This window comes from Shewanella nanhaiensis (assembly GCF_019457885.1).
In the GTDB taxonomy this organism is placed as follows: domain Bacteria; phylum Pseudomonadota; class Gammaproteobacteria; order Enterobacterales; family Shewanellaceae; genus Shewanella; species Shewanella nanhaiensis.
Genome location: NZ_JAHZST010000023.1, coordinates 1 through 52505 on the forward strand (window position 1 = coordinate 1; position 52505 = coordinate 52505).

49 protein-coding genes and 1 pseudogene are annotated in these 52505 nt (G+C 43.4%); 22 read left to right on the forward strand and 28 right to left on the reverse strand.

Translation table 11 applies throughout. The features are described from left to right. Positions 1 to 322 precede the first annotated feature (322 nt). Together K0625_RS21700 and K0625_RS21705 are read left to right on the forward strand one after the other, a co-directional pair. Positions 323 to 667 (forward strand): DUF3718 domain-containing protein, encoded by a 345-nt coding sequence (locus K0625_RS21700; protein WP_220111550.1) that lies wholly within the window; start codon positions 323 to 325, stop codon positions 665 to 667. A gap of 238 nt (positions 668 to 905) precedes the next feature. Further along, positions 906 to 1238 carry a DUF3718 domain-containing protein gene (locus K0625_RS21705; RefSeq protein ID WP_220111551.1) on the forward strand — a complete coding sequence of 111 codons (333 nt, stop codon included), beginning with the start codon at positions 906 to 908 and terminating at the stop codon, positions 1236 to 1238. Between the two features lie 57 nt (positions 1239 to 1295). Here K0625_RS21705 and purU read toward each other — a convergent pair whose 3' ends face one another. The 5 genes from purU to K0625_RS21730 all read right to left on the reverse strand — a co-directional run bounded on the left by purU (position 1296) and on the right by K0625_RS21730 (position 5613). Beyond that, positions 1296 to 2129 carry a formyltetrahydrofolate deformylase gene (gene purU, locus K0625_RS21710; protein ID WP_220111552.1) on the reverse strand — a complete coding sequence of 278 codons (834 nt, stop codon included), beginning with the start codon at positions 2127 to 2129 and terminating at the stop codon, positions 1296 to 1298. 51 nt (positions 2130 to 2180) lie between these two features. Next, complete coding sequence (locus tag K0625_RS21715) at positions 2181 to 3647, reverse strand: PTS transporter subunit EIIC (protein ID WP_220111553.1); 1467 nt, start codon at positions 3645 to 3647, stop codon at positions 2181 to 2183. Then, positions 3602 to 4063 (reverse strand): flavodoxin, encoded by a 462-nt coding sequence (locus tag K0625_RS21720; protein WP_220111554.1) that lies wholly within the window; start codon positions 4061 to 4063, stop codon positions 3602 to 3604. The genes K0625_RS21715 and K0625_RS21720 overlap by 46 nt, the downstream gene beginning before the upstream one ends. Before the next feature lie 373 nt (positions 4064 to 4436). Then, complete coding sequence (gene truC / locus K0625_RS21725; RefSeq protein WP_220111586.1) at positions 4437 to 5249, reverse strand: tRNA pseudouridine(65) synthase TruC; 813 nt, start codon at positions 5247 to 5249, stop codon at positions 4437 to 4439. 46 nt (positions 5250 to 5295) lie between these two features. Further along, entirely contained in the window at positions 5296 to 5613 is a 318-nt protein-coding gene (locus K0625_RS21730) for a YqcC family protein (protein WP_220111555.1), read from the reverse strand. 125 nt (positions 5614 to 5738) lie between these two features. On the opposite strand from K0625_RS21730, the gene K0625_RS21735 reads away from it, so the two are divergent. Both K0625_RS21735 and K0625_RS21740 read left to right on the forward strand, forming a co-directional pair. Continuing rightward, positions 5739 to 6752, forward strand: coding sequence for a DUF3549 family protein (locus tag K0625_RS21735; protein WP_220111556.1), 1014 nt, complete (start codon positions 5739 to 5741; stop codon positions 6750 to 6752). Further along, positions 6749 to 7138, forward strand: a complete 390-nt coding sequence (locus K0625_RS21740; protein WP_012325898.1) for a DUF3301 domain-containing protein — start codon at positions 6749 to 6751, stop codon at positions 7136 to 7138. Before K0625_RS21735 ends, K0625_RS21740 begins: the two co-directional genes overlap by 4 nt. Before the next feature lie 1578 nt (positions 7139 to 8716). Here the strand turns inward: K0625_RS21740 and K0625_RS21745 are convergent. Both K0625_RS21745 and K0625_RS21750 read right to left on the reverse strand, forming a co-directional pair. Beyond that, positions 8717 to 9064 (reverse strand): Mpo1-like protein, encoded by a 348-nt coding sequence (locus tag K0625_RS21745; RefSeq protein WP_220111557.1) that lies wholly within the window; start codon positions 9062 to 9064, stop codon positions 8717 to 8719. After that, positions 9051 to 9698, reverse strand: a complete 648-nt coding sequence (locus K0625_RS21750) for a GNAT family N-acetyltransferase (protein WP_220111558.1) — start codon at positions 9696 to 9698, stop codon at positions 9051 to 9053. The genes K0625_RS21745 and K0625_RS21750 overlap by 14 nt, the downstream gene beginning before the upstream one ends. 165 nt (positions 9699 to 9863) lie before the next feature. On the opposite strand from K0625_RS21750, the gene K0625_RS21755 reads away from it, so the two are divergent. Beyond that, entirely contained in the window at positions 9864 to 10103 is a 240-nt protein-coding gene (locus K0625_RS21755; protein ID WP_220111559.1) for a DUF2789 domain-containing protein, read from the forward strand. Here the strand turns inward: K0625_RS21755 and K0625_RS21760 are convergent. Beyond that, on the reverse strand, positions 10092 to 10454 hold the full coding sequence (locus K0625_RS21760; protein ID WP_220111560.1) for a DUF3192 domain-containing protein: 363 nt from the start codon (positions 10452 to 10454) through the stop codon (positions 10092 to 10094). The genes K0625_RS21755 and K0625_RS21760 overlap by 12 nt on opposite strands. A gap of 146 nt (positions 10455 to 10600) precedes the next feature. Here K0625_RS21760 and K0625_RS21765 point away from each other — a divergent pair, with 146 nt between their 5' ends. Beyond that, positions 10601 to 10927 (forward strand): hypothetical protein, encoded by a 327-nt coding sequence (locus tag K0625_RS21765; protein ID WP_220111587.1) that lies wholly within the window; start codon positions 10601 to 10603, stop codon positions 10925 to 10927. Continuing rightward, on the forward strand, positions 10927 to 11700 hold the full coding sequence (locus K0625_RS21770) for a Zn-ribbon-containing protein (protein WP_012325904.1): 774 nt from the start codon (positions 10927 to 10929) through the stop codon (positions 11698 to 11700). Before K0625_RS21765 ends, K0625_RS21770 begins: the two co-directional genes overlap by 1 nt. Positions 11701 to 11708: 8 nt before the next feature. Here K0625_RS21770 and syd read toward each other — a convergent pair whose 3' ends face one another. After that, positions 11709 to 12377: a SecY-interacting protein gene (syd, locus tag K0625_RS21775; protein WP_220111561.1), complete on the reverse strand. Its 669-nt coding sequence runs from the start codon at positions 12375 to 12377 to the stop codon at positions 11709 to 11711. A 59-nt stretch (positions 12378 to 12436) separates the two neighbouring features. Here syd and queF point away from each other — a divergent pair, with 59 nt between their 5' ends. After that, on the forward strand, positions 12437 to 13294 hold the full coding sequence (gene queF / locus K0625_RS21780; RefSeq protein WP_157582303.1) for an NADPH-dependent 7-cyano-7-deazaguanine reductase QueF: 858 nt from the start codon (positions 12437 to 12439) through the stop codon (positions 13292 to 13294). Positions 13295 to 13369: 75 nt separating this feature from the next. Here queF and K0625_RS21785 read toward each other — a convergent pair whose 3' ends face one another. Continuing rightward, the gene (locus tag K0625_RS21785) at positions 13370 to 14272 is read right to left on the reverse strand and encodes a LysR family transcriptional regulator (protein WP_220111562.1); all 903 of its coding nucleotides are present in this window, start codon (positions 14270 to 14272) and stop codon (positions 13370 to 13372) included. Positions 14273 to 14431: 159 nt separating this feature from the next. Between K0625_RS21785 and K0625_RS21790 the strand changes: the two genes are divergently transcribed. Both K0625_RS21790 and K0625_RS21795 read left to right on the forward strand, forming a co-directional pair. Continuing rightward, positions 14432 to 16453: an alkyl/aryl-sulfatase gene (locus K0625_RS21790; protein ID WP_220111563.1), complete on the forward strand. Its 2022-nt coding sequence runs from the start codon at positions 14432 to 14434 to the stop codon at positions 16451 to 16453. Positions 16454 to 16762: 309 nt separating this feature from the next. Beyond that, complete coding sequence (locus tag K0625_RS21795) at positions 16763 to 17956, forward strand: alginate export family protein (RefSeq protein WP_220111564.1); 1194 nt, start codon at positions 16763 to 16765, stop codon at positions 17954 to 17956. Positions 17957 to 18051: 95 nt separating this feature from the next. On the opposite strand, the gene K0625_RS21800 is transcribed toward K0625_RS21795, so the two are convergent. From K0625_RS21800 to hpf, 3 genes are all read right to left on the reverse strand, one after another. Then, positions 18052 to 18927, reverse strand: coding sequence for a 4'-phosphopantetheinyl transferase family protein (locus K0625_RS21800; RefSeq protein WP_220111565.1), 876 nt, complete (start codon positions 18925 to 18927; stop codon positions 18052 to 18054). A gap of 150 nt (positions 18928 to 19077) precedes the next feature. Beyond that, the gene (locus K0625_RS21805; protein ID WP_220111566.1) at positions 19078 to 19494 is read right to left on the reverse strand and encodes a globin; all 417 of its coding nucleotides are present in this window, start codon (positions 19492 to 19494) and stop codon (positions 19078 to 19080) included. Between the two features lie 174 nt (positions 19495 to 19668). Further along, positions 19669 to 20025, reverse strand: a complete 357-nt coding sequence (gene hpf / locus K0625_RS21810; protein WP_012325911.1) for a ribosome hibernation-promoting factor, HPF/YfiA family — start codon at positions 20023 to 20025, stop codon at positions 19669 to 19671. A gap of 590 nt (positions 20026 to 20615) precedes the next feature. On the opposite strand from hpf, the gene K0625_RS21815 reads away from it, so the two are divergent. From K0625_RS21815 to K0625_RS21825, 3 genes are read left to right on the forward strand one after another with little or no spacing between them, the layout of a single operon-like run. After that, entirely contained in the window at positions 20616 to 20915 is a 300-nt protein-coding gene (locus K0625_RS21815; RefSeq protein ID WP_220111567.1) for a hypothetical protein, read from the forward strand. Between the two features lie 3 nt (positions 20916 to 20918). Continuing rightward, a complete protein-coding gene (locus tag K0625_RS21820) occupies positions 20919 to 22544 on the forward strand; it encodes a PepSY-associated TM helix domain-containing protein (protein WP_220111568.1) in 1626 nt (541 codons plus the stop codon). A gap of 3 nt (positions 22545 to 22547) precedes the next feature. Further along, positions 22548 to 22889 (forward strand): DUF3325 domain-containing protein, encoded by a 342-nt coding sequence (locus K0625_RS21825; protein WP_220111588.1) that lies wholly within the window; start codon positions 22548 to 22550, stop codon positions 22887 to 22889. A 95-nt stretch (positions 22890 to 22984) separates the two neighbouring features. Here the strand turns inward: K0625_RS21825 and K0625_RS21830 are convergent, their stop codons facing one another. Then, positions 22985 to 23362: a hypothetical protein gene (locus tag K0625_RS21830; protein WP_012325915.1), complete on the reverse strand. Its 378-nt coding sequence runs from the start codon at positions 23360 to 23362 to the stop codon at positions 22985 to 22987. Positions 23363 to 23491: 129 nt separating this feature from the next. Here K0625_RS21830 and K0625_RS21835 point away from each other — a divergent pair, with 129 nt between their 5' ends. Next, complete coding sequence (locus K0625_RS21835) at positions 23492 to 24385, forward strand: AraC family transcriptional regulator (protein ID WP_220111569.1); 894 nt, start codon at positions 23492 to 23494, stop codon at positions 24383 to 24385. A gap of 21 nt (positions 24386 to 24406) precedes the next feature. After that, entirely contained in the window at positions 24407 to 24847 is a 441-nt protein-coding gene (locus K0625_RS21840) for an OsmC family protein (RefSeq protein WP_220111570.1), read from the forward strand. Positions 24848 to 24863: 16 nt separating this feature from the next. Here K0625_RS21840 and K0625_RS21845 read toward each other — a convergent pair whose 3' ends face one another. The 3 genes from K0625_RS21845 to K0625_RS21855 form a co-directional block, all read right to left on the reverse strand. After that, positions 24864 to 25883, reverse strand: a complete 1020-nt coding sequence (locus K0625_RS21845; protein ID WP_220111589.1) for an HD-GYP domain-containing protein — start codon at positions 25881 to 25883, stop codon at positions 24864 to 24866. 23 nt (positions 25884 to 25906) lie between these two features. Next, entirely contained in the window at positions 25907 to 30655 is a 4749-nt protein-coding gene (locus K0625_RS21850; RefSeq protein ID WP_220111571.1) for a response regulator, read from the reverse strand. Positions 30656 to 30979: 324 nt separating this feature from the next. Next, complete coding sequence (locus K0625_RS21855; protein WP_220111572.1) at positions 30980 to 34267, reverse strand: S41 family peptidase; 3288 nt, start codon at positions 34265 to 34267, stop codon at positions 30980 to 30982. Between the two features lie 153 nt (positions 34268 to 34420). Between K0625_RS21855 and K0625_RS21860 the strand changes: the two genes are divergently transcribed. Further along, positions 34421 to 34897 (forward strand): hypothetical protein, encoded by a 477-nt coding sequence (locus K0625_RS21860; RefSeq protein ID WP_232847237.1) that lies wholly within the window; start codon positions 34421 to 34423, stop codon positions 34895 to 34897. Between the two features lie 63 nt (positions 34898 to 34960). Here the strand turns inward: K0625_RS21860 and K0625_RS21865 are convergent, their stop codons facing one another. Genes K0625_RS21865 through K0625_RS21875 form a run of 3 tightly spaced genes read right to left on the reverse strand, consistent with a single transcriptional unit; the run spans position 34961 to position 38368 of the window. Next, a complete protein-coding gene (locus K0625_RS21865; protein WP_220111573.1) occupies positions 34961 to 35800 on the reverse strand; it encodes a DUF3379 domain-containing protein in 840 nt (279 codons plus the stop codon). Next, on the reverse strand, positions 35790 to 36416 hold the full coding sequence (locus K0625_RS21870) for a sigma-70 family RNA polymerase sigma factor (protein ID WP_220111574.1): 627 nt from the start codon (positions 36414 to 36416) through the stop codon (positions 35790 to 35792). Before K0625_RS21870 ends, K0625_RS21865 begins: the two co-directional genes overlap by 11 nt. Before the next feature lie 29 nt (positions 36417 to 36445). Beyond that, positions 36446 to 38368, reverse strand: a complete 1923-nt coding sequence (locus K0625_RS21875) for a vWA domain-containing protein (RefSeq protein WP_220111575.1) — start codon at positions 38366 to 38368, stop codon at positions 36446 to 36448. A 423-nt stretch (positions 38369 to 38791) separates the two neighbouring features. Between K0625_RS21875 and dauA the strand changes: the two genes are divergently transcribed. The 3 genes from dauA to K0625_RS21890 all read left to right on the forward strand — a co-directional run bounded on the left by dauA (position 38792) and on the right by K0625_RS21890 (position 42404). Then, positions 38792 to 40513, forward strand: a complete 1722-nt coding sequence (gene dauA / locus K0625_RS21880; protein ID WP_220111576.1) for a C4-dicarboxylic acid transporter DauA — start codon at positions 38792 to 38794, stop codon at positions 40511 to 40513. Positions 40514 to 40771: 258 nt separating this feature from the next. Then, positions 40772 to 41254: a 5-(carboxyamino)imidazole ribonucleotide mutase gene (gene purE / locus K0625_RS21885; RefSeq protein WP_012325926.1), complete on the forward strand. Its 483-nt coding sequence runs from the start codon at positions 40772 to 40774 to the stop codon at positions 41252 to 41254. A gap of 1 nt (position 41255) precedes the next feature. Next, the gene (locus K0625_RS21890; RefSeq protein WP_220111577.1) at positions 41256 to 42404 is read left to right on the forward strand and encodes a 5-(carboxyamino)imidazole ribonucleotide synthase; all 1149 of its coding nucleotides are present in this window, start codon (positions 41256 to 41258) and stop codon (positions 42402 to 42404) included. An 81-nt stretch (positions 42405 to 42485) separates the two neighbouring features. Here the strand turns inward: K0625_RS21890 and K0625_RS21895 are convergent, their stop codons facing one another. The 5 genes from K0625_RS21895 to K0625_RS21915 all read right to left on the reverse strand — a co-directional run bounded on the left by K0625_RS21895 (position 42486) and on the right by K0625_RS21915 (position 48776). Beyond that, a complete protein-coding gene (locus K0625_RS21895; protein ID WP_220111578.1) occupies positions 42486 to 43103 on the reverse strand; it encodes a transglycosylase SLT domain-containing protein in 618 nt (205 codons plus the stop codon). 89 nt (positions 43104 to 43192) lie between these two features. Continuing rightward, the gene (locus K0625_RS21900; protein WP_220111579.1) at positions 43193 to 43630 is read right to left on the reverse strand and encodes a hypothetical protein; all 438 of its coding nucleotides are present in this window, start codon (positions 43628 to 43630) and stop codon (positions 43193 to 43195) included. Beyond that, complete coding sequence (gshA, locus tag K0625_RS21905; protein WP_220111580.1) at positions 43630 to 45258, reverse strand: glutamate--cysteine ligase; 1629 nt, start codon at positions 45256 to 45258, stop codon at positions 43630 to 43632. Before gshA ends, K0625_RS21900 begins: the two co-directional genes overlap by 1 nt. Before the next feature lie 223 nt (positions 45259 to 45481). Beyond that, complete coding sequence (locus tag K0625_RS21910; protein ID WP_220111581.1) at positions 45482 to 48316, reverse strand: M16 family metallopeptidase; 2835 nt, start codon at positions 48314 to 48316, stop codon at positions 45482 to 45484. A gap of 37 nt (positions 48317 to 48353) precedes the next feature. After that, positions 48354 to 48776 carry a YqaA family protein gene (locus K0625_RS21915; RefSeq protein WP_012325933.1) on the reverse strand — a complete coding sequence of 141 codons (423 nt, stop codon included), beginning with the start codon at positions 48774 to 48776 and terminating at the stop codon, positions 48354 to 48356. A 301-nt stretch (positions 48777 to 49077) separates the two neighbouring features. Here K0625_RS21915 and K0625_RS21920 point away from each other — a divergent pair, with 301 nt between their 5' ends. The 3 genes from K0625_RS21920 to K0625_RS21930 all read left to right on the forward strand — a co-directional run bounded on the left by K0625_RS21920 (position 49078) and on the right by K0625_RS21930 (position 51156). Next, the gene (locus tag K0625_RS21920; protein WP_220111582.1) at positions 49078 to 50358 is read left to right on the forward strand and encodes a dicarboxylate/amino acid:cation symporter; all 1281 of its coding nucleotides are present in this window, start codon (positions 49078 to 49080) and stop codon (positions 50356 to 50358) included. A gap of 159 nt (positions 50359 to 50517) precedes the next feature. Further along, positions 50518 to 50703: a hypothetical protein gene (locus K0625_RS21925; protein WP_012325935.1), complete on the forward strand. Its 186-nt coding sequence runs from the start codon at positions 50518 to 50520 to the stop codon at positions 50701 to 50703. Positions 50704 to 50820: 117 nt separating this feature from the next. Beyond that, the gene (locus K0625_RS21930) at positions 50821 to 51156 is read left to right on the forward strand and encodes a PBPRA1643 family SWIM/SEC-C metal-binding motif protein (protein WP_220111583.1); all 336 of its coding nucleotides are present in this window, start codon (positions 50821 to 50823) and stop codon (positions 51154 to 51156) included. Between the two features lie 74 nt (positions 51157 to 51230). Here K0625_RS21930 and K0625_RS21935 read toward each other — a convergent pair whose 3' ends face one another. From K0625_RS21935 to K0625_RS21945, 3 genes and pseudogenes are all read right to left on the reverse strand, one after another. Beyond that, complete coding sequence (locus tag K0625_RS21935) at positions 51231 to 51416, reverse strand: hypothetical protein (protein ID WP_220111584.1); 186 nt, start codon at positions 51414 to 51416, stop codon at positions 51231 to 51233. Positions 51417 to 51704: 288 nt separating this feature from the next. Then, the gene (locus K0625_RS21940) at positions 51705 to 52292 is read right to left on the reverse strand and encodes a PilZ domain-containing protein (protein WP_220111585.1); all 588 of its coding nucleotides are present in this window, start codon (positions 52290 to 52292) and stop codon (positions 51705 to 51707) included. A 150-nt stretch (positions 52293 to 52442) separates the two neighbouring features. Next, positions 52443 to 52505, reverse strand: a pseudogene (locus K0625_RS21945) (IS200/IS605 family transposase); the annotation flags it as partial.

Sequence of the window (52505 nt, forward strand, 5' to 3'; positions counted from 1 at the left end):
TCATGTTTTTTATCCTCTATGACTTCGCTAAAAGTTAGAGTTCAATTAACATGAGTAGATATTCAGGCAAAGCCTAATTGATGATAACCACCTACTGAAGTAGGTGGTTTAGGGCTGAAAACAAAATCCCATCTTTTGATGGGATTTTTATTGCAGTTCCAATTGGTATATCACCTCAAAAAACACACTTTGTAACCCCTAGACACAGCCTGATCCCAATTCCACATTCCGATACACTTAGCTACATTTTTCATACAACATTTCCCCTGAAAACACGCTTTACTAAGTAGCATCTAAGACGAAAGAAGCTAGGAGCTCTCCCATGAAAAAGTACCTCGCAATTGCAACACTAATTCTAACACCACTTGCCTTTAATGCCTCTGCAACAATGCACCCACAACTTGAAAAAACGCTTATTGACGTCTGTAAGGCTGGTGCAAGCAACAAGATGTACCAATTACGTCATACAGTAAAAACGAACCGAATTAATGAGCAAAGAATTTATCCTCGCTTGGTCTGTAACGGTGAAACATTTCATCAGTTTGCACTTAATCAGGGTGCAGATAAAACTGCAAAACGAATTGGTAAATTTATGAAAGGAACGGTCACCATTAAAGACATAGCCATGCTCTATGGCTCTGATGAAATATTGGCAGTGAATTACTAAACAGCGAAAAAGTTTAGTATAATGTAATAAAAAGAGCCTTTACGGCTCTTTTTTTATGCCATTAATTATATTTTAAAACTAGCTTTATACATGAATTGTTACTTAAAAACACCCTCTGAATTAAGTTAAACATTCCGATACACTTAGCTACAAAATTAATACAGCTATATTGAGGGCATTCAGCTTTAATCATTACTAACGCAAACCTGTATATAAACTTAACCGCTAGGAGCGACAGATGAAAAAAGTAATGACACTAACAGCTATACTATTAAACTTTACTGCACTGAATGCCTCAGCAGCAATGGAACCTAAATTAGAAAGCACATTAATAGAGGTTTGTAAAACGGGATTGAGTGATAATACATTTAGATTTAACAAAACCATGCGTGACAATAGGATAAATAAAGCAATAATATTTCCAAATTTAATTTGTAATGGAGAGAGTTTTTATAATTTTGCTCTATCAAATGGAGCAAATAAAATAGCCTCGAGAATAAAACCTTATGCTAAAACAAATACAAGCATTACTGATTTAGCTAGTAATTATAAACTCAGCGTTAAATTTTGATAAAAATAAAGGTAAAAGTGGTTATGCCACTTTTACCTTTATTTATAATTCTATATATCAAAAGACAACGGTTTTATTCCCATAAACAATCACCTCTTCATGCACAACTAACTGCAGTGCTTTACTCAGAACACTTTTTTCAACATCTCGACCATTTTTAGCCAGATCTTCAGCACTATAACTATGATCAACAGGTATAACATCTTGTTTAATAATAGGACCTTCATCTAGGCAATTATTAACGAAGTGTGCTGTCGCACCAATAATCTTAACGCCTCGCTCCCAGGCCTGACGATAAGGAGACGCACCAATAAATGCGGGTAGAAAAGAGTGGTGAATATTAATGATCCTATTAGGAAATTGCTCTACAAATTCCGGCGTTAATATCCGCATAAACTTGGCTAATACCAGGTAATCAGGCTCATACTCCTTAATCACCTCCACTATCTTTTTCTCATGCTCAACACGGGTACACCCTTCATGAGAGATAAAGTGGAAAGGGATATCAAACTTATCAGCCAAAGGTTGCAGATTTTGATAATTACCTACAATCGCTGCGATCTCAACATCTAAACCGCCATAGTATGCTTTCATTAAAATATCACCTAGGCAATGAGCCTCTTTAGTGACTAAAATAACAATTCGTTTTTTATCAGTATTCACCAATTTAATACGGCTAGAGTCAGGCAGCACCGCTTCAAGATCAGTTAAGATTAAACTGTCGTTAAACTCCCCCTCTAACTCAGCACGCATAAAAAACCGACCTTGAACATTATCAACAAATTCACTGTTTTTAATAATATTCAACTGATGGCTAAAACATACTCCAGTTATTTTTGTGATTAAACCCTGAGCGTCGGCGCACTCCGTGATCAATACCTTACGTTCCATACCTTGCTACCCCAACACTAAAAAATTAAAACTTTTCACCTGCAAAAATCATCAAAGACGCCTATCAATATATCGCTGAAGTAACCTACGAATACTTTCAGCTTTCGTCCCATACACTAGCTGTACTCCATTGCCTACCAAGATAACCCCTTTAGCACCTAACTGGTTCAATTTATCTTTATCAATTAATTCAGTTTTTTCTACACTCATTCGCAATCGGGTCAGACAAGCATTCAATTCAAGGATGTTTTTCCTCCCCCCTAACGCGCGCACTATGCTAGGAATATCCGCTTTCATCCCATCGGTATGTATCACTCTTCCTGGCGTCTTAAGATCAAAAAACAATATCGCCCCTCTGAAGATTAGGTAATAGAGCACACCTGTTATAGGACCCAATATCAGGAACCACTCAGCTCTCTGGGCGTTGCCTAGTAAAAGAGTAAAATCCACAGCTCCATGGGAAAAAACAATACTGTGGTGAATATCCAATAAGATACAGATCCAGTAGGCTAATCCAGTTAGCAGTGCATGTATTAAAAACAGCAAAGGCGCCACAAAAAGAAAAGCAAACTCAATGGGCTCTGTCACCCCAGTCAGCCAACAGGCTGTGGCGGCTGAGATCATGATCCCCGCCACTCGATTTCTTTGATCTTTATCAGCGCAGCGCCATATGGCTAATGCTGCGGCAGGCAGACCCCACATCTTAATAAGGTACCCCCCCGCTAAATTGCCTGCCAATGGATCGCCAGCTAAATAACGAGCAACCTCCCCTCTAACTACCTCATCATCTCTAAGATATTGACCAAATTCTAGGTAAAAAGGAGCATTCCAAATATGGTGTAAGCCCAAAGGAATAAGCAGACGCTCAACCGCACCATACAGTGCAAATGCCTCCGCAGGCTTTTGATAAACCACCCAGTTTGATAACCTCTCAATCCAAGCCGACATAGATGGCCATATCAGAATAAATAGATAAGCAAGCAAGATACAAAGAGGGATCATTAATAATGGGGCACTTCGTCGACCTTCAAAAAAGGAGAACACAACAGGGAGGCGTAAGCGCTCACTCTGTGACACGGCAAGGCAAGTGAAAGCTCCCACTAACATGCCGCCCGCTATGCCTGTATCTATGGTTTCAACTCCCCACAAGGCTCTGGTTTGCAGATGATATATGTCCGCCAATGCCGCCATGCTTGACAGATATACACCAAAACCAAATACAGCACTGAATGCAGCAATACCTTGGTCCCGACAAAATCCAATAGCCACAGCCACAGCAAATAACATCGGCATCATACTAAAGATGAGGTTACCGACGGTCAGCATAATCACATTAACAATGTCAGGAATAAAAGGCAGTGGACTCTTCGCTAAACCAAGCATCACTCCCGCTGCCGGCAAGATAGCAATAGGGATAAGCAGTGCTTGGCTCAGCCTTTGAGCAAACTTAAACCAGTGCTCTTGAAGATAAGTTAAGAGGTTTCGAGATCGATTTGGGTGTTCCAGATCTGTAGCCATGCTTTAGCATTTACCTCAGGTTCCATGGTTTCACAGGCATCAATTTTAAGTAATTGACCAATACGGTGAGCCCCCAACTCAGTTAATAACTCATCAAACTGTATTCCAGCTCGGCAGAATGTGTCGTAACTTGAATCACCAAGCGCAATCACACCATACCTTAGACTGGGAAGGTAGGGAGCTTGGGATTTCAGCATTTCAAACCAAGGAAGAATCTCATCAGGAACATCACCTTGGCCCGTTGTAGAACTTACAATTAATAAGATTTCATCCTGAGGAGGCATAAAGGAGCTAAGTTCATCACTTTGAAATAATTGAACTTCCCTTCCCAGCTTCTGAAGCTCATCCCTTACCATCTCAGCCACAAATTGTGCATTCCCATACACAGTTCCAAAAATCAGATTCACTTTTCTCATGTTATTCGTCGCCCTGAGATCAATTTCGCTTTATAATTAAACAATACTGTATTGACAGCTTCATGCCAACATAACTTTGCTTGAAACTTCAAGGATATAAATCTGATGCGTCATTCTAGTCGACAGAGGCACCTAAAGCACCTTCATCGCAGCGCGCACATCAGACGTATGTGCTATTTCAGAACCGTTCAATGTGAAGATGCATTTAATGCTGACAAATCACTAACTCAGACGTTTGATCCCCAAAAAAATAGTTCCGAATCCCCATCTGGTGAAGAGAAAATCACTAAGTAAGACTTAGTATCCCCAAACGACTTCAAGATGCAGGATTCAGTGACTTGGGTATACCGATTGAGACCATTAAATCTTAGCTCTAAACAATTAAGGTGGAGGGCTCAGAGACTAACACCTCATCATCCCAACCAAAAGCCTCAAACAAGGTTAACCACTCCTTTTCAAGCTCTGTTTCTATCGTGATTCTTTCACCACTTCTTGGATGATCGAATGCAAGACTTTTTGCTATCAACCACAGACGGTTTATAGCGAAATGCTCTCTAAAAAATTTATTCTGTTTGCCATCACCATGAGTAGTATCACCCACGATAGGATGTCTAAGGTGTGCCATATGGCGTCTTAATTGATGTTTTCGACCTGTGTATGGAGTCAGCTTAACCATGGCGTATCGGCTAGTTGCATATCGCCCAGATGAAAAAGGGATCTCTGTATTAAGCAGAGGCTGATAACCTGTTACCGCTTCTTGTGCCGCTTTATTTGGGTCGACATCTTTATCACCATGATCATCAAGCTCGACCTTAAGAGCGTAATCTAAAGTGTCCGCCTCATGCATATTTCCTCTGACAATGGCCAAATATTGTTTCTCTACAGTTTTAGCCGAAAACTGCTCACACAGGTTATTTGCCATCTCACTGCTTTTAGCAAACAGCAAAATACCTGAGGTAGGTCTATCTAAACGGTGAACAGGAAAAACATGACACCCCACTTTATCGCGAGTCATCTGCATGGCAAAATAACGCTCACGCCGCGCAAGATAAGATCTGTGCACCAATAGCCCTGCTGGCTTATGGATCACCACAATATCATCATCTTCAAATAGTATCTCTATCTCAGGTGCTATCTCATCGGCAACGTCATCATGAAGCTCAGCTCCATTAACACTAGCTTCCATCTCTTTATTAACTGAGGAATCCACAGACTTCTCACCAAACTGATTATCATTGTTCACTTAGCATTCTATCCAATTCATCGAAAATTTTAATTAAACCATGTAAATGAGGCTGATGACTCCAAACATGGTGTGCCATTGGGGCAATAGCTATATTTGAAGGAAGTGCATTCTGAGCGTTTATTAATTGCTCCATTTTAGGAATAAATATAAATTGCACCCAGTTTTCAAATGACATGACATCGCAACTAAAGGGCGATGTATTAGCCATAGCCTCATTAGAAGGCGGAACGCTTGACCATAAACCATGAACCTTTAACTCTGTTTCTAACTGGCGGAGTTTTTCTGTTGTATTCGCATACAGCATGCCATTGTTCCTTTTTTCCACTTATTTAGCACTCATATTTAATACGCGATAATATCATCTCAACCCACTTCTCCCTATAATAGCCATTATATTAAAAAGCAGATCATCAGTGTTACGGCAGGAAAATGACAGAAATAACGACCCTAACTCAGTTCTTAACAACGGCAAATACTCAATTTCAAGTGTATGACATGGGAAGAAGAGTTCAGCATATCGATATGCTGGCATTCCAACAGATAGAAAATTTAGCATCTTCGTACCCAAGTCCAATACAGGGGCATGCTCAATTTGCCATTGTTTTTTGGGATGCAAGTCAGCAGCACTACATCTGGTTCCTCAAACTTCCTTTAGATGAGCGCGGCCTTCTCTCACCAGCACCAAGAACTCAATTTATCAAGATGATCATTGAGGCCTTAGGTCGAGACCCTTCCCAAGCTCTTTCCAAAGAGCAGCAGCAAAAACTGGCTAACCACCCATTCTCTTTTAAACCGACCTCTGAAAAACTGGCTCTGTTTAATGCACTCGTAAAGAAGCAACTAGGTCAAGTCGCCTCTCCTCAATATGAGTTTGCTTACCAGTACCTATCTAAGCAGCTAAAAGCAGAGCATTGGCAAGAGGTTGGATTGCAAGGACTCGCTGATATTTGTGTTCGAGCCAATGAGTTAGATCACTTAAATGTGCTCATTGATAGCTTCGACTTTGCTGCAACAGAGGTACAAGTTGCAGTATGTCAATGCCTTGAGCACTTAGTGATAGATGAACGGCTAGCGGCCACAGTACTAGAAAAACTTAAACTTGCCGACAATGAACTCAAGCCTTATTACCTCAGAGCTCTTGCCTCAGATGAACAGAGGTCTATCGCTGGAATCACTTATCTTGCAGAGCTAAATCAACTCGACGCCAATGTACTTATTACTATCGCGGCTCGAAACTGGCTAGCACTAAAAGAGACTCAAACTCGAAAAACATTTTTAGAAGCTTTAGCCAAACAGGAACAGCACTTCTTTAATCAAATTTTTGCTGATATTGTAGCAATCCCAGCACTGAGAATTCAGTTACTATCTGATCTTCGCAACCCAGATAGAAGTGAGGTGCTGTCAGCTGCCATAGGTGGATTATTTAAGGTGACAAAAGCATGATGACCGATTTTTTATTCTTTGCAGCAGTGATTGTTATCGCTGCATTCTTCTGGCAGCTACGTCAAATGGCTGAGTTAAGCCGTATCTTCGCCAATAGAGAGTGTCAAAAACAGAAGGTACAGCTATTAGCTGTTGCAATGGAATCTGCCAGACCGAGCATTGGAGGTAGCAGTGGCTTAACCTGGAAGGCAAAATATCTTCTAGAATTTAGTACTGACGGCATCAATCAATACAAGGCACATATCTGGATGCACGGAAAAACGATTCAGAAAGTTCAATGGCCTATTTTTCCTGAACCAGAGTGGCATGAAGCGCCAGAGGCCAGAGGGTCAGTGGGAGGCAGCTGCGGTTCTCGCGGAAGTTGTAACACAGGAAAGTGTAAGTAAGTCATACAGCCAGATAAAGAAAAAGCGCGGCTCCTATGGAGTCGCGCCCTTTATCTCTTTTGTTAAGCAATCCAGCTATTTATTGTGCTCCCTGCACCATCCATGCGTTCAATTTGCTCCTTGCCTCATCCTTGACTATTCCTTTTCTCCCTGTTCAAACCCACTGTGTGAGTAAGTACTCATCCATGAACTCAGCAATCCATTTACCGAGCTAGCTCAATCCATAAGCGTGTCCAGATTCATCCTTGATATCTCCCTATCAACTCCTTTTTGCTCCATGTACCTGCTTATAATAAACAGTTACTCTTCCATGATCTCGGTTATTCCTTTACCGAGCTAGCTTATCCGTAAGCGTGTCCAAATCCATCCTTGTAGCATCCCTTCTATACTATCCATGTATCCTGTCTTCCAGACAGCAAACCTTCCATCCTGGATTGTTTAACTCTCCTTAGTCAGTCTAAGTACACCATCCTAGTGCACCTCATCCTTGATAGCTTCCCTCTAGTGCTTATCCTTAAGTCACTTTTGCTCATCCTAAGCAGTGAATCCATTCATTCATGTATTTCCTTCTACGAGTTAAATTCTAGAGGAGTTGAGAATTAAAATGGCTCAAAACTAAAAAATAAGATCTGTGCAAGAAGAAGTCACCAATAAAATAAATATTTAACCACTTGTTTTTAAAAGAGTAAAACAACCAAGTGAGGTTTGTCCTTTGCTAACTATTTCCTATCTCTTACACTCATGTAAGAGATCTCCTACACAGGCTCTAGCAGTTTGGGATAAGCGAAAAATAGTTCTCACTCCACTAAATCCCAGATAAAAGAAAAGGCATACCTTTTAAGGTATGCCCAATACTTTTTAGCTTCCTGCTAACTAACTGCTTCCTGCAACATCCGTGAATGACACTCTCCTATCTCATCCCTGAACATCCCTCTATTCCCTGTGCCACAAAGTTAATCTTATATAGGCACTAAATCCCTTTACCAGCAACTCCGTCTTACTGTTCCCCTATCCTTGGGTTATCCATCAGCATCCTGCAAGTCATCCCTAATTTCCGTCAAAGGAAGCTTGTATAATCAAGATTATACAGTCCATAATTCAGGTATCCTTTCCCAAACAGATTAAGTCCTTTCAACCTATTTATACCAATTTGAACCTATCTAAGATTTTGTCCTTGATAAGGCTCACCTTCCATTTGGCTTCCTGTTACGCTCCCGCGCATAGCAACTTCCTAGTCACCCGATCTCATCCTAAGATCAACAATTCAAATTCACTCTCTAGTAGCTGAACATCTGTTTTATTAACTCTAACTTAAAAAGTTATATATTGAGAGAGAGAGTAGATTCATAATCAAAACAACCAAAAAGAGCGCAACCACAACACCGAGCTAACAGACTGAATAATATAGAGTATAATTATCTCAAATATAAAACAGTCATTATTTACAGTGGATCTCTTACGTCTTTGTGCGATATATCTCACAAAGGTTTTAGCAAGAACTCGGATCACATTTTTACAGAGTTAGATAATAAGTTAGCTAAAACTGAGGTAGGAGGCACGCTAAACGAAGAGCTTGGCTCAAGTATTAGATTTTCGTTGAAAAAACTTAGCTATTCGTTGTGTAAACATAACCCAATCACCGAAAAGGCTATAGAGAGGATATTGAAAAGTCGCAGGTCTGTTCTTCTCAAAAACAAAGTGGCCAACCCAAGCAAATCCGTAACCCACCAAAGGTAATAGAGCTAATTGAATCCAGTTTTGGCTGATCAAAGTCTCTATTAAGATGACTAAAACCAAAAAGCTGCCTATATAGTGAAGTGCTCTGCATGTGGTATTTTGGTGCTGAGAGAGGTAAAAAGGATAAAACGCTTTAAAAGTAGCGTACTCTCTATTTTTTGAAGATTGAGATGGCTTACTCATTTTCATGGCCGCGATAAAAAAGAAGCTCGCCTTCAACTTTACCTATCGAAAGCTGCTCTAATAGAGTAAATCCATGTTGACTAAAAAGCAGAGCATGATTTTGATCGCTAGCAAAGACACCTATCCCATCAAGCTCAGGTTGTTCATCACACCAGCTTAATGTTGCCTGAACCAACTGACCTCCTAACCCCTTCCCCTGCTCGGTTGGAGAAACGGCAATAAATTGTAAGATACCGCAATGAGGACTAGGTAAGTGCTCCAACAAAGAGGACTCCTTCTTGATTAAAGCTTGAGTTGACTGCCATCCAGTACTGATTAGCATTTTTAAACGCCAATGCCAGTATCTAGACTCTCCAAGAGGAACTTGTTGGGTCACAATACATGCAACGCCCACCATTCTATCAGCATCAAATAACCCAATTAATGCCTGCTCTTGCTGCCATAACTCATTAAGCTCTTCACGTATTGCCCCTCTGAGCTTCTGCTCATACATGGGCATATCACCAGCATATAAAGAATCGATAAAAAAGGGGTCATCATGGTAAGCGTTATAGAGTATTGAAGCTGCAACACGCAGATCTTCAGCAGTTAAATATACGGCTCGATGCGCTTGCGATATTGCACTATCTTCTTTAGTCATCAACTGGCAACCTTTGATCTAGATCAATTAACACCAATGTATCAACTGAAATTAACAGTGTAAATATCAATCATAAAATGCTGTTAATATAATCACTTTTATTCAAGTATGATCCATACTAGTAGTAACTGTTAATCATAGGTATACACGTATAAGGAGCAGTCAATGGACACGACGCCTCAAGACCTTAACCATCTATTTGAGCAACTCGGCATAGAGAGCAGTGAAGAGAATATCGATAAGTTTATTGCAGAGTCTACGATCCCCAATAATGTACTTCTTTACGAAGCCGATTTTTGGACTGAGTCTCAAAAAAGTTTTTTAAAAGAAGCGATAGATGAAGACGCCCAATGGTCTGAACTCATCGACCATTTAGACGCCCTAATTAGAAGATCAGATACTTAAGTAGGCCTTCTCTCCCCAACCAACAACAGCATTATTACTGATGACGACAGGAGTACATTCATCTTTTGTCGTCTTACCATCACCTTTAGTTCTCTGAGTTCGATAAAAAAGTACATGGACCTCTTTATCATCCTTCATATAAGCCTCATAAAAGTCAGCATCCCCCATCAGCACCTTAACCTGATCTTGACTCATTCCCAGATTGAGTTTGGTTAAATTATCCCGATTGGCTGATTGGGTTTTCTCCCAGTGATTCCAATCGGAATCACCTTCACCAAGGTTGATTACACAACCCGATAAACCTAAACTTGCTACCCCAACAAATACTAAACCAATTAAACGTGTTTTCATTATGACTTCCTGTTTCTTTATTATCGTTAAACGCTTTTAAAGCAAATTACAGGCCAAATCATATCTACATGTTTATATTAAGTTTTATTTTTAATATATACTTTTAATTAGTCTTTTAGGCTAGTGAGTGAGAAAAATCACCAATGATGAGTCCTTTAGAACAAGTATTAGCTGCAGCCAAGTCGATCGCAGACGCAGGAAAGCAACCAAGTCTTGCCCTGATAAAAACAAAATTAGGAAATAGTATCCCCATGCCGATACTTATCCAAGGCTTGCAACAGTTTAAATCTATGTCTCAGGATGCAATAGAGCAGCTTCAAGCACTCACAGCTGATGTATCGCTAAGTCAAAAAAACGAAGAGTTATCTGAGCTTGATACGCTAAAGTTGGAACTAAAACGACTAAAAGAAGACTACCAACAGCTTAATAATCGATTAACTGCACTTGAATCTGACTATAGGTCTCAAAAATAATGCATGTTGTTGAACTTAGATTTGAGTGTTTTGACAACACCACAATCACAGCGGCTGAGAAAGCAATAAATGGTCTTTTAGAAGCCTACAGAGCCAATGGGCAGGTATTAGGCAGAGAGTTTGCCGTAGCTTTCAACGAGGGAGACTTTAAAGTCAGGCTCTTGATGCCGGAAAAAAGCAGCTTAGCTAAACGTTACAACAGCCCTTGGGTTAATGCTGCATTGGCTGAACTGACAACAGCTAAACTGCTTGCTCCTCGAGAGAAATATATTGGTCAGGATATTAACTCAGAGGTAAGCAGTTCTGATAAACCAAGCTGGCAACTGCTCTATACCAGTTATGTGCATATGTGCTCACCAATACGAAATGGCGACACACTCCAGCCAATCCCACTTTATCAGTTACCCGCCACTTTTAACGGCGATCATAAACGCGTAATAAGATGGCAAACGGAGTGGCAGGCTTGCGATGAACTTCAGATGGCTGCTGCCACTAAAGCGGAATTTGCAGCATTGGAGGAGCTAACCTCAACAAAAAGCGATCTTTTCCGGCGTGGTTGGGACATACGAGGTCGGGTCGAATTTCAAACGAAGATCCCAACATACTACTACCTGTATCGAGTAGGCGGTGATAGCTTGGCCGCCGAAAAAGAGCGACCTTGCCCCCGCTGTGGCAACCAAGAGTGGTTACTGGATGAACCGCTACTGGATATGTTTCACTTTCGCTGCGATGAGTGTCGTATTGTTTCAAACATCTCTTGGGATCATCTTTAAGTAAGAAGTTACGATCTGGTGCCTTTCAAGTTCTGCCACATCAGCTTAATACGGTGCCAGATCCCGGGATGTTCTAACTCAGACATGGACTCCTCTACGTGTATCTCAGGAGGGGCAACTCTCGGTGTTAAGGAGTCGATGAAACTCTCAAGTGATTCGGCAAGCTTTTCACTTGGGGTTTCACCTGGGATCTCAATCCAAACGCTACCATCACTGTTATCAATTGTTAGCATTCTATCGCCATCACCTAAAACACCGATAAACCAAGTTGGCGCCTGCTTAAGTTTCCTCTTCATCATCAGATGGCCAATGATATTTTGCTGCAAACACTCAAAATCACTCATGTTCCATACCTGAAGTAACTCACCCTCCCCCCACTTTGACTGAAAAAGTAGCGGTGCTGAAAAGTACTGGCAATAAAAATGATTAATATCTGTGTGTAACTTCATATCTAAGGCCGAATCAACATTATCAAAAGAGACACTATCCTCTCTTTCTACTGGATGCCAGAGAACAACTTTATCCATCTGCGCCATAAGCTCATCATCACTAAACTCCCCCTCAATACAGGGAGATGACTCGCCTTGGGGATAATAGCGAGGAGATTCACCTAGTTTATCTAAATAAGCTTGATGGTATATTTTTAAAAATTTATCCAGTGCAGGTAAAGAAGACACTTAGCTGTTGTCCAAAATCAGGTATAATGATCGCCTATTTTGCCATGGAAAAACCATTGATGACACAAGTTCATGATCCCTATAGTAATGCACAGGCCCTTTCTGAACTGACGCTTGGAAAAGCGACTGGCTATCAGTCTGAGTATGATGCATCACTGTTGCAAGGGGTTCCCCGTAAACTAAACCGTGATGCCATAGGCCTCAGCAATACGTTACCTTTCCACGGCAGTGATATCTGGACAGGCTATGAACTTTCCTGGCTCAATGCCAAGGGAAAGCCTATGGTGGCTATCGCTGAATTCCTACTTAGTTTTGATAGTGAAAACCTTATTGAGTCCAAATCTTTTAAGCTATATCTCAATAGTTTTAATCAAACCAAATTTGAAAATCTAGAACAGGTTCAAACAACCTTAGCCACTGACCTTAGTCAATGTGCAAAGGGCGAAGTATTAGTAAAGGTTATAGAGCCTAAGCAGTTTATCCACCAACGCGTTGTTGAACTGCCAGGTACCTGTATTGACGATCTTGATATTGAAGTTGAAGATTACAGTTTTAATCCTGAATACCTCATCGACAGCACAGATGAAAAGGCGATGGTGGCAGAAACCTTAAACTCAAATCTATTAAAGTCTAACTGCTTAATTACCTCTCAACCTGATTGGGGCAGTGTGATGATCCGCTACCAGGGACCTAAAATAGATAGAGAAAAGCTACTGCGCTACCTGATATCGTTTCGCCAGCATAATGAGTTTCATGAGCAGTGCATCGAGCGTATCTTTGTCGATCTAAAACGTTTCTGTCACTGTGCAAAATTAACTGTCTACGCACGCTACACTAGGCGCGGTGGCTTAGATATCAACCCATACCGCAGTGATTTTGAGCATCCCCCAGAGAGTCATAGACTCGCTAGGCAGTAATCCCTATATAAATGGATAAAAGTAGAGGGGCTGTTTTTCAGCGCTTCTACTTCAACATCGCAAAAAGCATACCTCTTACTTCATTAACAGTAACAGCGTCTCCCTTAGCCACAAGTTAGCCGCATTGTGCTGTAACTTTTTACACCACACCATATACAGGTCAATCGGCTCTGTAACAAAAGGGAGCGGTAATACCTGTAAACCAAATAACTCCGCATAGGCGTCCGTATATGATTGTGTCGCTACCGCGATGGCATCGGATTTAGCCGCTGTCGCCAGCATATTTAACAAAGACGATTGCTCACCATACATCTCTCTTTTGGGAAGCACCTCTTTGGTCATTAGATCAGCCATGCTCAGATTAGAGCGACGCATGTTATGGATAATATGCTTCTCAGCAAAATACTGCTCTGTGCTTAAACTTCCCTGGATTCTAGGGTGCTCCTTTCTAACCACACAGTTCAACTTGTCCTGCATTACTTTTGTCGAAGCAAAAGAGGCCAGATGAGGCTGCGTAATATCTAGGGCCAGATCCACCTTCTCCAGCTGCAGATCCATCTGTATCTGCTCCTCCCCTATTGGGGTTTCACGAAACACGATATCAATTGCGCTATCACACAAGTATTCATCTACCCGAGTTTGCAATAGCTGAATAACTGTCTCATTCGCATAAACATAGAAGCTTCGCTTGCTCTGCTTAGGATCAAAAAGGTGCAAGCCTGACACCACCTGCTCAATAGCCAGCAGGGGCTGCTCAAGTTGTTGATATAGGTTTAATGCAACTGATGTTGGCTTAACTCCTCGACCAACACGAATAAACAGCTCCTCACCAATAGATAACTTCAATCTTGCAATGGCGTTACTCACCGACGATTGAGTCAAATTTAGCTCCTCTGCCGCTCGGCTAAATGAAGCCGTTTTACAGACAATGGAGAAGACGCGCAGTAAGTTCAGATCCAGTGGTTTTTCTTGAGACATACTAAGCCTAATATTCACAATATAAATATTAGAACACAGGTTAAGCCTAATTATTTATCAATTCAAGCAAGATAAACTGATTTCAACGTTTAGAAATAGACCAGCCCTTACATCAATCCTTAAGGCTGAACCGACTTACTCTTGAAAGAGGCTCTACCGATGAAAAACTCATTACTTGCAGTATCTATTATCAGTGCACTATCACTCAATACGTTCGCTATTAGTGCTTACGCAGCTCAACATGAACATGACCACATCACTGTTAGCTATCAAGGCAAAGACGCCACCTCTCACACAGCAGAAGCTAACAAAGCAACAGCGAAAACACTCAACTTTGCAGATACGCGGGCTTTTGAACAATCATCAAAACAACTTGTCGCTAAGTTAGATGAAAAAACAGCAAAAATACTCCGAGCTGAGTTTGAATTTATTGGGGAGGAAGCGCCAGATACAGTCAATCCATCTCTGTATCGTCAAGCCAAGTTGAATATGGTGGCAGATGGACTCTATAAGGTACGCGATGGTATTTATCAAGTTAGGGGAACAGATCTGTCGAATTTGACCTTAATTCGTAGCGACAGCGGTTGGATCGCCTACGATGTACTTCTTACCAAAGAAGCTGCTAAAGCATCCCTTGAGTTCGCGATGAAAAACCTGCCTCAAGGTGGCGACCTACCAGTAGTGGCGATGATCTACTCACACAGCCACGCTGATCACTTCGGTGGTGCCAGAGGCGTTCAGGAGCTCTATCCCAATGTGAAGGTCTATGGCTCTGATAACATAACCAAAGAGATTGTCGACGAGAATGTACTTGCGGGAAATGCCATGAGTCGCCGTGCAGCCTATCAATATGGCGCAACTCTTGGTCAGCACGACCACGGCATTGTCGACGCGGCGCTAGGCAAAGGCTTGTCTAAAGGGGAGATCACCTATGTCAGGCCCGGCTATACCTTAAATAGTGAGTCAAAATGGGAAACCCTCACCATCGACGGCCTAGAGATGATATTTATGGATGCATCAGGGACCGAGGCGGCCTCAGAGATGATCACCTATATTCCCTCAATGAAGGCACTCTGGAGTGCAGAGTTGACCTATCAAGGTATGCACAATATCTATACCCTTCGCGGCGCCAAAGTACGTGATGCACAAAAATGGTCTAAAGATATCAATGAGATGATCAATGCATTCGGAGGTGAAGTTGAAACCCTGTTTGCTGCGCATTCGGCACCAGTTTGGGGTAACGAGGAGATCAATGATTTCCTTAGATTGCAAAGGGATAACTATGGCCTAGTCCATAACCAAACACTGCGCTTAGCAAACCAAGGTGTCACAATTCAAGATATTGGTGACGCTATTCAAGAGGTGATCCCAGAGTCTATTTTCAAGGCATGGCACACTAATGGCTACCACGGTACTTATAGCCATAACGCTAAAGCCGTTTACAACATGTACTTAGGGTATTTCGATATGAACCCTGCAAACTTAAACCCGCTGCCAACGCATCCAGAAGCAGTAAAATTTGTCCAATACATGGGCGGAGCCGATAAGGTATTGATAAATGCCGAAGCTGACTTTGCTCAAGGAGATTATCGCTTCGTAGCAACCGCCCTTAATAAAGTCGTCATGGCAGACCCAGCTAACAGTAAGGCGCGTGAACTGCTCGCCGATACTTATGAACAGTTAGGCTATCAATCAGAGGGCGCAGGGTGGAGAAATATCTACCTAACAGGCGCTCAGGAGTTACGAGTTGGCATTCAACCTGGCACACCTAAAACAGCTTCAGCCGATGTAATAAGCGAGATGAATATGCCAACACTCTTTGACTTTTTAGCCGTCAAAATAGACAGCCTTAAAGCGGCGAAGCAGGGATTAGTGACCATGAATGTGATCACCCCAGATGACAATCGTATTCTCTATGTTGAGATGAGCAATGGCAACTTAAGCAATATCGAAGTCGCGACACCAAAAGACTCAGACGCTAATCTCACTATCAATAAAGCAGATGTAAACCGTATTTTGATGGGAGAAGTGAAACTAACAGAGCTGCTTGCCAACGGCAGTGCCAAGCTAACGGGAGATAAAGATGCCTTTAGTAAAATATCTTCAAGTTTAGTTGAGTTTAACACCGACTTTGAAATCGTCCCATTAAACCCTAACCAGACGAGTGAGCATAAACACTAAAAAACAGCATCTAGGATACATAAAGCACAGTTAACTTATGGTTAACTGTGCTGTTATATAAATAAACCCATGCAGTACAACACAAGATATCGAACTAGATTATCAAGCAACTTTAGTCATAAAAACTTTAGCAAAACCGAATAAGTATTACTTTATAGGTACTACTTAATTAGTATAAGCTGATGATCTATGTCACATTTATTACAACATAGAGATAATCATTAGTTAACATTGTCCCAGATCAAAAAGCGCACACCCTTTAACATCTATAACAGCCTCAGAGCAATGATGAAACAAAAGGACTACCTAATGAAAGTTCGTGCACTTACCCTAGCTATACTGACAAGTTTATCCGCATCTGCCATCGCAGCCGATACGGTTGATCCACTAAAAAAAGCCTTTATCGACGATTCAGAGATAAAGCTACAATTCCGTTTACGTTATGAACAAGCTGATGTTGATAATGTTGACGATCAAAATCAGACCACTTTGCGTACACGCCTAAACTATAAGACAGGTGATATCTATAACTTCTTCGCGCTGGCAGAAGTTGACGATGTACGCTCGACCGATGATGAACCTCTTATTGCCGACTATGAATACACTCAAATTAATCAGGCATTTATTGGTTATAAAGCACCAGCTGACACACTGCTAAAATATGGTCGTCAGCGTATCTTACTCGATAATCAAAGGTTTGTTGGTGGCGTTGGTTTCCGTCAAAATGAGCAAACTTATGATGCGTTTTCAATTCAAAATACAGCAGTAAAAGATCTGACTGCTTATTATGCTTACGTCAATAATGTAAACCGTATCTTCCCTGAAGGCTCTGGGAAGGATGAACATAAAAATGAAACTAGTCTATTGAACGTTAACTACAAGGGTCTAGATTTCGTTAAGCTAAGCGGTTATGCCTACCTAATTGACAATCTCAATGTCGCTAAATTCTCTACCGACACTTATGGTATTCGTGCAGCTGGTAACATTAAGCTAGATAAGATTAAGCTTAATTACGAAGCCGAATTTGCTAAGCAGTCAGAGGGCGGTGACAATCCAACCAGCTATACTGCTAACTACTACAAATTAGGTGCAGGAGTTGGCTTTAACGGTTTTGGAGCTAAGTTAGGTTATGAGGTTTTAGGCTCTGATGATGGCGAAGCTGGCTTTATCACGCCACTGGCAACCTTACACGCCTTTAACGGTTGGACGGATAAGTTTCTCTTTGGGGGTGCTGGTAACTGGAAAAATGGTATCGTCGATACCCACTTTATCTTAACGGCAAAAGTCGCTGGCCTTAAACTGCTTGCCAAGTACCATAAATTTGACTCAGATTTTGGTGATATCGACATGGGTAAAGAGTGGGGTTTTGCGGCAACTTACCCATTTGCTAAGCACTATGATGTGGGTGTGAAATATGCGAGCTACACAGGTGGTGATAACCACGTAGATTATTCAAATGCTGACACAGACAAGCTTTGGTTAACCCTGCAAGCCAAATACTAAACTCAATAGTAAAAGTGTAAAACGAGAGCATACTTAACCCTTAAGTAACTTGCTCTCGCTCCCTCCCTTTTGAGCAGGCTAATCCCTGCTCTTTTTTATTTTAAGCAAGCCAACATTTCAGTTAACGTTAGTTGACATGCCTTCAGGTTAAACGTACCAATATAAGATGCACTGACAGCAAAGCGATACTCTTCGCATAGTCTTCCTAAGAAGAGGCACCAAGTATCAGCAGCACACTTATCTCCCTCCCCCTCTTGAACTAGATATAGCTCAATGCCATCAAGCAACACACACTCAACCGCTGGGCCATTTAACTTCTTCACCTCTATTTTTTGTTTAGTCGCCCTAGTGAAATCAAAATAAAATGACTTAAGAGAGAGGGCTAAACCTAGACCTTTGGCTTTAATATAGGACTCTTTCAAGGCCCAAAGATCAAAAAAACGCTGCCGCTGACAGGACTCAGGCAAAGAGAGAAGAGCATCGGTTTCACTCTGAGTAAAATAGTGGTTTAAAATTGGATAAATATTGGTTGAGTCTCTATTACGCTCAATATCGACCCCTAACTCAATAAAAGCTCTTCCTCCACCACTTAACCCCGATTGACCTTGGTATACAGCAACCACAAGCCAGTCACCACTGTGGCTAATATTAAACCTCAATCCGCTTGATAGCGCCTGAGCAGTGATTAAATCAGGCTTGCCTTTCTCACCATATTCAAACTGCCACTCCCCAGGTGAGAGTGTTACATCGCCTGACCGAGTTAGCGATAAGATCCCTCTCAGATAGCCCCTTACCATCAAAGCTTTATCGCGAGCATCCGCTTGAACGTAGCGTGAAACTTTAGCCAGTTCATCTTCAGGTAACCAGCTGCGTACCAACTTAGTGTCATCTGGACTCATCGCCTCAGTATTTAACGGACAAAAATAGAGGGTGACCTCCGGTGAGGGAGACAGGGAGGAGATAGGTGACAAGTGAGCTCCGCAGTTTTTGAAGATAAACAAGAGTCGATAGTAGCAGAGCCATGAGGTTTAGATAAGTAAACTTATGCCAAATCAGATCAGAAAGCGAACGACTCAGTATGGCTTTTCGTAAACTAATTCAAGACGAAAAATGCAACGGTATTACTCAACATCATAAATATGCTTCATAAACTCAATCCCCGGTGCCATAGTGATCCGCCAGGCAACCGCACACTCATTGTTATACCTAGGGTAGATCTTCTCCAGAGCGGCAAGCACTGAATTAACAAAAACAGTATAGAGTTCGGAATCCACATGAAATTTATCTTTATGATCTTTTGCTAACTTAATCAAATGTTCATCGGCGACTTTAGTCACAAAAAAACAGATCATATAACCGAATGACTCCCTAACCATCTCGTTTTGTTTCACCATATCAGTATGCTTAAAGGCCATTTTCACTTGTGGGCAACTATTAATAAAAACCTCATAGAAAGTCTTATAAAACAGGTCTTCATTACGAGCAATGAAGTCATAACTGTTGTTAAAGATCTCGTTAAAATCAATCTCAGTACTCATAAACAAACCTTTGGACGTGATTTATTTCATCAGGTATATCAATCATAGTTGAAGCTTGGCTTCATCATTTATCCTAAGAAATTTTTTTACAAAAAAAAGCCACCGATTCATCGGTGGCTTTAAATTTTATCTTTTACTTAGATAGCAATAAGATAAAGCTAACACATCATTGACTTAAACCAGTTTCATCTCTTGAATGATCTCATGAGCGATCTCTGGAGTCGTGCTTACAGGCTTCTCATGCTTATCGGCTTTTAATTGCCCTTTACGATGTTTAAGCGCTGCATCTAGCTTTTTGGCTGCTGAAGCAATGGCAGGGAACATGATTTCGTTTGTTCCTGAAGCTGAAATTCGGCTACCTTCATAATTAGTACGTAACTCAACCTGATGCTCACCGTGTTCTTTTGAAATAATAACATCCAGCGAGATTAACGACGGGAAATGAGTTGCGATTTTAGAAAACTTGTCGTTCACATGCTCTTTGATTGAATCGGTTACATCAACGTGGTGACCTGAAAGATTTATTTTCATAGGTTTTCCTTTTAAGAATTACTTCAATAATAGAGCTTGGGGCTGAGACGGGAAAACACAAGGGGGCATGTAAAAGAATTTACTTAGTCACTTTGCCGCACACTTAATATATTTCTACCCTTAATTATCAGTCCTTTATCACTCAGTATCCATTCTAACGATGACATATAAATGTTAGCGATATGGCCAACATATTAGCCTGTCTTACTGTTCACAGTCCCCAATCTGTACACAAATATAGATAAGCTGCGTCATAGACTCTCAAACTAGCTGACTTAATATTTACTCCTCAAATACCACAAAAGCAAGCCTCTACTATATTCAATGTCCAAAATTAAGACGAAACTAAGGTAATCGTCATAAAAATGAGCTAAATGCAGAAAATTTTGTCAATAAAAAGTACTAAATTTGTTCTACATGATAAGCATAAGCCAAAATGAGCACTATCGATATGAGATACAGCTCCCATCTCCTCAAATTTACAGATTAAATCTAAATAAAAACCGTTCTCATTATCAAAAGTTCATGTAAAATCCCCCTACCTTTGCTTTCAATACCTGCTAAGCACGACTCTTTAGGATCTAAAAACTGTGGCATTCGTTAATTTTAAGTGGCGGGAACAGCTATCAAAACCTAGCTTTGATATCTTCTCCCGCTCTCTCGCTGCTATCTTTGGCGGTTATTTAGTTGCCGCAACGGCTTGTGGACTGCTCGCTTTAGCGCTACCACTTCCAGTAGCAGAAAGTGTACTGACAGCCATGATGCTCTCTTTTGCTCTCTATGCCATCGCTGCATTATGGGCTTTTAGCGTCAAAAGGAGCCGACAGGCTTGGCGTGATCTCTTATGCATTAGCACCATTTTTTATCTCCTGATTTTACTTTTAGGTTAACCCATGAAAGAGACTTTTTTCCGCACCATGACCTGGCTGCATACTTGGGTTGGCCTACTGGTCTGCTGGGTATTATTACTGGTATTTTTCGCAGGAACACTTAGTTACTACCGTTATGAGATCTCTTTATGGACTCAACCTGAGCTACATAAAGAGGTCTTTCAAGATTACGAGAAGGGTCAGCTCAAAGCCCAACTTACACAGGCGCAAGCCTATCTTGCTCAACATGCCAGTGATGCAAAAGACTGGCGAATTAATTTCCCCACTGAGCGAAAACCTTATCTCAGTTATGGCTGGCAAACACAACCAGAGCCAGGTCAGCGCCGCGGGGAGTTTATTGAGCATATTGTTAAAACCGACGGTAAAGGGGTCATCACAGATACTCGCGACTCACGCGGTGGCCACTTCTTCTACCGGTTACATTTCGATCTACACTACATGCCCGCCAACATTGCACGTTGGATAGTCGGCTTCTGCACCATGTTTATGCTGCTGGCCCTAATCAGTGGCATAGTGATCCATAAACGTATCTTTAAAGATCTCTTTAGTTTCAGGCGTAACAAAGGTAGCCGTTCATGGCTAGATGCTCACAACGTCAGCTCCGTATTAGCACTTCCCTATCACTTAATGATCACCTACACAGGCCTTATCACCTTAATGTTGATCTATATGCCTTGGGGCGTACTGACAGCCTATGACGGAGATGCTCGCGCCTTTCGTGCAGAGCTCAAACCTAGCCGTGTACAGGTAAAACCCACTGATATACCAGCTGAGATGATACAGATAGACACGCTTTTACCTAAGGTGAAAGGTTTTTGGGGAGATGTTCCACTCAAACAGGTTGTCATTAGTAACCTTAATGATAAAAACAGTAGAGTCAGCTTCTATCAAAATACGCAACAGTCCGTCACAGATAAACGTACCCCTCTTATTTTCAGTGGCACTGACGGTAAGCTGCTCAGTGATACTCCTGTAGCGCCATCAGCAACTCATGTTACCCATGATACCTTGATGTCTCTGCACACGGCGCGGTTTGCCAAACCAGTGCTCAGAGCATTTTTCTTCATCTGCGGCATTATGGGTTGCGCCATGATAGCTACCGGTACCCTTTTATGGGCAATCAAAATACGTCAAAAACAGCAGAAAAAGATTAAAAATGGAGTCAAAGCGACACTAGGTTTACGTTTAGTTGAGGGATTAAACCTAACCTTCATCGCAGGACTTCCTCTTGCCACCTGCAGCTTTTTCTACGCTAACCGCATTTTAGAAAAAACCATGGAGAACCGGGCTCAATGGGAGATAAATAGCTTCTTTATTGCCCTAACACTTGTCGCGTTATTAGCCTGCTTTAACCGAGGACAAACTAGTTGGCGCTTAGTATTACGTCTATCGGCGGCTGGTCTCATCGCCATTCCAGTGCTTAACGCGTTAACCTCAAATAGCCATCTGATAAGTAACATTAATGAGCAACAGTGGGCGTTAGTTGGGTTCGACCTTACCTGTATGTTATTTGGCGGCGCACTTTGGTTTGCCTCAAACAAGCTTAGGGATTCAACTAACCTTGCTAAGGTAAAACAACCAACAACCCAAGGTTCTCAACTTTCACAAACAGTTAAAGAGGGAGTGTAAGTGATGATCTCAAACTCAATGACACTTAGCTTATTGACCTTTAGTTATCTGGCTCTAGGCTGTATGGCGCTGGCGATGTTCTCCCACTTTCGTGATACTTTTAAGCGCTCACCAACTCCAGCTCAAAGCCGAGGGCTTTACTGGACAGGCTGGGGGATCCTCACTCTCAGCTATTACCTAGGCATTCGCTACCTAGGTTTTGCCTATGGCAGTATTCTGTTTACGGGGATCTTATCCTTTGCGGGGCTCTTAGTTATCTTAACCGCGAGCTACCAGCCTAAACACCTGCCCCACCTAATGGCAGGGTCTAGCTCTCTGGGTGTCGCACTCATGTTTATTGGTTAGCGATAAGCACTAAGCATAAAAAAGCCGCATTATTGCGGCCTTTTTATGCTTTGAATTGATAAGTGAGAAATAAATTCCCCGTTTTCTCGGTCAAGTTAACCTTGGATACCGTCAATGTCGTACCAAGGTGTTGGATTGATTGGGCAACGAAAGCGAACACCTTCAGATGTCACATTAATCACATCACTCTTTAAGGTTTCACCAGGCTCTAGAGGAAACATATCCAAGGCTTCATGAGTGGTAAAATTTTGTAATTGAAAACCGACAAGCTTGCCAGCCTTATTGGTAATGATAAATTGATACTTACCTGGTTTCAGCGATGCTAAAGTATCCCTTGCTGAGAAATGACCTCCATGTTGATCGAGATAGATCTCAACAACACCATCGGCATTTTTCTCTGGGGTTGCAGCGAACACATTTAAACTCAAGACTAACGCAGTAAGTGTAATAAATTGCAGAACTAATTTTTTCATTTTCTATTCCTAAAGTATGGCTGTTTAATTCCTGTTTAGAATAAGAAAAATATTGAGTTCACGGTATGCCTATGAGTCTAGACTTTATGTCTGAAGAGCTATTAAATTAACGGAGCAATGACGGTAACAATGTCAGCATTAAACGGATTACTCTCCTCCTTTCACCTCAATGCAACTATCTTTCACCGCTCACTCGTCTGCGATCCCTGGAGTACTGATACCTCAGGCTCAGGGCTTGCTAGCTTTCATCTCATCAGCTCGGGCAAAGCTTTTCTTTTTTGTGATGACTATCAAGCAGAGCCTTTAACGGCTGGCGATCTGGTGATCTTTCCCCATGACTCCCCCCATATCATCAGCCATAGCCCAGATAAACAAACAGCAAAAGCAACTGACGGCTTTGTCTCTTACCCATTTAGCGACAAGACGCCTCACTCTGCTGGGTTAATGTGTGGCTATTTCGACTTTAAAGAGGACTGTTCGCACCCTGTGATTGCCCAGCTTCCCTCCTGCATTTTGATAAAGTCACAACAAAACCATGGTGTGTTAGCCGGTATTATTGAGAGCCTGATTTTAGAGGTCTCACTCGGTGCTCAAGCCAGCGATATCATTCTCTCTCGCCTTTGTGAAGTCTTCTTTCTCAGCCTATTACGGCAACTTTCTACTAAAGATAATACTCAAATTGGCCTTTTTCGCGCCCTACAGGATACTAAGATGGCGAAGGTCCTTCAGGCCATAGATAATAATTTAGCTGCGCCATGGGATCTGAACTCACTCGCTAATATTGGCGGATACTCCCGAGCTAGCTTTATTAACCACTTTAAACACTATCTGGACAGCACTCCGCAGGAGTACCTCTCACAATTAAGATTAACTAAAGCGAAGAAACAACTCATTAGGGGTGATGCTGTACTAAAAGTTGCGTTAGATGTGGGTTATAGCAATGATGTATCATTTGCTAAGGCTTTTAAACGCTACTTTGGTTACGGACCAGGAGCATGCAGGGCTAACAACAGTTCCAGTTAATCATACATTTAAGGAGTCGTCATGAGCTTCTCAGTCATCACCCAATGGAGCACTCAAGTGAGCATTGAGGGTGAATTTAATCGAGACCACAGCGTGACATTTGGTAGTGGACAAACAGTACAGGCTTCATCTGCCCCAGAATATAAAGGCAATCAGGAGAGGGTCAATCCGGAGGAGCAGCTACTTGCTGCACTCTCGTCCTGCCATATGCTCACTTTCCTCACCATCGCACACCTAAAGCGTTTACCGGTACAAACGTATATCGATAACGCCAGTGCCATTTTAGGGAAGAATGCAGCAGGAAAAATAGCGATAGTGAAGTTAGTACTAAAACCGGAGATCGTCTTTCAATCAGGCGTCGATGTCTCAGCTGAAGTATTAGAAAAAATCCACGAAAAAGCACACGCAAACTGCTTTATCGCCAATAGCCTCTCACCTGAGATTGAGGTTATCTACTCATAGTCTAGAGCAAGCTCCTCTAACCTTGGAACTTGCTCTTAATCTCCAAAATATCATCGATACAAGCGATAAAAAGCGTCACCAGTGAAGGGTCGAAATGTCGACCCGATTCCTCTTTAAGCAGCCCTAACGCTTCATCAACACTCCATGCAGGCTTATAGGGACGAATGCTAGTCAATGCATCAAACACATCTGCAATAGCAACGATACGTCCCACCATAGGGATAGCTTCACCTTTTAAGCCATAGGGGTAACCTGAGCCATCCCATTTTTCATGGTGTGATAGAGCAACAGTGCGCGCAATACTGAGCATCTCGGAGCTATCGTCACCTAAGATCTCGGCGCCAATCTCTGCATGAGTGAGCATCACCTGCCACTCATCCTCATCCAGTTTCCCCTGTTTTTGCAAAATAGAATCAGGAATACCTATCTTACCAACATCGTGCATTGGCGCCGCCACTCTTAATGTCTCGGCATCTTTCTCACTCACTCCGGTGGCTAAGGCCAGTACATAGGTGTAATGGCTCATTCGGATAACATGCATTCCCGTTTCGTTATCTTTATACTCGGCAGCTCGCCCTAGTCTTTGCACCACTTTTAATTGGTTATCAGATATCTCTTGAGTCTTCTCTAGCACCTTCCTATCAAGCTCACGGTTTTGATTATAAAGAGCTAAGTGTGTCTTCACTCTCGAAAGCACAATGGCTGGGCTGATAGGTTTACTGATGTAATCCACGGCCCCCAGTTCAAAGCCTTTCACCTCATCCTCCTGAGCTATCTTAGCTGTAACAAAGATAATAGGGATATGGCGGGTACTATGATCCTCTTTTAACTGCCTACACACCTCATAACCATCAATACCATCCATCATTACATCCAGTAAAATGAGATCGGGAGGCGAAGGGGAACGGGTAATTTTCAGCGCGATCTCACCATTTCTTGCTACTTTGACTTTATAGAGATCGCGTAAAACACCTGCTAATACATCGATATTTTCAGGTGTATCATCAACCACCAGCACTGTCGCCTTCTCAACCATACTCTTATCCACTCTTGATATCCTTAATCCAGCTTCTCATTTAGTGACGATAACATTGAGGCAACCACAGCTCTTGCAGCTTCAAAATCATAGTTTTCTATCTGCTTACTCAGCTCATTAAACGCTTTATCTAAACTCCCACCTTTTAGAAAATATAGTTCATCGAAGATAAAGTCTCCCACTTCAGCCTCATAGTTCTCTAACATGGTATCCAATCTGTTCAACTTATCTCTCACTTCACCCTCTGACAAGTTATCCTCTGATGATTGACTCGCCTCAGCTTCACTGAAACCATCAAAATAACCAGCCAGCTCACTCCTAACCTCTACCAATTGAGCTTTGACCTTCTCAAGCTGAGCGTTAAGCGCCACCATCTCAGTGTCAGCTGTGCTGTGCTGCTTAACACACGACTCTAAGTGAACAGCCTCAGTGGCCAAATCTGTCGCCCCTATGGTGCCTGCAACCCCTTTTAAGGTATGGACAACTCTCTCAGCAGCAATAAGATCTGCCTGGGCTAAAGCCTGCATTAAATCACTTTCAAATGAGTCAGTTGAGCCGTTAAAGCGCTTAAGTACTTTACGGTACAGCGCACCATCCCCTTGTGTTCGCTCTAAGCCAGACTTGGCATCTATGCTCTTAAACTGGAACATTTCGATATCAGATCCGTGTTCCCTGTTAACATTTACCGCTATATCATCTTGAACTCTCACTGGGTGTTCCGGCTTAATAGAGTTCGCCATTGTGATAAAGGTATTTTGAACGTTTATCGGCTTTGAGATGTGATCTGTCATGCCACAGCCAATAGCCTTCTCTCTATCTCCCGCCATTGCATTAGCTGTCATGGCAATGATTGGCAGAGCTGATAGTCCCTCTATCTCTCTTATCTTCTTCGTTGCTGTGTATCCATCCATGACAGGCATCTGACAATCCATTAACACACCATCAAATGACTCCTTACGCAAACAATCGATGGCCTCCAGTCCATTGACGGCCACAACAGAGGTGATCTGGTTGTTTGAGAGCAGGTCGACAATCAACTCCCTATTTAAATCGTTATCTTCGGCAATTAAGATATGCGCCCCGGCAAGCTGCTTTAACGCAGCGCGATACATCATCTCTTTTGCAGAGCTCTTACTGCGCTTATTGACCTCTCTGCCTAAAGACTCAAGAATGGTATTAAGCAGGTGTGAGGAGGTAATAGGCTTAGTTAACACGCCGGAAAAATTGACCCCTTGGGATAGATTGATTAACTCCTCTCTACCATAGGCGGTCACCATTAACACTTTAGGTTTTTCTGCGATTAACAATGACTCTTGAATAGCCCTAGCCGTATCAACACCGCTCATGCCTGGCATCTTCCAGTCCAGAAGCACCACTTGGTACGAGGCTCCCTTCTGCTCAAGTAGTGCCATCGCCTGTTGGCCATTCGCCGCTAACGAGTATGAGATCCCATGCCCCTCTAGCATATTGGCGAAGATCTCCCTAGCATTGGCATTATCATCCACAACAAGCACATGAATATTCTCAAGGGAAACCTTATCAAATTCAGGAGTTTCAAGTGCTGAAGCTGGTGTTAAAGGCAGAATAAACTTGAAACAGCTTCCCACGCCCTCCTCGCTCTCAAAACTGATAACGCCCCCCATAAGCTCGACCAAGTTTTGACTAATCACTAAGCCTAAGCCCGTGCCGCCATGCTTACGGGTCGTGGATGAATCAGCCTGTGAAAATGCCTTAAACAGCTTTAACTGCTGCTCCTTTGACATCCCAATACCTGTGTCTGAGATCTCAAAGGCCAGCTCTATATTGGCTTGATTGGTGGAGTGAGCGTACACCTTGATCTGTACCTCTCCCTGTTCAGTAAACTTAATCGCATTGTTACTCAAGTTAGTGAGCACTTGTGATAAACGCAGGGGATCACCGTTAAAATAGGAGGGTAAAGTGGACTCAGTATTAAATAGCAGTTCAATCCCTTTATCTTTTGCTTTAAAGCCGACAAGATCGCTGACATCTTCAAGGACATCCTCCAAAGAGAAGTCGATTTTTTCAATATCTAACTTACCCGCCTCTATCTTAGAGAAATCGAGAATGTCGTTAATAATCCCCAGTAAAGACTCAGCTGAACGATTCACTTTATCGATATAATTTCGCTGTTTCCTATCAAGATCTGTCTCTAACGCAAGATGAGACATGCCAATAATGGCATTCATCGGGGTTCTGATCTCATGGCTCATGTTGGCAAGAAAGTCACTCTTAGCCCGATTGGCACTGTCAGCTTTCTGCTTGGACAGCTCCAGCTCCTTCTCCAACTGTTTGGCGGCATCAATATTCACATTGATGCCACTGATCCTTATCGCCCGCCCTTGATTATCACGCTCAAACACCTTGCCGACACTTAACATCCACTCATATTGGCCCGAATGATTAAGTAGCCTAAGCTCTTGACGGTAGATCTCTTCGTCCCCAGTAATATGAGCTTCAATTAGCTCAGTATAAAGTTCACGATCATCGGGGTGGATCAAGCCAAGCCAAGTTTTGTTACCACTTTTTAATTCAGACCACTTATCGTTACTGATGCAGAGATCACCCATCTCATAGCCCAGCATAGTCACACAGACATGGTTAATCAGCACCTTGCCCTCTAACGGAAAAGAGTCCCACATACCAAGCTGGGCACTACTGGATGCGACATCGAGACGCTCCTCTGACTCGTGTAGCTTTAATTCACTGCTTTTCTGCTCGGTAATATCAAAAATACTGACATCAAGATACTCTGCACTCCCCGAAGCATTAACGGAGAAAAGCGCACGAAACTGCACATAACGTTCGACATTAGAAGCATTAATGATCCTAACATCTGCTCTTAAAGAGGAACCATCTAAGCGACTAGACTCCATCTGTAAATTAAACTCATCCACATCGGCTGGGTGTATCAGATCAAACAGGTTAACTTTAGGCGAACCCCCTAAGAAAAACTCAATCTCATAACCGGTTATCTGGGCCATCTTTGGACTGGTATAGAGCATCTCTGAGGTGCGCCAGTCTTTACTTAATCTATATCTAAATACGGCACCTTGGATATTACTGACCATAGAGCTAAACTGAGCCTGATTATATTTCAGCTCTTTTCGTACCAACTCTCTTTGCGTCACATCCAGCAATGAGAGGCGAATATCCTCAAGCTTACCCTGCTCATCTAGCTTAGAGATCACTGTCATAGAGGCGAACTTTTTCTGTTTATCATCCCTGAAAAGCTCAACCCTAATGTCTGAGGTCACCTCACCAGAGAGCACATGATCAAGTAACTCTTGAGTAAACTCTTCGCTGTGCTTAATGACATCATTAAACTTAAGATGAGAAAAATCCTCACGCTCTCGACCCGTTAACTGAGCAAAAGCTAGGTTGTGTTTGATAAAGTTCCCCTCAATGTCCAACGACGCATAAGCCACCGGTGAGTGCTCATAGAGGTCCCACAAACGAGTCTCCCTCTCCTGCAGCTCCAAAGTGCGGGTATTCACTCTATCTTCAAGTTTCTCGTTGACCGCTTTGAGCTGCTCATGGATTCTGCGCCCTACCCAAACTGAGCCCATAAAGATGATACAGACGAGTAAGACCACCACAGCAAACATGCTGTAAACAATTCGCTGAAAACTGGTGTAGTTTTTTCTGGCCTCTTTTAGAGTGAGTTCAGATACGATGCCAAAGCCATATTTATCGCTCCAGCGCCATGCACCGATAACCTTATCCCCCTTAAAATCGATATAGCCCGTGAAATCCTCGCCATCTAAATGGTCACGGATCTGCTTGGCACTCTCTGTAAGGTAGATCTGATCACTTGAACTAGGAGAGATCCCCGCAGCTTCATAACTGCTTTTGGGAATTTGAGAGATGAGGTTCAATACTGATGTTTGCCCCTTTTTCAATAATCCAAGGTCAACCAGCTTGCTGTTAAAGCGACTCTCGGTTAATAAGCGACCACGATCATCGACAAAATATGAATCTCCAGTTTCCCCAACATGAGCACTACTGGTCAGTTTTGAGAACTCTTTATAGGGGTTAATGCGCAGCGCCAGCACCGCGGGAATAGTGCCATTAACGAACTCAATAGGGCTCATTACAAACATGGTTGGAGTGTTCTTATTGAAGCTACCATCGGGAGTTTCAAGCTCAACATCTGAGTGCATCGGCGGGGTTATCACTATCTCGCCATTAAAAGCACTGGCCAAAAGCTCCGGGTATTTGGTCTGAACAATATTGATCAACCCTAAGTTTGCATCTCGGTTTGACGCAAGGTTTATCCCATCTGGTGCGATAATAAAAAAACCCATGGTGCCAAACGGCTTACTGTAACGAAAATAAGCGGAGCGGGCCCACTCCACATCAGAGTCGAGCAGTAAGCTCTCCCTGTCTCTCGGCGCATGGAGCAGATCCTCCACATGGCTATGAAGTATGGGATTAAACGCGACACTTAAGATCCTATCTTCCCATCCCGATACCCAAGCTTCAATCGCTGCATCGGCAACATCAACGACCCCTAACAGGGACTGGCCGCTCTTCTCTCGGTCATTTTTGTCCGCAACAATCAGTCCAATCTTGGCGATAAGAAAGATGATGGTGACAAAAATAATCACCCCCGCCCCCGCTAAACGACCGTAGCGTGCGTAACCAGAAAATTTCTCTTTATCTTTAATCGTTAATAAACGCAAACGCCAAAACACAACACAAAGCGCAAGTAACATGACCACAAGTAAGGCAATTTGAAGCAACTTATCCATAGGGATACCCAAAAAAGAAAAAGCTACAGAGCCGCAAAGCGGCATCACTAATATCAATCAAATACAATCAAATATACAAGAAATTTCCCCTCAGAGGGTACTTGAATATAAAAATTAAAGAGATATGCAGAATAATTAACTATTGAGAGCTGAATTTTCACTCTGATTTAGTGAAATATAGACGGGGATAATCAAAAATGGGGGTTACAGGCCTGGGAACTGCTTGGCCGTAACCCCCTAATATGTTCATAACAGACGAGGTGAAGGTCTGCGTACAACATAAACGCTTACTTCAAACTGATACTCAGTTGAGTGGATCTCGGTCTACTTAATATCTTCGGCCATCCCTTTAGCAGGAATAGGTTGAGCCTTCAGGGGAAGAACAGGCGCTTGTACCAGCTCCTCTTTGAGATAACTGATGGCACGCTCTAATTGAGCGTCGCGACCTTTAAAGGTCGCATAGGGTAAGTTATCAACCTCAATATCAGGACTCACCCCACGCCCCTCCAGCACCCAACGTCCATCCATCGCATATTGAGGGTATTCGGCAACCCGAGCCATCCCTTTATCCGTTAATGAATTTCGGCCTGATAGCCAGACACCGGCTCCAGCAGTTTGCTTGCCAATAAGTGGAGCGATCCCGAGCGCCTTGACACCAGCAGAGAAGGTTTCACCGTCGGAATAGGTTAATTGATCGGTCAACACCACTAAATGTCCACGGAAAGTCTGCTGCATATTAGTACTAGGTGTTCCACGAGTTGGCTGCCAGAAAGCCCATGTTCTGCGCAGTAATTTCTCGATAATCCAACTATCGATATTACCGCCACGATTACGGCGAACATCAATCACAAGACCCGCTTTATCGAAGTTTGCATAAAACTCACGAGCAAAGCTGGCAATATCACCACTGCCCATGGCATACAGGTGCAGATAACCAAACTCTCCGTCGCTGGCCTCACTCACTTTTTCAGCATTTGAATTAACCCAATCTAAATATCTAAGCTTGGCATCACGACTAGCAGACACAGGTTTAACTATGGTCTTGTGCTGTTTACTGCCGCGCTTGAGGGTCAGCAGCACCTGTTTTTTAGCCTGATTAGTTAAAAAACGAGTCACATCGGCGCGGTTTGTGATGCTCTTACCGTTAATCTCCACCAAGATATCACCGACTTTAGCGTCCACTCCAATCTGCGCCAGTGGGGCGGCTTGAGATGGCAACTCAGGATCGTTGGCATAGATATGAGTGATCTCTACTCCATTTTTTGTCTGTGCTAAACGAGCGCCAAGACTTGCCGCTTTTGCCATATCCTGATCTTTAGGAAGGTCGCCACCACGCACCTGAGAGTGCAGTGAGTCTAACTCGCCCATCATCTGTTTAAAGATATCATTGAGTTCATGTCGATCGGTTAATCTGTCCACCAATGGTTGATACTTTTGCTTTGTCGCTTGCCAGTCAAGACCGCGCATCTGCTTATCAAAGAAAGAGTCCCTGTGCATTAGCCAAGCATCTTCAAACATCTGCTGCCACTCAAGTGCAGGCTCTATGGCTAACTGCCACGCTTGGGTCTGCACCTTAGCATTGGTCAACTTTTTAGGAAGCTTGTCAGCAGCATCGACGATCAACATATCTTGACCATCTTTGCTGTGCTTACGGATAAAGAGTTTCTTGCCATCGACTGAGAGACCAAAACTGCCAACATCCTCACTAAAGGTCTCAACCTTTGGTGATAAAGGGTCAAACTTAACCACTTTAAGGGCTGGTACACTCTCTTTGCCCGAAGCCTGCTCAATAAAATAGAGGCCGTTATCGTTCACCTTAAGCGCAGAGTAGTTACCCGAAGCAACTGGCACCTGCCATAAACGCTGACCCAGACCATTCCAATCGACTTTAACGTCCGCTGTGCCCGCTGCTTTGTCCTCTTTACCAACCGATCTTGTTTGGGTTAACTCATCAGGTTGACGAAATGGGAACTTGGCATCTTTATCTAAGGCTAAAGCAAATATTTCAGTACGCTTATCAAACATAGGGCCCATATTACGATCGCCCCAAGGCGAGGTAGGAGTTGAGCTAAATTGACGGTCTGAGAGAAAGTATAGCCATTGACCGTCAGGGCTAAATGCTGGTGCGTATGACTCATATTTATCACTGGTTAAGGTTTCACTTCGATCATCATCCAATGAATAAAGCACTATTTGCGGCCTTGGTGTGCCTAACTCAAATTTGGTCACGGCGATGTATTGGCTATCCCCCGACCAAACCACATCGGCATAGGGACCTAAGCCTTCGCCTTGAGTAATGATTTTTTTAGTGCGATTCCTTTTCAGGTCCAATAGCCAAAGGTCACCATTGTAATCATCTGTCGCGATGTAACGACCATCGGGCGAAAGCTTAATCCCCATCCGCAGAGTCGTGCCATCTTTAGTTAACTGTTTTGCTCCCTGACTGCCATCGGCAGGAAAACGCCAGATCTCCTGCTCTCCCGATGCATCGCTTATCCCATACACCCAGTTTCCATCTGGACTCATCACAGCAGATCGCACTCGGCTGCTTCCAGGAAGTGCCAATTCAACTAGGCGAGAGCCATCGGTTCCCGCTATCGCAACATGACTTCTTGCCGTGATAACAACCTTATCCCCCTCAGGTGAAAGCTGAGTAGAGGTCGCATACTTCATCGGGCTATTGACCCAGTGAGCACGGCGATGGGGAAAGTCAGAAACCAGTTGAATATCCAGAGTGCGGCTCTCATGATTACTCAGATCTAGCAACTTTATGTCAGCCCCTTGCTGAAACACTATCTTGCCTTTATCTAGACGCGCTCCACGAACCGACCACTCTTTAAAATCACTGATCTGCTTGATATCACTGCCATCGAGTGCCATCGACCAGAAGTTATCATTGCCATCTGCATCACTGATAAAATAGAGACGGTTGTCCCACAACATAGGTTGACGAACAGAGCCTTGATGAGCACTAGTTAATAACTTCGCCTCTTGATCTGAGTTGAGCTTATAACGCCATAATTCGCCCTTAGCGCCACCACGATAGACCTTGGCATTATCTCCTGTGGTTTGTAGACCAAAACGCGTAAAGTAAAGGTACTCGCCCTTATCATCAATTGCCCCTTCAATGGCATCGGCCAGCGGCAGGTCTTGAGCCTCTAACGTCCCGGGGTTAACCGTTCTCAATACCCAGTAGTTAGCCGGACCAAAAGCATTATCAGTGGCGTAAAGCACTTTGCCATCAGCTGTCCAGCCCTGAACCCGAACACGACTATTTTCAAAACTTACCCGCTTAGCCTGACCACCCGCTATCGGGATCACATAGACCTCACTGGCCCCCTCATAGTTGGCGACATAAGCCACCCACTTACCATCTTTAGAGATAGTTGCCCCTAACTCCTGTGCAGGCAAACTCGTTAACCTTTGCGCTTGCAGCTCACCCATCGGCTTAGTCCAGAGATCACCTTCGGCGGTAAAAACTAACGTATTGTCACTCAGCGCTGGTGCTCGGTAGTAGCCTGGAAGTGCTGTCGATTCTGATGCAATCGCGGTCGAAAAATTTAGACCACCGAGTGCCAATAGGGTGCAAATAAGTGAGAGGCGAGGTTTCATTTTTAGCTCATTATTTTTATTTAAATTTTTATGGCCAACAAGGTAACAAACTTTTATTAATTCAACAGTAAAATAGTCAGTAAGAATTATTACTAAATGTGTACAGCTAACTGACTATACTTAACAAATATTATCCAATAACTCGGGTTATCTATGGAGCAAGGCGATCAGGAGAGTGCTGCAACAAAAACAGTCTTGGAAGATATTGAGATCATGAATGAAGCAGATGCTTTGCCTATCAGACAAGATCCTATTATCGACAAGCTACTCAAAAAACTACCAAAAGAGATCGCCGATAGCTATACAGATACACAGCTGCAAGGATTCAGGATAGCCTTAGGCGATCGGACTTGGGCCAAGCACTTTATCGATAACCGTGGCACCTTTTCATTTCCCTTTGTTCGTTTACGTTTTTTTTATGTCTTCCTACTAGGCAAAAACAAACGTGCTTATACACGGCGTGAGAAACATGCTTCTATGTTGATGTTTGTCGGCTTGGTATTAAGTTTTATCGCCATCAGTATCCTTTTAGGCTTATTCATCCTCTACATCCTAAAATCGGCAATGGGGATAGATCTGCTGGAGGGCACTTCACTAGGGATATGGGATTGGTTTAGAGACCTGCTTTAACACCATTTTGACAGTTTTCAGCCCCTAATAGACTGGCTATCAGGGGCTGTTTCTTAAGGTTAGCTACTTATCTGAGCTTGGCACTTTAGGCTTAGGCAGAGGAATAATGACCTGCTCACTTAACGCTTTCCATCTGACGTATTGAGGGTGCTCCTCACTTCTTAACTCTGGATAGTTTCTGCGGATCTTCAACACTAATTTTTCAGCGTCAGCCCACTTCTCCATCTCCACTAAACTTTCAAGATGATTCAGCGCCTGTTTTGCACTCACCACAGCTTCACGTTGAGACGCGGTCTTAGCCGACTTACTACTAGAGAGAGATTCAATTTTCGCTCTCACATCTTGGTCAATATCATCAATTGATATCGCAATACCTTCCATATTTGGATCGCTTTGCTGCTGAGCAGTGTTAAGTGACGACTTTGCAGGTAAGGCTTCTGCTTGAGGCGCACTTGCCATGGCTCTAGGTGCAGTTCGTTCCATCTTATCGGTTGCTTGCACATTTTGCTCTTCAACACCTTTATCTCCAGCATAGGAGCGAGTCTCCATTGCCGCAGGCTGCGTACTCTCACCGTCTCCAAGCTCACCTTGTGGCTCACTCATCTGCATCATAACTGGAACATCATCAGACAATATATCTTGGGTGACATCTTGATTAATCAAGAGTAAGGTTGCGACAAACATGACAGAGGCTGCCGATGACAGTGGCCAACGATGGCGACGCCAAAAACTCGTCTCTACGATGACCACATTATCATCTTGGCTTTTTTTCACTGAAGCTCGAGCAAGCTTTAAAATCGCCTCATCCAATTCAGCACTGGGCACCTCCAGCTCCTGAGCTCGGTATAACTGCTGAAGTTCATCATCAAATTCAGCAGGTTTATCAACATTTTCATCTTTCACTTTCAACCTCCTGCCATTTGTTCATGACACACGTCTTTAAACTCTGATTGGCGTAACGAATACGACTTTTCGTCGCCTCAAGTGATGTTCCGACCACCTCGGCAATGGTTCCAGCCGTAAACCCCGCTTCCATATTAAGCAGCAAAGCCTCTTTTTGTACTGTAGGCAGTAGTGAGATGCAGTGCTTAAGCAGCTGAGCTTTAGTCCAGGCTATAAATTGCGTTTCTGGCGCTTGCTCATCACTCGGTAAAAAAGAGTCTGCGTCCTGCTCCTCGGTGAATACTTCACTAAAGTGATCCACAGGCTTTACGGCTCTAACGTGATCAATCAGTAGGTTATGTGCAATTCGATACAGCCAAGTGGTGAACTTCGCACTTGCCTCATAACTCGCCGCTGCTTTAATCACCCGCCCCCAAGTGTCTTGATAAAGATCTTCAGCCAACTGAAGGTCACCTATCTGACGAACGAAATAGCGATATAAACCGCCCTTATGTTTTTGATACAGTGACTCAAATGCTGACATATCTCCCTGCATATATTGCAACATTAAGACTTGATCACTGTCAGCTTCGCCTCTCTTATCCAATGCTTCTGCCACGCGATTCTCCAAACTCATCGGCCTCCCTGAACCTACCTTCAGGAAACTTAATGCTGGAAAGTGTGCACGGCTCGCTCCTCTTTGTCTACTACAGCACTTCCAACTTGCTCTGGCTCAGTTTGTAGAGCCAATAAACCTGCGGTTTTAGTGAGTTGCACAAATTCATGACGATAACCAAAATTATCCTCTCCCATTGCAGCCTGAGCAATGTCACTCACTTTGGCATAGTCCATCTCATGCAGATAGTGGCTGTGATTAATCAGTTGACCAAAGCCAGCCACTGCGGCCGCAAACCTAAAATCATCACTGGCTTGGGCAAACTCATCAAGCGCTGTGCTTGTTAAAATCGGATAACTGATAAGCTCACTCTTCTCTTGGCCTATAGGCTTGTATCTGAGTTTCAAATAAGCTAACTCATTGCGGCTGTACTTCTCTTTACCCGTCTTGGTATCCAAACCATACCTAAGCGCATCGTTAGCTTGATTCGGGCTGTCCACAAAACTAAGTTCATACAAGGCTGTCACCCTGTGCCCCGCACCTATCTCACCAGCATCGACCTTGTCATTATTAAAGTCCTCACGATTTAGTGCTCGGTTCTCATAACCGATGAGACGATACTCAGATACCAGTGCTGGATTAAACTCAATCTGCACCTTCACATCTTTAGCTATAGTCAGTAATGTTGCGCTAATCTCATCCACCAGCACTTTACGAGCCTCATTTAAGGTGTCGATATAGGCATAGTGGCCATTACCTTTATCTGCCAGTTGCTCCATCAGATGATCATTATAGTTTCCCTGCCCAAACCCTAAAGTGGTCAAGGCAATACCTTGCTTGCGCTTCTCCTCAATCATATCTTCCAGAGCCTGCTGATCCGATACTCCCACATTAAAGTCACCATCTGTGGCCAAAATAACTCGGTTGACCCCGCCGGCAATAAAATGTTTCTGCGCGAGTTGATAAGCAAGCTCAATCCCTGCGCCTCCATTGGTCGAGCCACCCGCTTTTAATTTATCCAACGCCTGAGAGATGGCAAGGGTGTCATTACCTTTGACCCCATCGAGCACGACTCCAGACGCACCGGCATAGACCACAATCGAGATACGATCGCGCTCATCGAGTTGTTGACTCAGCATCTTCATGGCATTTTTCAGTAGTGGCAACTTATCTTGTGACGACATTGAGCCCGACACATCAAGCAGAAACACTAACTGACTAGCCCCTAAATCCGCTTTCTCTTTTTCAAAGCCTTTAAGACCAATCCTAAGCAACATTTTATGGGGATTGTATGGTGATGGCGCAAGTTCAGTATTCACACTAAATGGCTGCTCTCTTGTATCTGGTGCGGGGTATTGATAAGCAAAATAGTTAATCAACTCCTCCACACGAACAGTGCCCCTCTCTGGCAGCACTCCGTGATTAATCGAGCGTCTCAAGGTCGAATAACTGCCAGTATCGACATCGATAGAGAAAGTAGAGACCGGGATCTCCCCTGCAACCATAATCCCGTTGGCAACTTGACGCTCAAACTTGTCGCGATTTTGCAGCTCTGGAAGATAAATATCTTGGCTTGGACGTGAGGGCAGTCCCATCAGAGCAAAGGACTCTGGACGAGAATGAACCTTCATTGACATCATGCGTTCACTGGCTTGCTTAGCTGTTCGGTAGGTCTCACGCACACTCACTTCATCTTGGCTCGCCTCAGACTGCATCTCTACACCTCTAATCCCTGAGGCAGTGTCGATACTTTGCTGGTTCGGTGAACTCCCCGCAATAGGATTGGACTCAGACTTCCCCGTGGAGAGCTCACTTTGCTTATTGTCATTCGCCCCTTTCTCCTCTTTGGACTCGATAGCTTGCTGCCCACTACAGGCCACTAACGCTAAACTTGAGCTCAATAACAGTGAAGCTGAAACTCTGGATAATCTACATCCTTTTTCTCTAGCACTAATTTGGGGTTGAATCTTCATCTCGCTCTCCTTTCAATTCCGCTTTGCTATCTAGTAGATATATAAACGCAGAGAGAAACCAAAAGGGTTAAAAATAATTCAATCTATATAGTTAGGTCATCATCACCATTTGAAGCACTTCATAAAGTATTAAGCTCCAGCGACTTAGATCACATTTTAAAAAGTGAAAATATGGTACTTTTGCCTAATACCTAATCAAGTTCATACCCGCAATACTGACAAACAGACTCTTTTGCCACTCACTTGCTGATATCTACTGATATAGAATTCTTTCTACTCAGGAGCGATTCACGTGCCTCAAATAAACGTGCTTTTTTCACACTCTCAAAGCCCCCCTGTAAGCGGTTTTACCTACAAGTAAAAACAAGGTTCAGTGCCTGAACACCGACTTAAGACCGTTTCACCTTTTCGGGATTGATTAACGTGCCACATAAAGCTCATCTATTCTCTCTCTCTTTGGGTCATGCTTTTTCTGAAGCTTGTATCAAGGAGAAGTACAACCTCAAACGCCTAGGGAAAGATCTACTCGCGGGGATCTCGGTAGGGATTATCGCCATTCCTTTAGCAATGGCTCTTGCCATCGCCAGTGGTGTACCTCCCCAATATGGACTTTATACCGCGATTATTGGCGGTTTTATCATCTCTTTGACTGGTGGCTCGCGATACAGCATATCAGGTCCAACTGCCGCATTTGTTGTACTGCTCTACCCCATAGCCCAAGAGTTCGGTCTTGCAGGTTTACTGATGGCAACTGTGATGTCTGGCGTTATCTTAGTCATCATGTCACTGTTAAAGCTTGGGCGACTTATTCAATATATCCCCGAACCTGTCACCTTAGGCTTTACTGCTGGGATCGGGGTGGTAATCGCGACACTGCAACTTAAAGATTTCTTCGGGCTCACCATGGCTGAGATGCCAGAGCACTATATTGATAAATTAGGGACACTTACAGATGCAATGCCCACCATGGAGAGTGCTAGCACCAGCGTGGCTTTAGCGACATTTGCTGTCATGCTCTTATGGCCGAAATTAAAAACGCCGATCCCTGCACATCTACCCGCCATCATTATCGGCAGTTTTCTCGCACTGTGGTTTAATCAAGATGGAACTGTAGTTGAAACCATAGGCACTCGATTTAGTTATACCTTAGCCGATGGCAGCATCGGCATGGGGATCCCACCTTTAATGCCAAGCTTTGAGTTACCTTGGCTACAAGATGGCGCCAATCATCACGCCTTAGGTTTTAGTTGGAGCATGGTACAAGCTCTGCTTCCCAGCGCCTTTGCAATCGCTATGTTAGGTGCGATTGAATCCCTTTTATGTGCTGTTGTACTCGATGGGATGACAGGAAAAAGACACAGCGCCAATAGTGAACTTCTAGGTCAAGGGATCGGTAATATTATTGCCCCTTTCTTTGGCGGTATCCCAGCAACAGCAGCCATAGCAAGAAGTGCAGCCAATGTGAAAGCTGGCGCTCAGAGTCCGATAGCGGGCATGATCCACTCCATCGTTTTACTACTGGGTCTGCTTCTGCTAGCCAATATCCTCGCCTATCTTCCTATGCCAGCCATGGCGGCTCTGCTACTTGTTGTCGCTTGGAACATGAGTGAGGCACCTAAGGCGGTACACCTGATAAAATCCGCACCTAAGAGCGATATTATCGTCTTCCTCACCTGCTTCTCACTTACCGTTATTTTCGACATGGTGATTGCGATCACTGTCGGAATTGTATTAGCGGCCCTGCTATTTATGAAAGAGATTGCCGAGATGACTAGGCTCTATGATATTAGTCAAAATAGGCGTTATATAGACAGAGACACTCCACAGCACTGGTCAGTATTGAAAGTCAACGGCCCGCTGTTTTTTGCCGCTGCCGATTCTATCTTCTCTGAGATAACCCTATTAGCAAAGGAGCGACAAACCATTGTTCTCTATCTAGACGGCGTCTCTATTTTAGATGCAGGAGGCTTAGCATCATTAACTAAGTTACTGGAACATTTAAAGGCAAAGCAAAGCGAGCTGGTGATCACCGATCTGCAGTTCCAGCCCATCCGAACTTTAGCAAGAGCAAAAATACAACCCATAGATGGCTTACTGCACTTCTATCCAACTCTGAGTGACGCTCTAGAAAAACATCCCCATTAGGTAAACCATTTTCAGTAAAAGATCAGTACAAAAACGCCAGCAAACGGAAACTTGCTGGCGTTTTATTAATGAACAATTAAGCTCACTATTCATTTCATTCAGCTCAACCTCTAACTAAATGCATCATCAAGCTATCATAGACTTAATCAAACTGAGCAATTTGCCAGCAAAGCTTCGATTAACAGGCGTGTATGTGTATAATCATGCGCAAATTTCACCTATGTCGTGTTTTTAAGCTCACCCTACGAAGGAGTATGTATGAAAGTTGGTATCATTATGGGTTCCAAATCTGACTGGCCGACCATGGAACATGCGGCGCAAATGTTAGATACATTTGGTATCGCCTATGAAACTCGTGTGGTTTCAGCACATCGAACTCCGCAGCTACTTGCTGAATACTCCTCAACCGCTGCAGAGCGTGGCATAAAAGTCATTATTGCTGGTGCTGGCGGTGCTGCGCACCTTCCTGGCATGGTTGCTGCTCACACCAGCTTGCCAGTTTTGGGCGTGCCGGTTAAATCTAAAGCCCTCAACGGTATTGACTCACTACTCTCTATTTGCCAAATGCCGAAGGGAGTTGCTGTAGGTACCTTGGCGATTGGCGATCCTGGTGCTGCCAATGCAGGCTTATTAGCCGCGCAAATTCTAGGATGTCAGCAACCTGAAATCTTTGCGAAAATAGAAGCTTTCCGTCAGGCACAAACCGACTCAGTACTTCTTAATCCGGACCCTGCTATTTAATATGAACATATTAGTTTTAGGTGCTGGACAACTAGCACGTATGATGAGTTTAGAGGGGGCGCCACTGGACTTAAATGTGCGCGCTTTTGATGTCGGCTCTCAAAAAATCATTCACCCACTTACCCATCAAGTGTTTGAGCAAAGCTTAGAGCAAGCTATCTCAATGGTTGATGTGATCACCTCTGAGTTTGAGCATATTCCTGATGATGTCTTAGCTCTGTGCTGTCAAAGTGGCAAGTTCTACCCAGGTAAAACTGCCATCAAAACAGGTGGTGACCGCAGTATTGAGAAAGAGCTACTCGATAAAACCGGTGTGCCATCAGCTCCCTATCAGTTGATCACAGAGAAACAGCACCTGTTAGATGCCGTTTCTCTGCTCGACTTACCTCTTGTGATAAAAACTTGCCAAGCGGGTTATGATGGCAAAGGACAGTGGCGTTTAAAGTCATTAGATCAAGTTGACGCTATTTGGGCTGAGATGGCCGGATTTATTGCCAGCGGAACTGAGAGTTTCCCCCACACCATTATTGCAGAAAAAATGATCCCATTTGATCGTGAAGTCTCTGTGATTGGAGCCCGTAATAAAGAGGGCAATGTAGAAATTTATCCCGTCACTGAAAACCAGCATACCAATGGAGTACTCACTCTATCCCTAGCGATTGAGATGGATGAAAAAATCCAGCAGCAAGCCATAGATGCCTTCAATAAGCTCTCGGTATCTATGGATTATGTTGGCGTACTGGCTATCGAGTTTTTTGAGGTTTCAGGCACCTTGATGGTTAATGAGATCGCCCCTCGCGTGCATAATTCAGGTCACTGGACCCAACAAGGGACTGCTTGCAGCCAGTTTGAAAACCACCTACGTGCGGTTGCCGGATTGCCACTAGGTTGCACACAAGCGCAAAAGCCAAGTGTGATGATCAATGTGTTGGGTCAAGACGCAATTCCATCGCAAGTACTAACCATTGATGATGTTAAAAGTCACTGGTATGGCAAAGCTCAACGGGCTGGTCGAAAAATGGGACACATCAATGTTTCAGCTAAAGATAACAGCGCGTTAGGCAATAAGCTACTGCAACTGGCTGATATGTTACCTGAGCAAGATTACCCTGGCGTGCGGTTAATGGCGGAGCGATTGTTGCAAAGTTAACTCATGATTTAGCTTATACCGATTGGTATTATGAAGCCGAGATATCACACTGTAATATCTCGGCTTTTTTATACTTTAACATCAGCCAAAAAACAGACGCCATAACCAAGAGGAGTCCAGATCTTCCTTACAGGTATGGTACTGGGCAGCATAACGCTTTGCCCTATCATCCACCCGCTTAGCAACCTTAATTAACCAAGGTTTCTGGTTGTAGGTCTTACGTTTATATCCACCCCAACCCTCATGGTAATTGAGGTATTGATTGCGGGCATCCCATTTAGAAACACCATTGATCTTATTGGTTTTATAGATAAACCAGCCCATAAAATCCATGGCATCATCAAAGTTACTGCGACTCGACCAAGAGTTCCCCGTCTCTTTGACATAATCATCCCAAGTCATGGTTTTAGCTTGGGCATAACCATAGGCATCACTTGCTCTGCCAATAGGGATAAACCCAAGAAAATACTCCATTGGTGGCGCGGCATTATGCTTAAATGAACTCTCTTGATACATCATGGCCAGAGGGATATGAACAGGTACGCCCCACTTCTCCCGCGTGTTTTTAGCCGCCTCATACCAATCGCGATTCTCTTGATAGATAGAACATAAGTTCTCAGGTTCTTTAGGAGGAGAGGTCGCGCAGCCCGACAAGAAGATAGCCATAAATAACGCGATTATGTAGATAGAAGGTTTCATCAATGAAAATACCGAAAGGCTAAATTATCAAAGCCATAGTGTCACATTGATAGAAAAAAGAAGCAATTACAGGCCAGATAAAAACGGGATTATTTTATCTCAGGTAGCTCACACTCGTCCTCCTCTGCAAACCATACCTCTGGCTCCCAAAAAGCAGTATTGTTACCACGGTAGACTTTATCGGTATTAAACCTTGCCGCGATATGATACCTCTGATTAGCTTCAACCTTAACAGACAAGACTTTAGGCGTTCTCGCTGCCAGCTTCACCTTTAAAGCAGGAGAGTCTATCAACTCCGCCAGAGTAAACTCATAGACTCCGGGAGAGAGCTGATAGTTAGGTTTTGAGATAACAGGCTTACCATTAAGATGTGTCACCACTACGCGATAGATATTTTGCTCTCGATCGGGCTCTGAATAGCCCGACACAGTGCCACAATATCGGCTCGTATCAGGCTGAGATGCACACGCAGACAGGAGCAAGCACACTCCTAAAAGCAGTACAACCTGATTACCCCATAAGCTCATCAGGCGTTACTAACCTGAGTCTTGACCTCAGATGAGGGCTCAGCAAAATACTCAGCAAGAAACGCATCGAAACTTTGGTTGGTTTCAACCTCCATCACTCTCTGTTTCTCTATCGATTCCGCTGCAGCTTGTCGATACAGCTGTTCGACACTTTCTGGCAATGGATACTCATTTAACGTATTAAAGTAGGTTTCAGCCAACGCCTTCACCCAGTAACCATGATCTGTTTGAGCCGATTTCAGCTCTTTCATAATTAAGCCAGAAATTGAACGTTCAGGATCATCTACCGCCGCTCTCCATCGAATCAAGGCTTGGTGGTAAGCGCCATCACTGCCATCGTCAAGCAGTACACATAAACGCTCAAGATCATCAAACAGCTGATTCATCCAAGCAGATAACGTGATTGATTCGCCGTTTCTGCTCAGCTCTAATCCTGGTTTACGCCCCTCTAAAATCACTCGACTCAAGTTACTTGAGATCTCGGCCTCTTGAGCCGCATCACTCGCAGGCGCTGTATTTAACAGGCAGTGAAGTAGAAATAGATCTAAAAACCTTACTTGGGATGCTTCAATACCGATAGGGCTATATGGATTAACATCCAAGGCTCTAACTTCAATATACTCTATACCCGCTCTTGCTAACGCCTCTGATGGCTTCTCACCATTTTCCGTGACCCGTTTAGCACGAATAGGTGAGTAAAATTCATTCTCAATCTGCAGTACATTGGCATTTAACTGACGATACTCACCATCAACTTTCACCCCAATCTCTTCAAAGTTTTTCGAGGACTTACCTATGGCTATTTTCATACCCGCCAAGTATTTATCCAGCGAGTCATAGCTGATATTAAGCTGCTCCTGCTCCTTGTTGGTATAGCCAAGGTCGCTCATACGCAGTGAGGTTGCATAGGGAAGATACAGGGTACCTTTGCCCATCTTCTCAAACGGTATATCTGTCTCTTGCTGTTTGATAAAGGAGCTACACAGTGCTGGAGATGCGCCAAATAGATAGGGTAGTACCCACACCATACGGCGATAGTTACGGATCAAGCCAAGGTAGGACTCCGAAATAAAATCACTTTTGCTAAGCGAGCTACCAGAGTAGGCATACAAGTTATCCCAAAGCTCATTTGAGACAGAGAAGTTAAAGTGTACCCCAGAAATAATCTGCATCTGAGCGCCATATCGATAGGTTAGTCCTTTTCGATACAGACTCTTCATCATGCCTGAGTTTGAGATCCCATAATTAGCGATTGGGATATCTTTTACATCACCAACATAGCAAGGCATGCTTACTGGCCAAAGTCTTTGATTATCAAGATTTTGAACTGTAAAAGCATGAGTGTAAGTCAGATCTTGTAGTAAGTTATCGATATCCTTGTAAACAGGAGTGATAAACTCTAACAGTGACTCACTGTAATCGGTTGTGATCCGCGAATGAGTTAACGCAGAGCCTAACGCTTGTGGATGACGGTCGGTCGCAAGCTCTCCAGAGCCATTGATCCTCAATGCTTCACGCTCAATACCACGTTGCATTCCCTGTAGTGCATTACGCCCCTCAGAGTTCGAGAGATGCTCAATTACTTCATTGAAAGAGTTCAATATATTTTTCTCTAGTTTCGTCATCATTTTTGTCTATATGTGTCAGACCAGCTTAAGTCCTATTTACTTTCAAAACGCCCTCTTATAGCAAGGTGGCAGGACTAGTAAGATGATGAACAAGGCTCCATCACGCTAGTTAACTCTCATTCGACCTATAAAGTAAAGCAGTATCTGAAGCCACTCACTCTTAAGTTAATGGTGATCAGATACAACAACTCAGATCCTTAGATATATGGGGCTGCTATACAAATTACAACTCTAAAATCGAAACTGGATATCCAAGTGCTTTAATATCCGCCTCAATCTTGGCTCTATCCCCCACAATCACAAGGATCATCTGATCAAGCTTTAACTGCTCTTTCGCCAGTTGATTAAGCTCAGACTTAGTCACACTCTTGGTGAGCTCAGTCTGTTTATCGGTAAAGTTAGCATCTAGGCCGTAACGCTGGATACGACGCATAAAGCCAGCTTTTTGGTAAGGAGTCTCATAATCAAGTGCCTTACCTTGAGAGATAGAGGCTTTCATAAAGGCCAGCTCTTTATCTGTCATACCGTGAGCTTGGTATCGGTTAATCTCTTTAGCAAATTCAACCAAAGAGGCGGCGGTTACATCGGTTCTCACACTCGCCTTAGCTTCAAACACACCAAGCTCAATACCACCAGAGAAGAAACTTCGAGCGCCATAGGTGTAACCTTTATCTTCACGAAGGTTAAGGTTAATACGGCTATTAAAAGCGCCGCCTAAGGGATAGTTCATCAGATATGATTTAAAAAACTCCCCTGTTGCATCCCATGGCAACCCCTGCTTACCTATCTTGATAACCGACTGAGCAGCGCCAGGCTTATCCAAAATGTAAACAGTTCCGCCTTTAAGCTCTGGCAAATCTGTTAATGCAGGCAGAGTCGAAGCCTCACCAGTCCAGTGAGATAACCCACTAAGTTTGGCCAGCACCTCAGTTTCATTGAGGTTACTCACAGCGACAATTTGCGCATTACCACCTGTATATTGCTGACGATAAAAAGCTTTTATATCCTCTAAGGTTAACCCTGATACTGTCTCTAAGGTACCATTACTGCTAACCCCTAGTGGGCTCTCGGTACCGTAGAGTAAACCATCAAAGGCGGTTTCGGCGGTATAGTTAGGATCTGACATCATATGCTGCAGGCTTTGGAGCTGTTGCTGTTTAAGACGCTTAAAATCTTCACTTTTGAAGGCTGGCTCAAACAGGCGCTCTTCGACAATGGCCAAGGTTTCATCTAGATGAGAGGTTAAACTCGAGATCTGAATGTAGCTCTGATAGCCACTAGCACCAAAGCTCACACGACTGCCTAACATCTCCAATGCTTGCGCCAACTCCTCTGCACTATGCTTCTGACTTGACTCATTGAGCATGGCCGCTGTTAACCCAGCAAGCCCAGCTTTGCTAACCGGGACTAACCTGTGACCACCATTGAGGTATATCACTAGCTCAACCGTCGGTGTCTCTTCACTCTCGGTGCCAATCACCTCAATGCCGTTGGCAAGCTTGCCTCGCCATAGCTCTGGAGATTTAAGCACCGGCGCTTCACCCGCAGCAGGCATAACCGTTCGATCGAATGAGGAGGTGATCTGTTGATGTGTATCTAGCTCTTTTACCGCAACATCTGATACCGTCAGTACAGGTGGAGTAAAATTATCTTCATGGGCAATCAACTGCTTCTGCCCTTCAGGCACAACACTTATCACCACCATAGGCTTATTTTTAATATAAGTGTTAAAGACGCGCATCACGTCAGCTTTAGTGACATTAGCATAGCGAGCTAAGTCTGAAGCGATCATATTCGGGTTGCCCGAAAATGTCTGATTAAAGGCCAGTGTCGACACCTTACCAGAGACACTTTGCAGACCAAAGATGGTACCGGCTTCAAATTGCACCTTCACCTTCTGCAGATCTTCATCTGTCACGCCGCGGGCCTCAAACTCTTCAATGGACTGCTTCATCTTCTGTTCAAGATCTTTTAGCTGCCCGCCTTTAGCTGGGTTTGCTAAGGCGTACATAGAAAACTGACAAGCAAGCTCCTGACAGGGGTGACTCACCCCCGCCTGAACGGCATAGCCATCTTTAACTAAGTTTTTATAGAAGATAGAGGTTTTGCCACCTCCGAGAATGTTCGAGAGCAGATCCAGCGCCGCTTCATCTTCATGGCGAGCATAAACGGTTGGGAAACCAATTCGAATCAAAGGAAGATGCACCTTGTCTTCCATTGAGATATAACGGGTCTTATCTAAGGTGACTAATGACTTCTTATCTGATGTGACTTCGGGCCCAGATGGGATCTCACCAAAGTACTTATTTATCCAAGCTAACGTTTGCAACTCATCAAAATCACCACCCACAGTTAAAGTGGCGTTATTCGGTCCATACCAACGTTTAAAGAAGTTTTTAACATCAGCTAAACTCGCCCTTTCCAGATCTTCAGGCCAACCAATCACAGGCCAAGAGTATTGATGCCCTTGGGGGTAGAAAGCTTGATTAAACTGCTCACCCATACGACCATATGGCTGATTGTCGATGCGCTGAGCACGTTCATTTTTGACGGTTTCACGCTGAACCTCAAACTTTTCCTCCGTTAACGCAGGAAGGAAAAAGCCCATACGATCTGATTCAAGCCAGAGCATCTTCTCCAGCTGATTACTGGGTACAGTTTCAAAATAGTTGGTTCTATCTGTATTGGTTGTGCCGTTAAGGTTTCCGCCAGCTTGGGTCACTGTTTTAAAGTGCTGCTCATCGCCAACATGCTGGGAACCTTGAAACATCATATGTTCAAAAAGGTGAGCAAAGCCTGAACGTCCCTCTAGCTCTCTCGCCGAGCCCACATGGTAGGTCACATCGACATGCACTAAAGGATCCGATCTATCTTGATGCAGGAGAACCGTGAGGCCATTAGCGAGCTGATATTTTTTATAGGCAATACCGACCTCTGAATCAGCTAGGCTAACCGATTCAATCAGGCTGACACCTTTAGGCAGGTTTGACTCGGCCTCTTGACTTGCACATCCTGCCAACGCGGCAGAGATAGCCACGGCTAATATCCATCTTCTCACTGTAAAACTCCTTATAAACCGAGTCTCTACCCGGTATTTATAACCATTGAAGCGCAAAAGCTGCCACTAAGAGATAACGAATGCACTTACCTATTAATATCATCAGAGTCGATCTAAGCAGTGGAAGTTTCATCCACCCTGCTAATAAACATAAAAGATCACCGATTAACGGTGCCCAAGACAGTAGCAGTGCCCAATAACCATATTTTTGAATCATGTTCACGCTGTGACGGTATTTACCCTGCGTCATCGCCTCTGGACTGCGTGCAAACCGACCTAAACGCCCTAAATAGAAGCTGGTCATGGCACCGAGAGTATTGCCTATTGTTGCAACAACCACTAAAGATAGCCATTCAGAACGGCTTTCATTTAACAGAGCGACAAGTAAAACTTCTGATCCTCCCGGTAACAGGGTTGCAGCAAGAAAAGCGGCACTAAACATCAACCATAACGTTGTCATAAAAGCTTACCTAATGAAAAATCGTAATTTTTTATTTTTATTCGGTAAAACATGTTTCATGTTAATCACCTGTTAACCATTAAAGTTATTAAAACAAACTCTATTATCACAATAAGTTATAACGAAATCGGTTTGTTTTGCAAGTAGTGCTATCTATACAATGAAAACATCGGATAATGGCCTAACTTCTTTGCTCCTGTATTGAGCAGATAAAATATTACTTACTGACTTATTACCTCAATGATCTCAAAGGGCAGTTTGATATCCTTTAGGTAAAATAATAAAAATTGGAAAATTCATAATGTGGCAAACCATTAAGCAGATCCCCTTTTGGCAGAAAGTCTTAGCTGGCTTTATTTTAGGTGCCAGCATAGGTGTTATTTTCGGCGAATCAGCAACGGCACTCAAGCCCCTTGGCGATCTATTTATCAGTGCAATTAAGATGTTAGTTGCCCCACTCGTCTTCTGTGCCATCGTGGTCAGCATCACCTCGCTCGGTTCGCAAGTGAGCCTAAAACGACTCAGTTTTAAAACCTTAGCCATGTTTATGTTCACAGGTACCTTAGCCTCATTAATAGGGTTAACCGTAGGTTCGCTTATCGATATGGGCGGCTCGATGGAGCTAGTAACAACTGAGGTACGTGAACGTCATGTCCCAGGATTTGCCCAGGTGCTGTTGGATATGATCCCAGTTAACCCGTTTGCTTCGCTCGCCGAAGGTAAGGTATTGCAGATCATTGTTTTTGCGGCATTGGTCGGCATAGCCATCAACAAGGTAGGTGAGAAAGCCGTCCCATTAAAACAGGCATTCGAAGCGGGTGCAGAGGTGATGTTCCAACTCACTCGCATGGTACTTCAGCTCACCCCTATCGGTGTATTTGGTTTAATGGCTTGGGTCGTGGGTGAATATGGTCTTTCGACTCTACTTCCTTTAGGTAAGTTTATTGCCGCTATCTACATCGCTGCACTTATCCATATTATCTTTGTTTACGGTGGGCTAATAAAATTTGCCGCTAAACTCAGTCCACTGCAGTTCTTCCGTAAAGCGATGCCGGCTCAACTGGTTGCCTTTACTACCGCATCAAGCTTCGGTACTTTACCAGCAAGCACACGTTGTACTGAATCTATGGGTGTCTCTAAACAGTACGGTGCTTTTGTACTGCCTTTAGGCGCAACCATGAATATGGATGGCTGTGGTGGTATCTATCCCGCTATTGCTGCCATATTTATCGCTCAAATCTATGGTATTCCACTGGACATGACCGACTACATGCTAATTGCGGTTACCGCCACCGTGGCCTCTGTAGGCACAGCAGGTGTACCAGGAAGCGCCATGGTGATGCTGTCGGTAACCTTAGGCGTTGTCGGCTTACCATTAGAAGGTATCGCCTTTATCGCTGCTATCGACCGCATCATAGATATGATCCGTACCAGTACTAACGTAACTGGGGATATGATGACGGCAGTGGTGATAGGAAAATCTGAAGGCCAACTCGATGTGCAGCAGTTTTATAACAATCAAGAGGCCGACACCATTGAGGAGTCGCCACAAGCCACAACTCAATCTAAATCGGCGTCTTAGCAAGATCACAAATTTTTGACTTAGATAAGTCATCGATAATCAAGCCGCCTTTGCGGCTTGATTTGTTCCTAGAGACCCTAATATACTGTTCAAATTAAGTTATTTAGTATTATACTTATCTCTATTCCTAGACCTTGGCGCAGAAAATAAGGCAAATATATGGCAAAGTTTTTCCTACTCCCTATTATCTTATGCCTTTTTTGGACACTCTTTTTACACTTCAATGGCGTGCCAATTAAACAGGGTAAAAAAGGCTTTATCTACATAATAGCCATCAGCGCAACCATCATCCTCTCCCTCGGTTTGCTATTGTGGATCACCGCAGAGCAAAACATACGTAGCTAAGCCTAATCCGCAAAACCGATACCGACCTCCTCATTTTAAATGGATCTGTCGCTGTATTTGTAGTATAAGCACTCCCAAATAAGCTCCATCATTTAAATTAGCGGTGTCCAGAAGTCCATGTCAGATAAATTTTTCTTTAAAGGGCGTAAAACCCCTAAGCCTAAACATGAAAGTTTTGGCTACAACACTAAGCGCGCCTCAAAACTTGGTACGAGTGATAACCCTCTTAACTTAGTTGTTAGTAATGAAGCCCGCAGAGCCGAAATCGAAGCTCTATTAAGCACCCACGAGCTAACGGCTAATATTGAAGTAAATTCAGAGCGTGAGGAGAATACACTTGAGCTAGATGGTGTATTAAATAAACCTCAGACCACTCGATTCGATAAGAAGCCCAACAGAAATGAACCTTGTCCTTGCGGTAGTGGCAACAAATTTAAAAAGTGCTGTGGTTAACAGCTGCCAAATAAAAATGTCACTAATTTAATTGTAAATTAGTGACATATCTAATCTCTAAAACAAAATACCATCTACATATTACGTGAGATAACCGTTAAGTGTTGCTCTAGCTCATCTTCAGTTTTAGGCAATGAAACTAGCTCAAAGGTCAATGGATCCCCACCATTGAGCATAAACACTGATAACTCACCATGATCATAGTGGAACCATTTACCATTGATGCAAAGGTCCGTGTAGCAATTTGGCAATAATTCCATAGGCACACCTCTTATTTTTGTCGTTCTAGTCCGCAACTAAAGATAGCTGACGTGATATAAGTCACCTTCATAAGACCTCATCTGACCTAGAGGCACCTTGATCTACATCAAATACCAAATAGATAGAATTGATAAACCTAGTGAAAGGCAAAATATAAAACTAATTATCTAATGATAACTGAGGAGATTTGGCGTTATATTTCAAAATACTATTCAGAGGGAGTTTAAAACGTTGAAATGATGAGTAACACATCGAACCTAAGTGAATTTTAAGCCGAAAGCTATCCCTTACTTTAGTTTCTCGTTCCTCGATTTGTGCAGGGAAAACAGAAACTCTCTGATCACATCCTGATCATGGTTCAAGCATTCAAATCTTGCCGCAAACACATGTCTGTCGGCTCTCACAGGTTCAAGCTGCAACTCAACATGCTTCTGATCCGGAAGGTTGAGATATAAGACTTTCCCATCAATTCCTTGTTTGAGCGCCTTAGGATCTTGTATCCGCAGCGTTAAACCTGTCGATGAGAGCGAGAGAATATCACCCAGCTGATTATCTGTTTCGTCAGTTAAGGTAACATCTTCAGGTTGTTTCACACGCCAGCTACGTTCATGGCCATTGATATCAATCACCTCTGGCGTACCAAAATTTGGTCTTAGTCCACCAAATTCATCTTTTTCAATCTTAAGCGGGATCCACAGCTTATACCCCTGCCCCTCAGCTAAGAGAGACAAGCTTGACTGATGGAGAATTGAAGCCAAAGAACTGGGTATTTGAGTTTGAATATCCAGGACTTTATTACTTTCTCCAACTAGATCGGTTGATGTCGATGAGAACAGCTCCTGAAAGAGTGCTACTTCATCTGTCGAGAAGTCCATATTGCTTTTACTACATAAGGTGGTCCAAGTTGATTATAAAGTGTTCACCCCTTAGCTTCAATCCCTATTTGTCTGACGCAAATTGTTAAGTAAAGAATCCACCTTCTGAAGAAGGTGGCTTTGCATTAGCCCCCTAAAAGGGGGCGTTGTCTACTTCAAATCTAATTGCGGCTGCTCCTGTTTTTCAACCTTTTCTTGATGCCTTACATATCT

Excerpts from the sequence above, each read along its gene's own strand:
- K0625_RS21740 (WP_012325898.1), top strand. The coding sequence starts at position 6,749 with ATGATGACCGATTTTTTATTCTTTGCAGCAGTGATTGTTATCGCTGCA.
- hpf (WP_012325911.1), bottom strand. The coding sequence starts at position 20,025 with ATGAAAATAAATCTTTCAGGTCACCACGTTGATGTAACCGATTCAATC.
- K0625_RS21930 (WP_220111583.1), top strand. The coding sequence starts at position 50,821 with ATGTCAGATAAATTTTTCTTTAAAGGGCGTAAAACCCCTAAGCCTAAA.
- K0625_RS21915 (WP_012325933.1), bottom strand. The coding sequence starts at position 48,776 with ATGACAACGTTATGGTTGATGTTTAGTGCCGCTTTTCTTGCTGCAACC.
- K0625_RS21705 (WP_220111551.1), top strand. The coding sequence starts at position 906 with ATGAAAAAAGTAATGACACTAACAGCTATACTATTAAACTTTACTGCA.
- K0625_RS21855 (WP_220111572.1), bottom strand. The coding sequence starts at position 34,267 with ATGAAACCTCGCCTCTCACTTATTTGCACCCTATTGGCACTCGGTGGT.
- purU (WP_220111552.1), bottom strand. The coding sequence starts at position 2,129 with ATGGAACGTAAGGTATTGATCACGGAGTGCGCCGACGCTCAGGGTTTA.
- K0625_RS21805 (WP_220111566.1), bottom strand. The coding sequence starts at position 19,494 with ATGAGTACTGAGATTGATTTTAACGAGATCTTTAACAACAGTTATGAC.
- K0625_RS21770 (WP_012325904.1), top strand. The coding sequence starts at position 10,927 with ATGCATGTTGTTGAACTTAGATTTGAGTGTTTTGACAACACCACAATC.
- K0625_RS21925 (WP_012325935.1), top strand. The coding sequence starts at position 50,518 with ATGGCAAAGTTTTTCCTACTCCCTATTATCTTATGCCTTTTTTGGACA.
- K0625_RS21795 (WP_220111564.1), top strand. The coding sequence starts at position 16,763 with ATGAAAGTTCGTGCACTTACCCTAGCTATACTGACAAGTTTATCCGCA.
- K0625_RS21850 (WP_220111571.1), bottom strand. The coding sequence starts at position 30,655 with ATGGATAAGTTGCTTCAAATTGCCTTACTTGTGGTCATGTTACTTGCG.
- K0625_RS21755 (WP_220111559.1), top strand. The coding sequence starts at position 9,864 with ATGGACACGACGCCTCAAGACCTTAACCATCTATTTGAGCAACTCGGC.
- K0625_RS21785 (WP_220111562.1), bottom strand. The coding sequence starts at position 14,272 with ATGTCTCAAGAAAAACCACTGGATCTGAACTTACTGCGCGTCTTCTCC.
- K0625_RS21920 (WP_220111582.1), top strand. The coding sequence starts at position 49,078 with ATGTGGCAAACCATTAAGCAGATCCCCTTTTGGCAGAAAGTCTTAGCT.
- queF (WP_157582303.1), top strand. The coding sequence starts at position 12,437 with ATGACACAAGTTCATGATCCCTATAGTAATGCACAGGCCCTTTCTGAA.
- K0625_RS21825 (WP_220111588.1), top strand. The coding sequence starts at position 22,548 with ATGATCTCAAACTCAATGACACTTAGCTTATTGACCTTTAGTTATCTG.
- K0625_RS21760 (WP_220111560.1), bottom strand. The coding sequence starts at position 10,454 with ATGAAAACACGTTTAATTGGTTTAGTATTTGTTGGGGTAGCAAGTTTA.
- K0625_RS21830 (WP_012325915.1), bottom strand. The coding sequence starts at position 23,362 with ATGAAAAAATTAGTTCTGCAATTTATTACACTTACTGCGTTAGTCTTG.
- K0625_RS21900 (WP_220111579.1), bottom strand. The coding sequence starts at position 43,630 with ATGAGCTTATGGGGTAATCAGGTTGTACTGCTTTTAGGAGTGTGCTTG.
- K0625_RS21730 (WP_220111555.1), bottom strand. The coding sequence starts at position 5,613 with ATGCTGTATGCGAATACAACAGAAAAACTCCGCCAGTTAGAAACAGAG.
- gshA (WP_220111580.1), bottom strand. The coding sequence starts at position 45,258 with ATGATGACGAAACTAGAGAAAAATATATTGAACTCTTTCAATGAAGTA.
- K0625_RS21895 (WP_220111578.1), bottom strand. The coding sequence starts at position 43,103 with ATGAAACCTTCTATCTACATAATCGCGTTATTTATGGCTATCTTCTTG.
- purE (WP_012325926.1), top strand. The coding sequence starts at position 40,772 with ATGAAAGTTGGTATCATTATGGGTTCCAAATCTGACTGGCCGACCATG.
- K0625_RS21860 (WP_232847237.1), top strand. The coding sequence starts at position 34,421 with ATGGAGCAAGGCGATCAGGAGAGTGCTGCAACAAAAACAGTCTTGGAA.
- K0625_RS21875 (WP_220111575.1), bottom strand. The coding sequence starts at position 38,368 with ATGAAGATTCAACCCCAAATTAGTGCTAGAGAAAAAGGATGTAGATTA.
- K0625_RS21820 (WP_220111568.1), top strand. The coding sequence starts at position 20,919 with ATGAAAGAGACTTTTTTCCGCACCATGACCTGGCTGCATACTTGGGTT.
- K0625_RS21700 (WP_220111550.1), top strand. The coding sequence starts at position 323 with ATGAAAAAGTACCTCGCAATTGCAACACTAATTCTAACACCACTTGCC.
- K0625_RS21940 (WP_220111585.1), bottom strand. The coding sequence starts at position 52,292 with ATGGACTTCTCGACAGATGAAGTAGCACTCTTTCAGGAGCTGTTCTCA.
- K0625_RS21745 (WP_220111557.1), bottom strand. The coding sequence starts at position 9,064 with ATGAAAATGAGTAAGCCATCTCAATCTTCAAAAAATAGAGAGTACGCT.
- K0625_RS21765 (WP_220111587.1), top strand. The coding sequence starts at position 10,601 with ATGAGTCCTTTAGAACAAGTATTAGCTGCAGCCAAGTCGATCGCAGAC.
- K0625_RS21790 (WP_220111563.1), top strand. The coding sequence starts at position 14,432 with ATGAAAAACTCATTACTTGCAGTATCTATTATCAGTGCACTATCACTC.
- K0625_RS21935 (WP_220111584.1), bottom strand. The coding sequence starts at position 51,416 with ATGGAATTATTGCCAAATTGCTACACGGACCTTTGCATCAATGGTAAA.
- K0625_RS21715 (WP_220111553.1), bottom strand. The coding sequence starts at position 3,647 with ATGGCTACAGATCTGGAACACCCAAATCGATCTCGAAACCTCTTAACT.
- K0625_RS21890 (WP_220111577.1), top strand. The coding sequence starts at position 41,256 with ATGAACATATTAGTTTTAGGTGCTGGACAACTAGCACGTATGATGAGT.
- K0625_RS21845 (WP_220111589.1), bottom strand. The coding sequence starts at position 25,883 with ATGGTTGAGAAGGCGACAGTGCTGGTGGTTGATGATACACCTGAAAAT.
- K0625_RS21720 (WP_220111554.1), bottom strand. The coding sequence starts at position 4,063 with ATGAGAAAAGTGAATCTGATTTTTGGAACTGTGTATGGGAATGCACAA.
- K0625_RS21870 (WP_220111574.1), bottom strand. The coding sequence starts at position 36,416 with ATGAGTTTGGAGAATCGCGTGGCAGAAGCATTGGATAAGAGAGGCGAA.
- K0625_RS21735 (WP_220111556.1), top strand. The coding sequence starts at position 5,739 with ATGACAGAAATAACGACCCTAACTCAGTTCTTAACAACGGCAAATACT.
- K0625_RS21835 (WP_220111569.1), top strand. The coding sequence starts at position 23,492 with ATGTCAGCATTAAACGGATTACTCTCCTCCTTTCACCTCAATGCAACT.
- K0625_RS21840 (WP_220111570.1), top strand. The coding sequence starts at position 24,407 with ATGAGCTTCTCAGTCATCACCCAATGGAGCACTCAAGTGAGCATTGAG.
- K0625_RS21750 (WP_220111558.1), bottom strand. The coding sequence starts at position 9,698 with ATGACTAAAGAAGATAGTGCAATATCGCAAGCGCATCGAGCCGTATAT.
- truC (WP_220111586.1), bottom strand. The coding sequence starts at position 5,249 with ATGGAAGCTAGTGTTAATGGAGCTGAGCTTCATGATGACGTTGCCGAT.